Consider the following 55,316-nt stretch of genomic DNA (forward strand, 5'->3'; position numbering starts at 1 on the left):
CCCCTCGGACAACGAACTTCGTGCATCCATGACACCACTCCCCGGAAGTCGGAACCGAATTTCGCAGTCCAACTTCCGGGGACCAGTTCACGTGCGGCCGCGCCGCACGAAGGGCACCTTCAGCCGGGAGGCGGACGGGTCAGGCGCCGAGGGTCCAGGGGTCGGTGCGGACGGTGGACACGGCGGTGGCCCAGCCGTCGACGCGACCGAAACGGGCGTCGAGGACGTCGCGGACCTGCGCGCACCAGGGTTGCTCGCTGGCCCAGTGCGCGACGTCGACGAGTACCGGTCCCCCACCGCGCAGGTGCTCGTCGGCGGGGTGGTGCCGCAGGTCGGCGGTGACGTACGCGTCGACGCCCCGAGCCCGCGCCGCACCGAGCAGCGAGTCCCCCGAGCCGCCGCACACCGCGACGGTGCGGACCACGGTGTCGGGATCGCCCGCGGCGCGCACGCCCCACGCGGTCTCGGGCAGCGCTCGACGCACCCGCGCGGTGAACTCCCGCAGCGTCTCCGGCTCGTCGAGCTCCCCGACCCGTCCGATGCCGAGCGCCGATCCGGTGTCGGCGAGTTCGAGGACGTCGAACGCCGGTTCCTCGTAGGGATGCGCGGCCCGGAGCGCCGCCAGCACCCGCGACCGCAACGCCCGCCGCGCGACGACCTCGACGCGGTCCTCGACGACCTGCTCGATCCGCCCGACCTCGCCGAGCGCCGGGTTCGCGTGCGCTCCGGGCAGGAACTGGCCGGTGCCGGCGACGGTCCAGCTGCAGCAGCTGTAGTCGCCGACCTGTCCGGCACCCGCCTCGAACAATGCGTCCCGCACGGTCGCCGAGTCGGCGGACGGCACCGTCACCACCCACTTGTCGAGCGGCTCGGACGGCGCCGCGTCGAGGGGGCCGGTCACGGTCAGTCCGAGCGCCTGCGCCAGTGCGTCGGAGACACCGGGGTCGGCCGAATCGGCGTTCGTGTGTGCCGTGTACAGCGCGCAGCCGCCGCGGATCAGCCGGTGCAGCAGCGCCCCCTTCGGGGTGTGCGCGCCGACGGTGTCGACACCGCGCAACAGCAGCGGATGGTGCACCAGCAGCAGCTGCGCACCCCACGCGAGGGCCTCGTCGACGACGGCGGCGGTGGCGTCCACGGCGATCAGGACGCGACTGACGGTCTCGGCGGGATCCCCGCACACCAGGCCGACGGAGTCCCAGCTCTCCGCCAGCGCCGGCGGGTACGCCTCCTCGATCGCCGAGATCACCTCGGACAGGGCCACACTCATACCGGTACCCCTCATTCCAGAACTTCCTTCAGTGCCGTCACCAGGGCGCGTGCCGGCTCCGCCGACCGGACCGCGACGCGGATGTGGTTCGGGTCGAGCCCCGGGAACGTGTCGCCGCGACGCACCGCGATCCCCTTCTCCTGCAACTTCTTCCGGACGAGTTCGCCCTCGGGGACGGGCAGCAGCAGGAACGGCGCCCGCGCCGGCCCGACCACCTGCACCCCGGCCGCGGTGAGCATCCCGACCAGCGCGGCACGTTCGGTCTCGATGAGCGCGGCCTCCCGCTCCGCCCACGCGACGGCGTCGGGTTCGCTGCACGCCCGGATCGCCTCGAGCTGCAGGGTGCCGAGCGGCCAGTGCGCACGGCCGACCTGCAGTCGGGCCAGCAGATCCGGATGCCCGAGGGCGTACCCGCAGCGCAGACCGGCCAGCGCGAACGTCTTCGTCAGCGACCGCAGCACCAGCACGTCGGGCAGCGACCGGCCGGCCAGCGACTCCGGTTCCCCGAGCACGGCGTCGCCGAACGCCTCGTCCACGACGACGATCCGGCCCGGCCGGCGCAGGGCGAGCAGATCGTCGGCGGGGTGCAGCACCGAGGTCGGGTTGGTCGGGTTGCCCAGGACGACGAGATCCGCGTCGTCCGGGACGTCCGCGTCCGCCAGCCGGTACGGCGGCGGCAGCAGGACCTGCGTCACCGGCACCCCGGCCTGACGCAGCGCCCACTCCGGTTCGGTGAACGACGGGTGGATCAGCGCGGCCGACGCCGATCCCAGCCGCGGCAGCATCGCGAAGCCCTCGGCGCCGCCGGAGAGCAGCAGCACCTCGTCGGGGTGTCGGCCGTGCCGGGCGGCGACCTGTTCGCGCGCGGCGAGTTCGGCGGCGGGCGACGGATACCGGCCGAGCGCGGGCACCGCTGCGGCGAGCCGCTGCGCGAGCCAGTCGGGCGGCCCGTCGCCGCGGACGTTGACGGCGAAGTCGAGCAGCCCCGGCGTCGCGTCCAGGTCGCCGTGGTGGCGCAGGTCGATCGATCCTCGGGTGTCCACGACCGGCAGTGTATGTGCGGCCCTGCGCTCGTCCGGCGGGGCAGGCAGGATGGACCGGTGAGTTCCTCGACCATCACCCTGTTCGACCTCGACGGCACCCTCACCGATTCCGCGCCCGGCATCGTCACCGGCTTCCGGCACGCGCTGGCGTCGGTGGGTGCCCGTGAACCCGACGGCGACCTGACGCGGCTGGTCCTCGGTCCGCCGATGGCCGACTCGCTGCGCGGTGTCGGCCTCGACGACGCGACCGCGGCCCGCGCGCTGGCCGCCTACGTCGACCGGTACGACAGCGTCGGCTGGGCGGAGAACGCGGTGTTCGACGGGATCCCCGAGCTGCTCGCCGGTCTGGCGGACACCCGGCTGGCGGTCGCGACGTCGAAGTCGGAGTCGTTCGCGGTGCGGATTCTCGAGCACTTCGGGTTGGCGGGGCACTTCGAGGTGATCGCGGGCGCGTCCGCGGACGGCACCCGCCGGGCGAAGGCGGACGTCGTCGAGCACGCGCTGCGCGGCCTGGGCGTCGACCCGGTGCGCGGCGGCACGGAAGGCGTGGTGATGGTCGGTGACCGGGTCCACGACGTGCACGGCGCCGCCGAGTGGGGCATCCCGACCGTGTTCGTCCGGTGGGGCTACGGCGACGGGTCCGAGGCCGCGGACGCCGCCTGGTCGGCCACGACCGTCGCGGAGCTGGAGGCGATCCTGCATGCGCGCTGACGGTCGACCCCTGCACATCACCTTCGTGTGCACGGGCAACATCTGCCGCTCCCCGATGGCGGAGAAGATCCTGCTCGGCCGCCTGACCGACGCGGGACTGGCGGAGCACGTGCGGGTGTCGAGCGCGGGCACCGGCGACTGGCACGTCGGTGACGACGCCGACCACCGGACGACGGCGGTGCTCGCGGCGTACGGCTATCCGACCGGGCACAGTGCCGCGCAGGTCGGCGACGACCACCTCGGGGCGGATCTCGTCGTCGCGCTGGACACCGGGCACGATCGCGCGTTGGCACATCTGGGGGTGCCGACGGAGCGGCGCCGCCTGCTGCGCAGCTTCGACCCGGACGCCGACGGCGCCTCGGTACCGGACCCGTACTACGGCGACCGGTCCGACTTCGAGCTCGTACGAGAACAGATCGAGGCCGCGGTCCCGGGTCTGCTGGACTGGGTGCGCGACCGACTGTGACGGCGCGCGCCGGGGCCGTCGATCCGGACATTTCGGTCTGACGCGGCGCTCCCAGTACCGTGGTGGCGTGCGAAGGTTGAGTTTTCTGCTACGTCCGGGCTGGCTGGTACTGGCCGTCGTCGTCGCGGGCTTCGCCTACATGTGCTTCACCGTCCTCGCGCCGTGGCAGCTGGGCAAGAACACCAGCACCGAACATCGCAACGCGCTGATCGAGGCATCCGTCAACGCGGATCCGGTGCCGATCGAGTCGGTGCTGCCCGCGTCCGGACCGATCGCCGCGGACGACGAGTGGCGGCAGGTCACCGCCACCGGCACCTATCTGCCGGACAGCGAGGCACTGGTGCGACTGCGCTCCGTCGAGGGCGACCCGGCCTACGAGGTGCTCACCCCGATGCGCCTGACGTCCGGGCCGGTGATCCTGGTCAACCGCGGGTACGTGCGCCCGGTGCAGGGCACACTGCCGCCGCCCGTCGACCCGGCCCCGGCCGGGGAGGTGACGGTCACCGCCCGGGTCCGCGCCTCGGAGGGCGTCGTCGCCGGCAAGGACCCGATCGTGGAGGACGGGCACACGCAGGTGTACTTCGTCGACGCCGGGCAGGTCGGCGCCGCGGTCGGTCTGCCGCTGGTCGACGGGTGGTTCCAGCTGGCGCAGGACCAGCCGGGCGCGCTGACCCCGATCCCGCTCCCGCAGCTCGACGCGGGACCGTACCTGTCCTACGGGCTGCAGTGGCTGGCGTTCGGGATCATGGCACCGCTCGGGCTGGCGTACTTCGTGCGCGCCGAGCTGCGCGAACGTCGACGCGAACGCGCGGCACTGCGGACCCCGGACGCACCCGCCGAGCCGACGCCTGCCCCGCCGGTCACCCCCGCCGAGGACGCGCCGGCGGACGACGACGTGGTGCTGCCGCGCCGCCGCTTCGGACGGTCAGCGACGACCGAGACCGCGACCCTGACGTCGACGGAGGCCAAGCTCGCCGACCGCTACGGCAAGCGCCGCTGACACCAGCGCCGCACCGGTCTGGACCGCGCCCGACAACCGGGCGACACGACCGATGTCGGCGATCCGCGGCGCCGGTCCGTCACCCAGTTCCGGCCGGTGTTCGACGCCGTGCGGGTACTCGGTGCGGCCACCGAGCCGCACTCCCAACGCACCCGCCATCGAGGCCTCTGCGACCCCGGCGTTCGGGCTCGGGTGGGCCGCCGCGTCCCGGCGCCACGCGCGGATCGCGTCCCGGGGGGCCCCGCCGACGACCGGGGCGGACACCACCGCGAGCACCCCGGTCAGGCGAGCGGGGACCAGGTTCACGACGTCGTCGAGGCGGGCGGCTGCCCACCCGAACCGCAGGTACTTCGGGGAGCGGTATCCGATCATCGCGTCGAGGGTGTTGACGGCGCGGTAGCCGAGGACGCCCGGCGCACCCGCGATCGCCGCCCACACCAGCGGCGCGACCGTCGCGTCGGAGGTGTTCTCGGCGACGGACTCGACGGTGGCCCGTGCGATCCCCGCCGGGTCGAGCGACTTCGGGTCGCGCCCGCACAGCGACGGGACCAGGTCCCGGGCCCCGGCCAGGTCGTCGGCTGCCAGCTCCTCCGCCATCCGCGCCCCGACCCGGGTCAGGGACGTCCCGCCGAGCGCGGTCCACGTCGCCACGGCGACCAACGCCGTCTCCCCCACCCATCCGGCCCGGGAGGCGACGCGCGCCGCGACGGCCGAACCCCCGACGACGGCGCCGACGAGCAGTCCGGTGTGCACCGCGCCCGCGGTCCGCCGGTCACGGTAGGTGGTTCTTTCGAGGGCCGCGGCGGCGCGGCCGAACCCGGCGACGGGATGCAGCCGGACCGGGTCGGCGAGCATGCGGTCGGCCGCGTATCCGAGGAGTAGTCCGGTCGCTCGTGCCGTGCCGCGTCGTCTCACCCGGTAGTTCTACCAATCGGACGACGCGTGACCCGGGGCGGCCGTGTCCCGCCCCGATTACGCCCCGCCGGGTGCGAGGATGCGCGGGAGACAACCCACAGCGAACGGAGTCGACGTCGGTGCCAGCGACCACGGTGAAGGCGGCCCGGAAACGCCTGGCCGATCTCGTCCGCGAGGTCAACGACGACACCGTGGCCGTCGAGATCGTCGGCAAACGCGACAACGCCGTCCTGATCTCGGCCGCGCGCTACACCGCGTTGCAGGAGGCGACGTTCCTGCTCCGGTCGCCCGAGCTGATGGAGAGCCTGCGGCGCGAGGCGGCCCGCGCGTTCCAGGCGGCCACGGCGGAACGCACGTGCCCGGCGTCGAACACGGCAGCGCCGAACAGGGCGGCGTCGACGAAGGCGGCCTCGACGAAGGCGCGCAAGTCGACGCGGAAACGGAAGAAGCGCAAGTAGGCCCCGGCGCGGTCAGTCCTGCGTGGCGGGCCGCGGCGCATCGACCGGGAGGTCGCGGACCCGGCGTGCCGGGTTGCCGGCGTAGAGCCCGTCGGGTTCGCAGTCGCGGGTGACCACCGCGCCGGCGCCGATGATGCAACCCGCCCCGATCGTCACGCCGGGCAGCACGATCGCGCCCGCACCGATCCAGGTGCCGTCCCCGACCGTGATCGGCCGGTGGTACACCCGCCCACCGCGACCGTCGGACGGTCCGATCTCGTGGGTGCTGGTGACGAACTTCGCGCCGTGACCGACGGCGACCTGCCTGCCGAGGGTGATCGGTGCGGTCCCGTCGAACAGCACCCCGCGGTTGACGAAGGTTCCGACGCCCATCCGGATGTCCTTGCCGCCGAAGTGACATCCCGCGTAGATCCCGGCCCCCCACACCTTCGCGCCGCCCGCGAGCAGCAGCAGGATCCGCAGCCACACCGGGACGAAGACCGAGGACTGGATGATCGTGATCAGGCGCACCGCGTCACGATAACCGGGGCAGCTCTACGCTCGATGTCACCGACACCGCAGCATCGCGCCGACCCGATGGAGACCACATGCCGTCCGACCCGATTCCCGTGATGTTCGTCCACGGACTGTGGATGCATGCGAGCGGTTGGCGACCGTGGACGGAGCTCTTCGCGTCCCGCGGCTACATCCCGGTCACACCCGGCTGGCCCGGGGACGGCGAGACGGCGGAGTCGACCCGCGAGAACCCCGACAGGTTGAACGGGGTCGGTATCGGCGACCTCGTGCGGCACCACCGGACCGTCGCGGAGGCGCTGCCGAGCCCGCCGATCGTGGTCGGGCACTCGTTCGGCGGACTGATCGCGCAGCGCCTGCTCGGCGACGGGCTGGTTCGGGGCGCCGTCGCTCTCGCCCCCGCTCAGTTCAAGGGAGTGCTGCGGCTGCCGCTGACGCAGGTGAGGACGGTGCTGCCGATCCTGAGCCGTCCGGGCCTGAGGAAGAGGACGTGGTCCCACACCGCGGACAGCTACCACGACACCTTCGCGAACGCGGTGACGCGGGAGGAGTCGGACCGGATCTTCGAGACGCACACGATTCCCGGTCCGGCGCGGCCGCTGTTCGAGGCGGCCCTGGCGAACATCGCGGTCGGCTCGCCCGCGAAGATCGACACCCGCACCGCGCGCGGCCCGCTGCTGTTGGTGGCGGCGGGCCGCGACCGCACCGTCCCCGAGGCGACGGTGCACTCGCAGTACAACATTCAGCGGCGCAACACCGGGGTCACCGAGTACGCGGTCCTGCCCGACCGCGGACACTCCCTCGCGGCGGACGACGGGTGGCGGGAGGTCGCGGAGCTGGCGCTGGACTTTCTCGACCGGCACGGACTCGCCGCCACCCCGAACGGCTGACGGCGCCGGGCCCGCGCCGAGCGAGGCACAGTCGGGTTCGGCTCGGGACGCTCACGCGGCTGCGCCTTGCGCAGCTCGATCAGGAACACGACGGAGACGGTCAGGTAGACGGCGAGAACGGCGATCGGGGCGAGGACGAGGGTCAGGGCTGCGAGGAGTTTCACAGGTACCTCCGTGAGCAGACGGACGTGTCGTTCGCCGGCAGTTCGCTGCCGGTCGGCATGGACCGAGATCCGCGGGCACCGGCTTCACGGCGCTTACTTCACGGTAGCGACGGACGCGGCGGAACCGGTGAACTGCACATGAACACCACCTGTGACATGCGGCACTTCGACCACGCCGGTCACACCGCCGCGGGTTCCGCGGTGCGGCCGCGGATGGCGAGCGACATCGCGGCCGCGATCGCGCAGAGCCCGCCCGCGACGTAGAACGCTGCGTCGTAACCGCCGACGTGGTCGCGGACCAGTCCGGCGAGGAAGGCCACCAGCCCGGCCCCGATCTGGTGCGAGGCCAGCACCCAGCCGAACACGATCGGAGCGTCGGCACCGAAGTGCTTGCGACACAGCGCGACCGTGGGTGGCACCGTCGCGACCCAGTCGAGGCCGTAGAAGATCACGAACGCGATCATCGGCGGGTGCACCGTCGCCGCGAACAGGATCGGCAGGAACACCAACGAGATGCCGCGCAGCAGGTAGTAGGTGCCGAGCAGCTTGCGGGCGTCGAAGCGGTCGGTGAACCAACCCGACGCCACGGTGCCGACCACGTCGAAGATCCCGATCACCGCGAGCAGGCTCGCCGCCGCGGTCGTGGGCATGCCGTGGTCGTGGGCGGCGGGCACGAAATGGGTCCCGACCAGGCCGTTGGTGCTCGCACCGCAGATCGCGAAGGTGCCGGCGAGCAGCCAGAACACCCGGGTCCGGGCCGCGCCGACCAGCACGGACAGTGCCCGCGTGGCGGCCCCGCCCCGACCGGACGGGGGTGGCGGCGCGGGTTCGGCGTGGTCGGGTGCGGCACCGTACGGCACCGTCCCGACGTCGGACGGCTTGTTGCGCAGGAACAGCAACACCAGCGGCACGACGGCCAGCGCGGAGACCGCCACCGTCAGTGCGACGACCTGCCAGCTGTAGTGCTCGGAGATCATCGCCAGGATCGGCAGGAACACCAACTGCCCGGCGGCGCTGCCCGCCGTCAGGATGCCGGTGACCAGACCGCGGCGGGCGACGAACCAGCGGTCGACGACGGTCGCGACGAATGCGAGGGCCATCGAGCCGGTGCCCAGGCCGACGAGGACACCCCACAGCAGCACCAGCTGCCACTGGGCCGTCATGAACACCGTGAGCCCGCTGCCGGCCGCGACCAGCAGCAGCGCCGCCGTCACGACCTTGCGCATGCCGAACTTCTCCATCAGCGCGGCAGCGAACGGTGAGGTGAGCCCGTAGAGCACCAGGTTGATCGACACGGCGGACGAGATCGCGGCGCGGGACCACCCGAAGTCCTCGTGCAGGGGGTCGATGAGGATCGACGGCGCGGCCCGGAAGCTCGCCGCCCCGACGAGTGCGAGGAACGCGATGGCCGCGACCAGCCAGGCGTAGTGGAGGCGCGGTGGGGTCGACGTTTCGGCGGGGTGCGGCGGCACGAGCTCGGAAGTCACGGGGGCAAGTCTGCGGGATGACGACCCTCCCGAACCAATGGCCAGAAGGACAACATGTGAAAGAATCCGGCCATGCATCGTGTGGTGGTCCTGGCACTGGACGGAGTGGTGCCCTTCGAGCTCGGCATTCCGTCGCGCATCTTCGGGATGGCCGAGAACGCGGCGGGCGAGCGGCTGTACGAGGTGATGACGTGCACCCCGGACGGCGGTCCGGTGCGCACGGAGGCCGACTTCTCGGTGTCGGTCGACCACGGACCGGAACTGTTGGCCAGTGCCGACACGGTGGTGATCCCGGCGACGTACGACCTCGGCTCGACGTACAACGGACACCTCCCCGACCATCTCGGGGAGGTGCTCGCGTTCGTGCGCCCCGACGCCCGCTACGTCGCGATCTGCATCGGGGGCTACGTCCTGGCCGCCGCCGGCCTCCTCGACGGGCTGCGCGCGACCACGCACTGGCGGCACGCCGAGCACTTCCAGCGCACGTATCCACGGGTGCGGGTCGACCCCGACGTGCTGTTCGTCGACGAGGGACAGGTCCTCACCTCCGCCGGGGTCGCCGCGGGCCTCGATCTGTGCCTGCACGTCGTCCGCCGCGATCACGGCGCCGACGTCGCCACCCGCGTCGCGAAACGCTCGGTCGTACCGGCGTGGCGGGACGGCGGTCAGGCGCAGTTCATCGAACGCCCGGTTCCGGCCCATGCCGCGGATTCGACTGCGGCGACCCGCGACTGGGCGCTGCAACGGCTGGACGAACCGTTGCAGCTGTCCCGCCTCGCCCGGCACGCCAACATGAGCGTGCGCACGTTCACCCGCAGGTTCGCCGACGAGGTGGGTACGACACCGGCGAAGTGGCTGATCACGCATCGCGTGGACCGGGCCCGGCAGCTCCTCGAGACCACCGACCTGTCGGTCGACGTCATCGCCGCCGACGTCGGTTTCGGGACCGCCACGTCGCTGCGCCAGCACATGGCCGCGCAGCTCGGCGTGCCGCCGTCCGCGTACCGCAAGACGTTTCGCGGACAACCGGCCGCGGAGGCGACGATCACACCGTGAGCTTGGCCTTGAGCGTCGCGATGGTCTCGGCCGAGAGCCCGAGTCCGTTGGTGAGGTAGTTGTCGAACGTGCCGAAGCTGGTGGTGACCTCGTCGAGTCCGGCCTGGAGGAACTCGGGCGAGACCCCCATCAGCACCCGCATCGCTTCGCCGGCCTGCTCCCCCTGCGCGGCCGCGGTCTTCGTGGCGGTCGCCTCGATCGACTCCTTCGAGTACTCGTTGGTGAGCAGGTAGTTGCTCATCACCGTCGCGTCGTCGACCCCGGCGATCTTCAGCAGCACCGCGCTCGCCCACCCCGTGCGGTCCTTGCCCGCGGTGCAGTGGATGATCTGAGGTCCGTCGGTGGAGGCGATGTCGCCGAGCAGGGTCGCGAACTCGGCGCGCATCGCCGGGTTGCTCACGAACTGCCGATTGGCACCGACGAGGACGGCTGCCGCGCTCTGCGGGGTCGAGAGGTCGACCGTCGACGCGACCGCGCCGTTCGAGGCCGCGCCGGTGATGTCGACGTTCGTGTAGCGCGCGCCGGCCGGAACCCGGTCGGGCGCCTTGCCGATCTCCGCCGCGGTCCGCAGGTCGTAGACCGCCGCGATGTCGAGGGAATCCAGCGTCGTGGCATCGGCATCGCTCGGCGTCAGCGCATTGGCCCGATAGACGACACCCGCCCGGACCCGGTGCCCGTCGGACGTGACGTATCCGCCGTCCGGACCGGCGAGGTCACGAAAGTTGTTGACGGACGAGAGCCTCGGCGTCGGCGCAGCGACCGACGCCACCGCCTGCGTCGCCGCGACCGACGAGGTCGCTACGGTGTCGTCGGTCGTCGACTGACCGCATCCGGCGAGGGCGAGCGCCATCGCCGCGACGACACCGACAGTTGCGAAACTGGACTTCAACGGTTCTCCTTCATGATTCTTAGTTGGGCTATGAATGCTGTGCCTCGAAAGTGGCCCAACTGCAAAGCACCGGAGAACGGCCGATGGCCGATTCGCTTACGACGGTGAACATTTCCCTACATCCGCCGCATCACCCCGGGTCCGGATCCTGCCCGAGGCGGTCCAACAGGTCGACGGCCGCGCGGGCGTAGTCCCCGATCCACCGGTCGTGGATGCGTTTGATCGGCAGGGGCGCCAGCGCGAGGCGCCGCTCCCGTCCGACCTTGCGCCCGGTCACCAACTCGGCCCGTTCGAGGACCTTGAGGTGCTGGAGGACGGTGGTGCGATCGAGGTCGGGAAACCGGGCGCACAGCTCGCCGGTGTTGCACGGCGCCTCCTTGAGTACGTCGAGCATGCGCCGACGTGTCGCCGACGCGAGCGCTTTGAACACCCGGTCGTCGTTCGCGTCCTCGCCACCGTCCACCGACATGTTGTAAAATTACAACATGTCTGATTCGAGCGCACTCACCACACTGAGCTTCACCGTGTCCGGTCACGTGTCCCGGCCCTGCGCCGAGGTGTACGAGGCGGTCGCCGACCCCGAGCAGTTGTCGAAGTACTTCACCACCGGCGGCGCCCGTGGACGTCTCGAGGCGGACACCGAGGTCACCTGGGACTTCGCCGACTTCCCCGGCGCCTTCCCCGTCGCCGTCGTCGCGGCCGAACCGCCCCGCCGCATCGTCATCGAGTGGGACGGGACCGCCACCACCTCCGAGTCCGGGAAGACGACCACGACGTTCGAGTTCGAACCCGTCGACGACGACACCCGCACCCTGGTGACGATCACCGAATCGTCCTGGCAACCAACGGAAGAGGGCGCGAAGAACGCATTCGGCAACTGCATGGGCTGGACCGGAATGCTCGCCGCGCTCAAGGTGTGGGTCGAGCACGGCATCAACCTGCGCGACGGCTTCTACAAGTGAGCCGCACACGAGCAAAGCCGCGTCACCGATATCGGTGACGCGGCATGGCGGTGGGCGCGGAGGGTTTCGAACCCCCGACCGCTGGTGTGTAAAACCAGAGCTCTACCACTGAGCTACACGCCCGGAACCGGCGAACGCAGTCGTGCCGTTCGCCGGATCGCACTCAGGAATCTAGCGCGGCGAGCGCTTTCTCCCAAGCCGCCTGGTCACGGGCCTCTCCGGGGCCGTTCATCTCGGCGAACCGGATGATGCCGCCCTTGTCGACGACGAAGGTGCCGCGGTTGGGGTAGCCGGCCTTCTCGTTGAACACCTCGTACGCCTGCGTCACGGCGCCGTGCGGCCAGAAGTCGGAGAGCAGCGGGAAGGTGTAGCCCTGTTCGGCCGACCAGATCTTGTGGGTCGGAGGCGGACCGACGGAGATCGCGACGACGGCGGTGTCGTCGTTCTCGAAGGTCGGCAGGGTGTCCCGGACGCGACACAACTCGCCCTGGCAGGTACCGGTGAACGCCAGCGGATAGAACACGATCAGGACGTTCTTCTTCCCCCGGTAGTCCGCGAGGGACACTTCCTGGTTGTTCTGGTCCCTGAGCGTGAAGTCGGGCGCGACGGTGCCCACGGCCAACGGCATGACGACCTCCTGGGTCTCGATGGTGGGGAGCCGGTCAGCGCTTCGCGGGACGGGCCTTCGGCTGCACCAGCCGGCTTCCGGACCAGGATCCCAGATTGGCGGCGGAGGTCTGCGTCAGGCCCGCTGTCGGGGCCGATTCGGCGATCTCGCTGGGTTCGACGTGCCCGGGCTGGCCGGTCTTCGGTGTGAGCACCCAGACGAACCCGTCGTCGGCGAGGGGCCCGATGGCGTCCATCAACGCGTCGACGAGATCGCCGTCGCCGTCCCGCCACCACAGCAGGACCACGTCGATCACCTCGTCGGAGTCCTCGTCCAGCAGTTCGCCGCCGATGATGTCCTCGACGGCGGCTCTCAGGTCGTCGTCGGTGTCCTCGTCCCAGCCCAGTTCCTGCACAGCCATGTCTTGGGTGATGCCCAGTTTCTGGATGTAGTTCTGGGCGTCGGCCGCGGCGACCACGGTGGTGTCCTCCTCATATGTTCGGGCTGTAACCTCCAGCACCCGATCGGTGTTGATCGGTAGTGAAAGCGAACATGGTCGACGCCTTCCGCGCAAGCGGACCGGGCCGAATTGCGTGAACAAATATTCGGACGCCCGACGAACGAACCTCGGGTACACCCCGGCCGACCTGGTTTGGCAGGATTAGCAATGGATCACCATCATTAACAAACCACGCCGCCGTCACACTTGGGGGCGTGGATGGATAGGGCGCCACACCGAGCGTCCACCGCGATGAGGAGCAAATGTTGTCCGAGCAGACCCAGGACCCGGTATCGCCTCTTACGCCGAGTCCCGCACCCGGATCCGACGGCCGCGTGCGAGTGATTCGTGAGGGTGTCGCGTCCTACCTTCCCGACATCGATCCCGACGAGACCGGCGAGTGGATCGAGAGCTTCGACGATCTGTTGGAGCGGTCGGGTCCCGCTCGCGCGCGCTACCTGATGTTGCGCCTACTCGAGCGCGCCGGCGAGAACCACGTCTCCATCCCGGCCCTGACTTCCACCGACTTCGTCAACACCATCCCCACCGAGAACGAACCCTGGTTCCCCGGTGACGAGGAGGTCGAGCGCCGCTACCGCGCCTGGATCCGGTGGAACGCCGCGATCATGGTGCACCGCGCCCAGCGTCCCGGAGTCGGCGTCGGCGGCCACATCTCGACGTACGCGTCGTCGGCCGCGCTGTACGAGGTCGGCTTCAACCACTTCTTCCGAGGCAAGGACCACCCCGGCGGCGGCGACCACATCTTCGTCCAGGGCCACGCCTCGCCCGGCATCTACGCGCGCGCGTTCCTGGAGGGCCGTATCCCGGCCGAGCAGATGGACGGGTTCCGCCAGGAGGCCAGCCACGCCGCGGGCGGACTGCCCTCCTACCCGCATCCGCGCCTGCTGCCCGACTTCTGGGAGTTCCCCACGGTGTCGATGGGCCTCGGCCCGATGAACGCGATCTACCAGGCCCGGTTCAACCACTACCTGAACGACCGCGGCATCAAGGACACCACGCAGCAGCACGTGTGGGCGTTCCTCGGCGACGGCGAGATGGACGAGCCGGAGTCGCGTGGCCTCGCGCACGTCGCCGCGACCGAGGGCCTCGACAACCTGACGTTCGTCGTCAACTGCAACCTGCAGCGCCTCGACGGCCCGGTCCGCGGCAACGGCAAGATCATCCAGGAGCTGGAGTCGTTCTTCCGCGGCGCCGGCTGGAACGTCATCAAGGTCGTCTGGGGTCGCGAGTGGGACTCCCTGCTGCACGCCGACAAGGACGGCGCGCTGGTGAACCTGATGAACGTCACGCCGGACGGCGACTACCAGACCTACAAGGCCAACGACGGCGGCTACGTCCGTGAGCACTTCTTCGGACGCGACCCGCGCACCAAGGAACTGGTCAAGGACCTGAGCGACCAGGAGATCTGGAATCTCAAGCGCGGCGGCCACGACTACCGCAAGATCCACGCCGCGTACGCGGCCGCGATGGCGCACAAGGGCCAGCCGACGGTCATCCTGGCGCACACCATCAAGGGCTACACCCTCGGCAAGCACTTCGAGGGCCGCAATGCCACGCACCAGATGAAGAAGCTGACGCTCGACGACCTGAAGGCGTTCCGCGACCTGCAGCGGATCCCGATCTCCGACGCCGAGCTCGAGAAGGATCCGTACCTGCCGCCGTACTACCACCCCGGGCCGGATGCTCCGGAGATCCAGTACATGCTCGAGCGGCGCAAGTCCCTCGGCGGGTTCCTGCCGTCCCGCCGCACCGACGCGGCGCCGCTGCCCGTGCCGGACATCTCCGCACTCGACGCGATCCGCAAGGGTTCCGGCAAGCAGGAGGTCGCGACGACGATGGCGCTGGTCCGTGTCATCAAGGAACTGTTGCGCGACAAGGAGATCGGCAAGCGCATCGTGCCGATCATTCCCGACGAGGCCCGCACCTTCGGTATGGACTCGTGGTTCCCGTCGCTGAAGATCTACAACCGCAACGGGCAGCTGTACACCTCCGTCGACGCCGAACTGATGTTGGCGTACAAGGAGTCCAGCGTCGGCCAGATCCTGCACGAGGGCATCAACGAGGCCGGATCGACGGCTTCGTTCACCGCGGTCGGCTCCTCCTACGCGACGCACGGCGAGCCGATGATCCCGCTGTACATCTTCTACTCGATGTTCGGGTTCCAGCGGACCGGCGACGGACTGTGGGCGGCCGCGGACCAGATGTCGCGCGGCTTCGTCCTGGGCGCCACCGCCGGCCGCACCACGCTCACCGGTGAGGGCCTGCAGCACGCGGACGGCCACTCGCTGCTGCTCGCGTCGACGAACCCGGCCGCAGTCACCTACGACCCGGCGTTCTCCTACGAGATCGCGCACATCGTTCGTGACGGCATCCGCCGGATGTACGGCGGTACGGAAGGCGTGGCCGGTTTCGGTGGCGAGAACGTCTTCTACTACCTGACCATCTACAACGAGCCGTACGTGCAGCCGGCGGAGCCGGAGAACCTCGACGTCGAGGGCCTGCTCAAGGGCATCTACCTGTACCACCGCGGCACCGGAACGGGCCCGAAGGCCCAGATCCTGGTGTCGGGTGTCGCGATGCCCGAGGGCCTGCGTGCCGCGCAGCTCCTCGCCGACGACTGGGGCGTCTCCGCCGACGTCTGGTCGGTCACCTCGTGGGGCGAGCTGCGCCGCGAGGGCATCGAGTGCGACCGGGATGCACTGCACAACCCGGACGCACCGGCACGGCGGCCGTACGTGGCAACGGCACTGTCCAGTGCGGTGGGTCCGTTCGTCGCGGCCTCCGACTGGATGCGCGCCGTCCCGGACCAGATCCGGCAGTGGGTGCCCGGCGACTACACCACCCTCGGCACCGACGGGTTCGGGTTCTCCGACACCCGTACGGCGGCGCGGCGGTACTTCAACGTCGACGCCGAGTCGATCGCGGTGGCGGTCCTGGCCGGCCTCGCCCGGGAGGGGTCGATCGCGCACAACGCTCCGTCCGCAGCGGCCCGTCAGTACCGGATCGACGACGTGTTCGCCGCTCCGACCTCGATGAAGGACCCGGGCAGCGCGTAGCGACGTCGACACCGCCCCCGAACGCCCCGGCACCGACACGGTGCCGGGGCGTTCGGCCGCCGGTGCGCGTCACGGTCGTGGTCCACGTGGCGGCGGCGACGGTGGCGTAGGTTTCGAAGTCGTGGGGTTTGGAAGCCATGGGTGAACACCAGTCGCGGGAGCCGGACGTCGGCACCGGCACATCACGGGACGACGACGCGGCGCCGGCCCCGGCGCGCACGCCGGTCGCCCGCACACCGGTCACCGCGCCGCCGTTCGCGCGCAGGCGCGATCCCCGCGCGCCGCTGCCGGACGCGCTGCTGCGCCGCGTCAAGCAGTTCTCGGGACGGCTCTCGACGGAGGCGGTCGCCTCGATGCAGACCCAGTTGCCGTTCTTCGCCGACCTCGACGCGGACCAGCGGGCCAGTGTGCAGTTGCTGGTGCAGACGGCGGTCGTGAACTTCCTCGAGTGGCTGCAGAATCCCGCCGACAACGACATCCGGTTCAGCCTGGACGCCTTCCAGGTGATCCCCCAGGACCTGGCCCGGCGCCTGACGCTGCGGCAGACCGTCGACATGGTCCGGGTCGCGATGGAGTTCTTCGAACAGTGGCTGCCCGCCCTGGCCCGCAACGACCAACAGCTGATCGCGCTCACCGAGGCCGTGCTGCGGTACGGGCGGGAGCTCGGCTTCACCGCGGCGTCCGTGTACGCGAGTGCCGCCGAGTCCCGCGGCGCGTGGGACACCCGCCTGGAGGCTCTGGTCGTCGACGCCGTCGTCCGCGGCGACACCGGCCCCGACATGCTCTCGCGCGCCGCGACGCTGAACTGGGACGCCAACGCCCCGGCCACGGTGCTGGTCGGGACGCCTCCCCCGGACCAGGGCGTGTCGGTGGTCGGCACGGTGCACACGGTCGCGCAGCGCCACAATCGCGCGGCCCTCGCGGTGGTACAGGGTTCACGGCTGGTGGCGGTCGTCTCCGGCGACATCAAGCCGGCGCCGGAGAACCGTCCGTTCCTGGGTGATCTGCTCGCCACCTTCTCCCCCGGCCCGGTCGTGATCGGCCCGACCACGGGCACGTTGGGTGCCGCCCATTTCAGTGCGGTGGAGGCACTGGCCGGCATGGACGCGGTCGCGGGCTGGCGCGGCGCTCCGCGGCCGGTGCACGCGGGCGAACTTCTTCCCGAGCGCGCCCTGCTCGGCGACCGGGCTGCGCTCGAGGCGCTCAACGAGCACCTGGTGCGGCCGTTGCAGGCCGCCGGATCGGCGTTGGCGGACACCCTCGACGCCTACCTCGACTGCGGCGCAGCAGTCGAGACATGTGCGCGTCAACTGTTCGTCCATCCAAATACCGTCCGATACCGCCTCAAGAAGATTGCGGAGATCACACGGCGGGATCCGACAAACCCGAGGGACGCGTACGTACTCCGAATCGCCGCAACGGTGGGCAGGCTGACTCAAACGCATCACGAACCGGTAAATCCCATCACTTCAGTCACATCCGGAACAGTTCGTCGGATCGACCTGTAACGGACATACGTTCAAGTACGATGCTCCATCGCGACTAGCGTTTTTGTTGAAACCCTCCAAAACACTTGTCGAAGGTTCATCGCCAACAACACCCCATGAGATCGAGAGGACGGTGTTCCCTTATTCCTGTGATTGCGTTGCTCGCCCCCGGTCAGGGTTCCCAAACCCCCGGCATGCTCAGCCCCTGGCTCGAGCTGCCGGGCACAGCCGACCGCCTCGCCATCTGGTCCAAGGCCGCCGGCCTCGACCTCGCTCGGCTCGGTACCACCGCGACCGCGGAGGAGATCACCGACACGGCGGTCACCCAGCCGCTCGTCGTGGCTGCCGCCCTGCTGGCGTTCGAGGAGCTCGACCGCCGCGGTCAGGTTCCGGCGGACCTCGTCGTCGCCGGACATTCGGTCGGTGAACTCGCGGCCGCGGCCATCGCCGGCATCATCTCGGCGGACGACGCCGTCGCGCTCGCCGCGCTGCGCGGCTCCGCCATGGCGAAGGCTTGCGCCCTCGAACCGACCGGCATGTCCGCCGTCCTCGGCGGCGACGAGACGGCGGTCCTCGAGCGTCTCGCCGCGCTCGACCTCGAGCCGGCCAACCGCAATGCGGCCGGTCAGATCGTCGCCGCGGGCCAGCTCGACCGGCTCGAGGAACTGGCTGCCACCCCGCCGGAGAAGGCCCGCGTCCGCGCCCTTCCCGTCGCCGGCGCCTTCCACACCCGGTTCATGGCTCCCGCGCAGGACGCGGTCACCGAGGCGGCGGCGCGGATCGCGCCGCAGGACCCCACCCGCACCCTGCTGTCCAACGCCGACGGCCGGCCGGTCACGAGCGGCCAGGATGCACTCGACAAGCTCGCCGCCCAGGTCACCCGCCCCGTCCGGTGGGATCTGTGCAGCGGACACCTCCGTGACGCCGCGGTCTCCGCGGTCGTCGAACTCCCCCCGGCCGGGACGCTGGTCGGCATCGCGAAGCGCGAGATGAAGGGCACACCGACCCTCGCGCTCAAGACCCCGGGCGACCTCGACGGAGTCGCCGGACTCGGCTGAACCGGACGCGCACCGGCACCGTTCTTCCCGACAGGGACCCCCACACTTGCAGGAGCCGACCGACGTCCGCGTCGTCGAATGCAGGACCAACAGGTAACACCAAACACGAAGGGAGCCACCCAGTGGCCAACAGCCAGGAAACGATCATCGCCGGTCTCGCGGAGATCATCGAAGAGGTCACCGGCATCGAGCCGTCCGAGGTGACCATCGAAAAGTCCTTCGTCGACGACCTCGACATCGACTCGCTCTCCATGGTCGAGATCGCCGTCCAGACCGAGGACAAGTACGGCGTGAAGATCCCGGACGAGGATCTCGCGAGCCTGCGCACCGTCGGTGACGCCGTCACGTACATCCAGAAGCTCGAGGCCGAGGGCGTCCAGACCGGCTCCGCCGACAGCGAGTGAGCCCCGACGTGTCCTCCACCTCTCCCCGGACGTTGCCCAACGTCGTCGTCACCAGCCTTGCTGCTACGACGTCACTCGCTGGTGACGTGGATGCCACGTGGAAGTCCCTGCTCGCCGGTGAGAGCGGTATCGACACCCTGACCGGCTTCGTCGACGAGTTCGACCTCCCGGTCCGGATCGGCGGCAAGCTCAAGGTCAGCCCCGACGAGGGGCTTTCCCGCGTCGAGGTCCGGCGGATGAGCTTCGCCGAGCGCGTCGCGCTGACCCTGGGCCGCGCCGCATGGCAGAACGCGGGCAGCCCGGAGGTCGACAACGACCGCCTCGGTGTCGTGATCGGCACCGGCCTCGGCGGCGGTGAGGCACTGATCGACTCGGTCGACAAGCTGCGCGAAGGCGGTTACCGGAAGGTGTCCCCGTTCGCCGTGCAGATGGTGATGCCGAACGGGCCGGCCGCGACGGTCGGTCTCGAGTACGGTGCCCGCGCCGGCGTGATCACCCCCGTCTCCGCCTGTTCGTCGGGTTCGGAGGCGATCGCCCATGCGTACCGGATGATCGCGCTCGGTGACGCCGACATGGTGATCACGGGTGGTGTCGAGGGACAGCTCGACGCCGTCGCGACGGCCAGCTTCGCGATGATGCGCGCGCTGAGCACGCGCAACGACGACCCGAAGGGGGCGTCGCGGCCGTTCGACAAGGATCGCGACGGATTCGTGTTCGGCGAGGCCGGCGCGATGATGATCCTCGAAACCGAGGAGCACGCGAAGGCACGCGGTGCCACCATCCACGCACGGCTGCTGGGTGCCGGCATCACCTCGGACGGGTATCACATCGTGGCTCCGCACCCCCAGGGCACCGGAGCGGCGCGGGCGATGACCCGCGCCATCCAGTCCGCGGGACTGTCGAAGTCCGACATCTCGTTCGTGAACGCGCACGCGACCGCCACGCCGATCGGCGACACCGCCGAGGCGCTGGCCATCAACGCCGCGGTCGGCAACCACGCCGCCGTGTACGCGCCGAAGTCCGCGCTCGGGCACTCGATCGGCGCCGTCGGTGCGCTCGAGGCAGTGCTCACGGTCCTGAGTGTGCGTGACGGGGTCATTCCCCCCACGCTCAATCTCGAGAACCAGGATCCAGAGATCGACCTGGACGTCGTCAAGGGTGAAGCCCGTTACGGCCAGATCGATTTCGCCATCAACAACTCGTTCGGGTTCGGTGGGCACAACGTTGCGCTCGCCTTCGGCCGCGCCTGACGGGTCGGCTCGAAGTTCGACGGTGAGGGGTCCGGAAGAGTCCAGGGCCCCTCACCCACCGCCCATAGTCTGCGGCTCGAAGTGGAGGAAGACCGGCGATGACGATTGTTGATCCGATCACCAGACCCGATACGCAGCTCGATCCCCGCGATCCCCTGGCCCGCCTCGAGAAACTGTTCGACGCCGGCACCACCACGCCCCTGCATCCCCGAGACAAGTCCGGCGTCCTCGCCGCGTCCGGCGAGATCGACGGCGTCCGCACCATTGCCTACTGCTCCGACGCGACCGTGATGGGCGGCGCCATGGGAGTGGAGGGCTGCACGCACATCGTCGCGGCGATCGACACCGCGATCGCCGATCGGGTTCCGATCGTCGGCGTGTGGCATTCGGGCGGGGCCCGGCTGGCGGAGGGCGTCGAAGCCCTGCACGCCGTCGGCCTCGTGTTCGAGGCCATGGTCCGCGCGTCCGGCCTGATCCCCCAGATTTCCGTCGTCCTCGGCTTCGCGGCCGGCGGCGCCGCCTACGGCCCCGCGTTGACCGATGTCGTGATCATGGCGCCGGAGGGCCGGGTGTTCGTCACCGGTCCCGACGTGGTCCGTTCGGTGACCGGCGAGCAGGTCGACATGGAGTCCCTCGGCGGCCCCGCGACCCACACCAAGAAGTCCGGTGTCGCACACATCGCCGCGCACGACGAGCTCGACGCCTTGCACCGGGCGCGGCGGCTGGTGTCGATGATCGCCGACCAGGGTGAGTTCGACCTGGACGTCGCACGCCGCGGCGACACCGACCTGCGCGCCCTGATGCCTGAGTCGGCCAAGCGCGCCTACGACGTCCGCCCGATCGTGCACGAGCTGCTCGACAACGTCGACGGCGAATCCACTCTCGAAGAGCTGCAAGGCAACTGGGCCCGCAGCATCGTCACCGGCATCGGCCGGCTCGGCGGCCGCACCGTCGGGGTGATCGCGAACAACCCGTTGCGGCTCGGCGGCTGCCTGAACTCGGAGAGCGCCGAGAAGGCGGCCCGCTTCGTGCGGATGTGCAACGCGTTCGGTATCCCGCTGGTCGTCGTCGTCGACGTGCCCGGGTACCTGCCCGGTGTCAGCCAGGAATGGGAGGGGGTGGTGCGACGCGGCGCGAAGCTGCTGCACGCCTTCGCCGAGGCGACGGTCCCCCGCGTCACCCTGGTGACCCGCAAGATCTACGGCGGCGCCTACATCGCGATGAACTCGCGCGCGCTCGGCGCCACCGCCGTCTTCGCGTGGCCGGAAGCCGAGGTCGCCGTGATGGGCGCGAAGGCCGCCGTCGGCATCCTGCACAAGCGGGCCCTCGCCGCGGCCCCCGAGGAGGAGCGGGAGGCCATGCACGACCGGCTCGCCGCCGAACACGAGGCGATCGCCGGCGGCGTCGGTCGCGCCATCTCCATCGGTGTGGTCGACGAGATCATCGACCCGGCGCACACGCGCAGCCTGCTCACCGCCGCCCTCGCGGCAGCCCCGGCGCGGCGCGGGCAGCACAAGAACATTCCGCTGTGAACTGACGCCGACGGCAGCACGAGAAGAGCCCCCGACCTGCAGGTCGGGGGCTCTTCCGTTGCCGGTGGAGTTCACCGGCGGTGCGGCGTCAGACTGCGCGGACGTCAGTCGCCTGCGGGCCCTTGGCGCCCTGGGACACCTCGAACTCGACGCGCTGGTTCTCTTCGAGGTTCTTGAAGCCGGAACCGGAGATCTCGGAGTAGTGGACGAACACGTCCGGTCCCCCGTTCTCCTGCGCGATGAAGCCGAAGCCCTTCTCCGCGTTGAACCACTTGACTGTTCCCTGTGCCATCGAAACTCCCTTTCAGGGCTGGCCGGACCACGCTGTGTGGACCGGGGCCGGTTTCAAGACGCAACGCGACGTCTCCAGACCACTGAAATCCAGGGAACCTGAAGGGCTGCACGGCGCCCGCAACACTGTTTCCTTGCGAGCGTGCAGATTGGTACACAAACACACAAAAACTTACGGCCGTCTCTTCCAACGCACCGACCGCCCGAATGATTCCCGCCCGCGCGACGAGGGTCACGGCCGCGCGAAGGTGACGGACCCGAGAACGATCACGGCTCCATCGTGGACTACCCGACGTTGCGGTGCAGCCAGGTCACCTCGGCGCCCTCACCGCCGAGCCGGTACGGCTCGAGTTCCGCGTCCCACGCGGAGCCGAGGGCGTGTTCGAGTTCCCCCGCGAGGGAAGCGGATCCGCCGTGCTCGGCGATCAGCGCACGCAACCGCATCTCGCCGAGGATGACATCGCCGTTCGCGCTCATCGACCCGTGCCACAGCCCGAGTCCCGGCGCGTGGCAGTAGCGTTCCCCGTCGACGCCGTCGCTGGGGTCCTCGGTGACCTCGAACCGCAGCATCGGCCAGGCCCGCAGCGCGTTGACCAGGCGGGCGCCGGTACCGACCCGTCCCACCCAGTCGGTGCTCGCGCGCAGCTGACCCGGCGATGCGGGTTGCGAGGTCCACTTGAGGTTCGCCTTGCAGTCGAGGGTGGCCGCCAGTGCCCACTCGATGTGCGGGCAGAGCGCTGCTGGCGACGAGTGCACGTGAAGCACACCGCTCGTCGCATCGGCGAACTGATTCAATGCGCGCACAAGGCACCTCCACCTTCGACGAGGGTCGTCTTCCCCAACGGCCTCTGCCGACACGCACCTTGCTTCGCGGTAACAGTGTGCCCCGAGTGCACGGTGATGCGCCAGTTGTAGGAGAGGTTCTCTGGTCAGCGGCCCCCGAACTCGGCCAGAACCCCGTCGCTGAGCGGCGGCCACGCCTGCTTGGCCCAGTCGCCGAAGTCGCGGTCGGCCAGTGCCGCGCACGCGAGTTCGCGGGCGGGATCGACCCAGAGGAAGGTGCCCGACTGGCCGAAGTGGCCGTAGGTGGCGGCGGAGTTCGACGACCCGGTCCAGTGCGGCGACTTCGTCCCCTTGATCTCGAATCCCAGCCCCCAGTCGTTGGGACGCTGCCGGCCGTATCCGGGCAGCAGGCCGTCGAGACCGGGGTACTGCACGGTCGTCGCGTCGGCCAGGGTTTCCGACGACAGCAGCCGTGGCCGCAGCAGCTCGGCGGCGAACAGTGCAAGGTCGGCGACCGTGGACCGGGCGCCGTGGCCCGCGGGGCCGGCCAGGACCGTGTCGGCCATGCCGAGGGGCTCGAACACCGCCTGGCGCAGGTAGTCCGGGAAATCGATACCCGACTCGGACCCCACGAGATCGGCGAGCACCTCGAATCCGGCACTCGAGTAGATCCGCTTGGTGCCCGGCTCGGCCTGCACCGTGTGGTCGGCGAACGCGATCCCGGACGCGTGGGCCAGCAGGTGCCGCACCGTCGCGCCGGGCGGGCCCGCCGGCCGGTCCAGCTCGACCGCGCCCTCCTCGACCGCGACCAGCACCCCGTATGCGACGAGCGGCTTGGTCACCGACGCCAACGCGAACACCCGACCCTGCTCACCGGCGGCGCCGAGCGTGCCGTCCGGGCCGATCACCACGGCGGCGGAGTTGTCGACAGGCCAGTGGGCGATCGCATCGAGACTGTGCACCGGAACAGCCTACGAGACCGTGCCCCCGGTCGACCCGGCCAGGCCGGGCCATCCGAACGGGAGGCCCGGCCCGCGGGAGGTCGCGCTGTCAGCGATCGGCGTCGGTGTAGCGGATGATGCCGCGAATGTTCTTGCCGTCGAGCATGTCCTGGTAGCCGTCGTTGATCTGCCCGAGGCTGTAGGTGGTGGTGATCATGTCCTGCAGGTTCAGCTGGCCCGACGTGTAGAGGTCGAGCAGCATCGGGATCTCGTGCCGCGGGTTGGACCCACCGAAGACGTTGCCCTTGAGGGTTTTCTGCAGCATGGCGAACAGGAAGAGGTTCATCTTCACGTCCATGTCGGACATCCTGCCCATCGAGGTGACCACGCAGGTGCCACCCTTCGCGGTGAGCGTCAGCGCGGGATCGATCACGGCGCCGTCCATCTCGCCCATCGTCAGGATCACCTTGTCGGCCATCGTTCCCCTCGTCAGCTCCATGACCGGGACGATGGCCTCCTCGAGGCTCGCGTAGGCGTGCGTGGCACCGAACTTGAGTGCCTGCTCGCGCTTGAAGGCGACGGGGTCGATCGCGATGACGTGACGTGCACCCGAGACGACGGCGCCCTGCAGCGCGGCGGTCCCGACGCCCCCGACGCCGACGATCGCGACGGTGTCACCGGCCCGGACCTGGGCCACGTTGGTCGACGAACCCCAGCCGGTGGTGACCCCGCAGCCGACGAGGGCGGCGACCTCGAACGGGATCGACTCGTCGATCCTGACCGCGGAGGTCTCGTGCACGGTCATGTACGGGGAGAAGGTTCCGAGCAGGCACATCGGTATGACGTTCTCGCCGGCCGCGGTCTGGATGCGGAACGAGCCGTCCGAGATGGATTCGCCGGTGAGCAGTCCCATGCCGAGGTCGCACAGGTTCTGGTGCCCCTGGGAACACGGGTCGCAGACGCCGCAGGACGGGATGAACGACAGGACGACGTGATCCCCCTCCTTCAGGGTCTTCACGCCGGGACCGACCTTGGTGACGACACCGGCGCCCTCGTGGCCGCCCATCACCGGGTAGGACGGCATCGGCGTTGCGCCCGTGACGATGTGGTGGTCGGAATGGCACATGCCGGCGACCTCCATCCGGATCTGGACCTCGCCGCCGCGGGGATCGCCGATCTCGATCTCCTCGATCGACCAGGGCTCGTTGATTCCCCGCAGGAGCGCGCCTTTTGTCTTCATCAGGTTCCGGCCTTTCGTCCGCGTCGACATCCCGTGATCGGGGTGACCCTGATCACAAGCGCACACGATAACCGCAACGGTTCCGATGTGTAACACGTTCTAGAAAGAATTTCGTAACATGCCCTAACGGAGAGACGAAGATGCAGGCGAAGGCCGGTTACCGGCCCTACCGATCACCGGACGGACCGGTCATCCGCGGACATCGTGCAGATGGTGCACCGGATCGTGGAGGAAGTACACCGCGAGCGTGCGCACCGTGAACACCGAGCCGTCACTGCGGACACCACGCCGGCCGAGAGCCTCGACAGGGACGGCCGCGAACGCATCGGCAACCTCCCCCGCCGCCGCGGTCAGCTGGTCCGCCACGACGGCCGGGTCCTGCTGCCCGTACCTCTGCTCGACGGCGGTGGCGTCCTGGTCCCAGTTCGGGAAGGCCGGGTCGTCGCGGTCGAGCATCAGCCGCAACCGCTCACGGAAGATCCGGAACACGTCGCGCACGTGCGCGGCGTACTCCAGCGCCGACCAGGCGCTCTCGTCGGGACGCACCGCGACGTCCGGCCGCGCCAGGACCGCCGGTCACCGCGCGGCATTGGCTCGGGTCAGCTCCGGAACGTCCGCGAACTCGACCGCCGCCGGGTCGAAACCGCATTCGGGGCACCGCCGTTCGACTACCCATGTCCAGTTCTTGGTGTCGGGGCTGATCGCCATGCGACCACCCTACGCACGTGGGCACGATGCGGGCAGGAGCGACTCGAGCCCCACACCCGGAGTTCCGGACGAGGGGCCTGATCTGCGATTCGGATGTGGGGCGGGCGGGGCTCGAACCCGCGACCAATGGATTATGAGTCCACGGCTCTAACCGACTGAGCTACCGCCCCGTCCGCCCGCTGACGGGCGCACCGAATGGTACCGGTGCGCCCCCGACATGTCCGCAGCGGGCGGACGTTCGTGGTGCGCCCTGCAACACCAGCGGCGCCTACGGCATCGCCAGGAAGAGCAGGACAGCCGACATCACCACCGTGACCGCGGCCAACATGGCAAGGACGAACCTCGCGCGCATCACCCGATCGTCCGCATCACGCGGCGCGAGCAGATGCGTACTCGACAGAGTTCGCGAATTCATCATCTCTCCCCTTGTCGGTGGTCGACAATGCGAGCGTTCCACCCTCGACGCGGCGGCAACAGGGCCGAAGGTCCCTGTCGCGTCGGGCCCGGCGATGATCGCCCCCGACCGGGCTCCGGCACGGAGCCGTGAACGACGACGGCCCCCGACCTGCGTACACAGGTCGGGGACCGTCGCGTCCCACGGGCGCTGCAACGAAAAAGGCCCCGCCACCAGCACTGGGCTGGTGGCGGGGCCTTCGCGGCTCCCCCGGCTGGACTCGAACCAGCAACCGTCCGATTAACAGTCGGAAGCTCTGCCAATTGAGCTACAGGGGATTAACCTTCGGCAGCCGCTCGCTCTCGCTTGGCTGCGGAACAGACTTTAACCCATAGACCCACCCTGGTACCAAATCGCCTGCCCATCGGCCCGTCAGGCACACTGTGTCAGGCCGTTCGACAGGAGGGAAAGCAGTTCATGTTGCGCTTGTTGATCGGGGTCGCGGCGGGTTACGTGCTCGGCACGAAGGCCGGCCGGGCCCGCTACGAACAGATCACCCGGACCACGAAGGCGATCGTCGAGAGCCCGGCGACGAAGAAGGCGATCGAGGTGGGCAGGCAGAAGCTGTCCGACAGCCTCAGCCCGCAGCCGAAGCTCGAACCCCTGAAGCCGATCGACGAGAACACGCAGCTATACGTTCCCCGCGACCGCCTGTAGGACCCGAACGCGCTCCTCAGAGGTCCTCGGCGTTGTCCCCCACGGCCTGCTCGAGGAGGCTGCGCCGGTACTGCTCGAGTGCGACGAGGTCGCCGAACAGCGACATGTACTCGTCGGGGCTGTCGGCCTGCGACATCCGCTGCAGGCGCGACTTGAGGTCGGCGACCTGCTGACCCACCCAGACCTCCTGCAGGCGCGCCAGGACCCGCGGAATGTAGTCCGGGACGTCGGCGGCCCGGATCGGTTCGACGGCCAGTTCCGTGACCAGTGACTGCAGGGGGTCGGCCAGTTTCGCAACGGCGTCCATCCACTCGGCGCCGCCGAGTCCGGCGGCCGTCCCGCCCGCGTCGGCCATCGCCTGACGCACCAGCGCGTACGCGGGATGGGTGAACGTCTCCAGGGGCAGCGAGTCGAACACCGACCCGGCGATCGACGGGTACTGCAGCGCCGCTTTGAGCGCGTCCCGCTGCGGCCACAGAGTGGGGTCGCGCGGGTTGGGGCGTGCCGGTCCGGCGGGCGCGGCGGGAGGCTGGGATTCCTCCCGGAACCGGTTGTCCGACTGCGTCTTCCCACGCCGGGACGCGGCGCGACGAGACTCGTCGCGGACCCGCTTGACGACGGCGGAGATGTCGTCCCAGCCGACCCAGCCCGCGAGCTGGCGTGCGTAGTCCTCGCGGAGTGCGGTGTCCTTGATCCGGGCGACCACCGGGACGGTCCGCCGCAGCGCCTCGACCCGGCCCTCCGCGGTTTCCAGGTCATGTTCCGCGAGAAGGGATCTCACGACGAACCGGAACAACGGGACGCGCCGGGCGACGAGGTCGCGCACGGCGGCGTCACCCGACGCCTGCCGCAGCTCGCACGGGTCCATGCCGTCGGGTGCGACCGCGACGTACGTCTGGCCGGCCATCTTCTGGTCACCCTCGAACGCCTTCATCGCGGCCGCCTGCCCCGCCGCGTCGCCGTCGAAGGTGTAGATCACCTCGCCGCGGAAGTAGCTGTCGTCCATCAGGAGTCGGCGCAGCATCGCGAGGTGGTCGTCGCCGAACGCGGTGCCGCAGGCGGCGACGGCGGTGGTGACCCCGGCCAGGTGCATCGCCATCACGTCGGTGTAGCCCTCGACGACGACGGCCTGGTGTCCCTTGGCGATGTCCCGCTTGGCCAGATCGAGACCGAACAGCACCTGGGACTTCTTGTACAGCATGGTTTCCGGGGTGTTGATGTACTTGCCCGGCATGGTGTCGTCGTCGAAGAGCTTGCGGGCGCCGAACCCGATGACGTCGCCGCCGAGGTTGCGGATCGGCCACACCAGGCGTCGTCGGAACCGGTCGATCGGAGTCCCGCGCTTGCCGGGGGTCGCAAGCCCGGCGTCGATGATCTCCTTCGCCTCGAACCCCTGCGTCATCAGGTGTTTGGTCAGGGTGTCCCAGCCGTCGGGCGCGTACCCGCAGCCGAAGGTCAGCGCGGCCTGCCCGTCGAAGTTGCGTTCGGTCAGGTAGTCGCGGGCGGTCTGCGCGTCGGGTTCCCGCAGCCGGGCCGCGTAGAACTGCTGCGCTGCCGCGTTGGCGGCGACGAGACGCGCCCGGGTGCCGCGGTCGCGCTGCACCGACGGCCCGCCGCCCTCGTAGGAGATGGTGTAGTTGATCCGGTCCGCCAGCTGCTCGACCGCCTCGACGAACGAGATGTGTTCGATCTTCTGCAGGAACGAGTAGACGTCGCCGCCCTCCCCGCAGCCGAAGCAGTGGAAGGTGCCGTGGTTGGGGCGGGCGTGGAACGACGGGGACTTCTCGTCGTGGAACGGGCACAGACCCTTCATCGAGTCTCCGCCGCTGTTCTTGAGCGCGACGTACTCCCCCACGATGTCCTCGATGCGGGTGCGCTCCCGAATGGCCGCGATGTCACGTTCAGGGATTCGGCCGGCCACGTCGAACAGTCTAGGGTGTGCCCGCCGCTCCCGATCACCGGCCGCGGGTGCGGGACGAGGACCTAGGATTCGCGGCATGTCCCCCATGCGCAGGTGGCTGCGACGCAGCCTGATCGGTCTGGCCGCGCTCGTCCCGGCCGGCGTCTGCGCGTTCTTCGCGTTCGCGCCCGGCCTGGTCGAGCGCGGCAGGAACAAGGTCGTCGCGGCGGATCTGCCCGAGATCGACGAACCGACCCGCGCTCTGCACGAGAGCCTCCAGATCGCGGACATGCACTCCGACACCCTGATGTGGGACCGCGACCTCCTCGCGCGGTCCTCGCGCGGTCACGTGGACCTACCGCGCCTGCAGGAGGGCAACGTGGCTCTGCAGGTCTTCTCGTCGGTCACGAAGTCGCCGAAGGGTCAGAACTACGACGCCAACTCCGCCGACAGCGACAACATCACGCTGCTGGCCGTCGCGCAGCTGCAGCCGCCGCGTACGTGGAAGTCGCTGCTGGAGCGTTCGCTGCACCACGCGGACAAGCTGACCGTCGCCGCCGCGAACTCGGGCGGGCAGCTACGGCTGGTGCGCACGCGCGGCGACCTCGAATCGCTGCTCGCCGACCGGTCGGCCGGGCGCAGCGTCACCGGGGCGCTGTTCTCGGTCGAGGGACTGCAGAACCTGGAGGGCCGGATCGAGAACGTCGACAGGCTCTTCGACGCAGGGATGCGCATGGCGGGCTTCACGCACTTCTTCGACAACGAGGTCGCCGGCTCGATGCACGGTGAGGTGAAGGGCGGGCTGACCGACTTCGGCCGCGAGGTGTTCGCGGAGATGGAGCGGCGGGGGGTCGTCGTCGACCTCGCCCATGCCAGCCATCCGGCGATGGCGGAGATGCTGGCGCTGGCCACGAAGCCGGTGGTGGCCAGCCACGGTGGCGTGCAGGCCACGTGCAACGTCAACCGCAACCTGACGGACGCCGAGATCCGCGGTGTCGCCGAGACCGGTGGCGTCGTCGGCATCGGGTACTGGGACGCCGCGGTGGGCGAGACGACCCCGGCCGCCGTGGTCGACGCGCTCGAGCACGTCATCGCCGTCGGCGGGCTGGAGACGGCGGCGCTGGGCAGCGACTTCGACGGCGCCACCACCGTCGGCTGGGACACCGGCAGGATCGCGGTGATCACCCAGGAGCTGCGCAACCGGGGGCACGGCGACGACGACATCCGGGCGATCATGGGCGGCAACACCTTGCGGGTGATGGCGCAGGTGCTGCCCAAATAGGTGGCTACGCCAGTGGTGGGGGGGGGGGCGGGGGGGCCCCCCCCCCCGCCCCCCCCCCCCCGCCCCCCCCCCCCCCCCCCCCCCGCGGGCGGGCCCGGCCGCCGCCCCCTGGGGGGCTTTCGGGGGCCCCCCCCGGGGGGGGGTGGGGGGGGGGGGGCCCCCAATTTGGGGGCCCCCCGGGGGGGGCCCCCCCCCCCCGCCCCCCCCCCCCCCCGCCCACCACTGCGGCGGAGCCGCCCTACCCCCAGGACGCCTGGGCGCCGAGGCTCTGCTTGTCGACGCGTTCGAGGCGGCTCTCGGTGTACGAGGCGATCTGGTCGACGATGACCCGCGTCCGGGCCGCGTCGTCGGCGGCGCGCTCCCACGCGGGCAGCAGGATCGGGTCGAGGCAGCTCGGTGCGGTCTGTTCCAGCCACTGTGCGACGCGGTGGATCCGGTCGCGCTGCCGATCCTGCTTGGCCCGGTGCCCGGGGTCGGACATCACGTACCGCAGGGCGACGGTCTTGAGCAGCGCCACCTCGGCGCCGACCACCGGCGGGATCTCCAGGTCGGCCGCGTAGCGCGACAGCGGCGCACCGCCGGCCACCTCGCGGGTGGCGGACACCGCGGCGGTGGCGAACCGGCCGACGAGCTCGCTGGTCAGGTTCTTCAGCGCCACCGACGACGTCAGCGTGCCGTCGTAGCGGCCGACCGCGACGACCACCGGCAGCCGCGACAGCCGTCCCGCCGCCTCGACCAGGTCGTCGACGACCAGCCCGCGGAACTCGGCGGCGCCCATCTCGGCGAGCGCCTTCTGCTCGACCGGGTCGGCGAGCGCACGCAGGTCGATGCGGCCGGCGATCACGCCGTCCTCGACGTCGTGCACCGAATACGCGACGTCGTCCGCCCAGTCCATCACCTGAGCCTCGAGGCAGCGCCGCACCCCCGGGGCACCCTGGCGCACCCAAGCGAGAATCTCCGCGTCGTCGTCGTACGCCCCGAACTTCGCACCGGGAGACGGTCGGGTCCACGGGTACTTGATCGCCGAGTCGAGGGCCGCGCGGGTCAGGTTCAGCCCGACGCTGCGCTCGTCCGGGTCCAGGACCTTCGGTTCCAGGCTGGTGAGGATCCGCAGGTTCTGTGCGTTGCCCTCGAATCCGCCGCAGTCGGCCGCGACCTCGTCGAGGGCCTTCTCGCCGTTGTGCCCGTACGGCGGGTGCCCGATGTCGTGCGCGAGGCCGGCCAGGTCGACGAGGTCGGGATCGCAACCGAGACCGTCCGCGATGCCGCGGCCGATCTGTGCGACCTCGATCGAATGCGTCAACCGGGTGCGTGGGGTGTCGCCGTCCCGCGGCCCGACGACCTGGGTCTTGTCCGCGAGCCGGCGCAGCGCGGCGCTGTGCTGCACCCGCGCCCGGTCCCGGGAGAAGTCGCTGCGCGGCGCGGTGGCACCGGGCAGGCCCGCTCGCTTCGGCCCCTCGGGCACGCGCCGCTCGAGGTCGTGCGCGGTGTACACGGCCGCGGTCACTGGCCGGCCGTGTACGGGAAGTCGGCCGAGAAGTGGGTCAGCTGATACCACAGCAATGCACCTGTCTCCCTCGCGATTCCGTGCAACTGCGACTCCCTCGTGTAGACGGCCGGGCCCTGCCGCGTCGGCGCGGTCCACGCCTCGAGGCCGGCGTCGCGGGCCATGGTGCGGGTCCGCAGCGAATGCCACGGATCACTGACCAGGACCGCGGAGTTCATGCCGTTCTCCCCCATCACCCGGCTCACCCCCTCGATGCTGCGCAGGGTGTCGGAGCCCTCCTCGACCGCGATGATCGACTCCTCCGGAACCCCACGCGAGACCAGGTAGTTCTTGCCCGACGCCGCCTCGGTGTACAGGTCGCCGACCTGTTTGCCGCCGACGGTCACCACGGTCGGGGCCACGCCCTGCTCGAACAGTTTCACCGCCTGCTCGAGCCGCGCCTCGAACACCGACGACGGGGTTCCCGAGTACTGCGCCGCCCCGAGCACGACGATCGCGTCGGCCGGTCGCGTGTCGTTGATCCGCGCCACCTGCCACACCCGCACCGCGGTGCCGCCGACGAGGAGCAGCCCGATCAGGATCGCCCCCGCCACCGCGCGACGGGCCCACCGGCCCACGGTGCCCGAGAACCCGAGGCGCTCGTCGTCCCGGGGGCCTGCTCCTGCGTAACTCACTCCCCAAGTCTGCCAGCCGTTCCCCGCGGCCCACACGCGCGCCGCGCCACCGGCGGCCGGCCGGACCCCACGACGCGACGGGAATCCGGTCCCTGCGGATAGATTCGTGGGCATGCCCGTCGCACATGCGCGTGTCCCAGGCGGTTCCCGGTCCGTGATCACCGCCGCCCTGGGGTCGCTGCTCGCACTCTTCGCACTGATCACACTGCCCGCGGTCGCGGCCGCCGAGGCCCCGCTGCGGCTGCCGACACAGATCACCGACCAGGCCGGGGTGCTCGACGACGACCAGCGTGCCGACGTCCAGGCGGCGCTGGACGGCCTGTTCGACGAACATCACGTGCAACTGTGGGTGGTGTACGTCGACAGTTTCGACGACACCGACGCCGACGGCTGGGCTCGCGGTACCGAGCAACTCAGCGGCCTCGGGGCCGAGACCGCACTGCTGGCCGTCGCGACCGAGGACCGTGCGTACTCGCTCAGCGTCCCGTCCGGCGTCACCGGCGTCACCGACTCCGAACTCGCCGGCATCGAGCGCGATGCCGTCGTCCCGGCACTGCGTCAGGACGACTGGGCGGGCGCCGCGGTCGCGGCCGCCGGTGGACTGGCCGACGCGTTGTCGCCGAGTGGGTCAGGGCCGGCCGTGAGGTACCTGGTGATCGGCGCGGTCGTGGTCGTCCTGGTGGTCGGTGCGCTGCTCTACACCCGCCGTCGCACGAAGACCTCCGGGCCGCACGGTGGCGCGGTCCCCGCCGACATCGACTGGACCGACCCCGCGACGCTGGAGACGCTGCCGATCGCCGCACTCGACGCTCGCGCCAAGGAGGTCCTCGTCGACACCGACAACGCGATCCGCACCAGCGAGGAGGAACTCGCCCTCGCCCGCGGCGAATTCGGCGACGCGGCGACCGCGCCGTTCAGCGCCGCGCACCAGGCGGCGAAGTCGGCACTCGCGTCGGCGTTCGAGATCCGGCAACGCCTCGACGACGACATCCCGGAAACGCCCGAGCAGCAACGCGACATGCTCGTCGAACTGATCGCCACGTGCAGCCGCGCCGATCGCGAACTCGACGACCGGGTCGCCCAGTTCGACGGCATGCGCGATCTGCTGATCGACGCGCCGGCGCGGCTCGACACCCTGACCCAACGGCTCGTCGAGATCACCGTGCGGATCCCGGAGTCGGAGTCGACGCTGGCCGCGCTGCGCACCCAGTTCCCCGCTTCCGCGCTGGCGTCGGTGGAGCGCAACATCGAACTCGCCCGCGAGCAACTGGCGTACGCGGACGAGAACGTCACCGCGGGACGCGAAGCCGTCACGTTGCCCGTCGGCAAGCAGGGACCGGCCGTGATCGCGATCCGCAGCGCGGAGGCCGCCGTCGACCAGATCCGGGACCTGCTCGACGGCATCGACCATGCCGCCGAGAACATCCGCGCGGCCGCCGCGACACTGCCCGCCGCGATCGAGGACGCCCGCACGGACATCGCGTCCGCCGACGGCCTCGCCGCTCACGGCGGCGCGGAACTGGCCGCGGCTCAGGCGAAGGCGCGCGAGGCCCTCGCGAAGGCGGAGGCGAACCGGGAGAGCGACCCGCTGGGCGCCCTCACCGCGCTCACCGACGCCGACGGCGCACTCGACGAGGTGCTGGCCACCGCGGCCGAGGCGAAGACACAGTCCGAACGCGCGGCGCAGCGGCTGACGCAGGACATCACGGCGGCGAACGCGCTGATCACCGCGGCCACCGACTTCGTCGCGACGCGGCGCGGGGCGGTCGGTGCGGAGGCCCGCACGCGGCTGTCGGAGGCGCAGCGCCACCTCGACGCCGCGCGGCAGTTCTCGCAGTCCGACCCGTCGCGAGCGTTGCAGCACGCGAGGGCGGCGGGAGATCTGGGCGGGCGGGCGATGCGGCTCGCGCAGTCGGACGTGCAGCAGTGGGAGGCCAGCCGGCGACCGCAGTCGTCCGGAGTGAACACCGGCGCGGTGTTGGGCGGCATCCTGATCGACTCGATGATCCGCGGCAGCCGGGGCGGTGGCGGCTGGGGCAACCGCGGCGGCGGCGGTCACCGCGGCGGGCGCGGGCCGGGCTCGTTCGGCGGTTCGGGCAGCTCCGGACGCATCGGGCGCAGCGGCCGCTTCTGAATGAATGCGACTCCGTCGCAGTGGTGCACTTTCGGAGGTCCGGGCCCGGGAAAGTGCACCACTGCGACGAAGTCGCGCGCGCCTACGCCCCGATCAGACGCTGGGCGAGGTAGCCCTCGACCTTGTCGAGCGAGACCCGCTCCTGCTCCATGCTGTCGCGCTCGCGCACGGTGACGGCCTGGTCCTCGAGGGTGTCGAAGTCGACCGTGATGCAGAAGGGGGTGCCGATCTCGTCCTGGCGGCGATAGCGACGGCCGATCGCGCCGGCGTCGTCGAACTCGACGTTCCAGTTCTTGCGCAGCGCTGCCGCGAGGTCCTTGGCCTTCGGGGACAGCGCCTCGTTGCGGCTCAGCGGCAGGACCGCCGCCTTGACCGGCGCGAGTCGGCGGTCGAGACGCAGCACGGTCCGCTTGTCGACGCCGCCCTTGGCGTTCGGGGCCTCGTCCTCCTGGTAGGCGTCGACGAGGAAGGCCATCAGCGAGCGGGTCAGGCCGGCCGCGGGCTCGATGACGTACGGGGTGTAGCGCTCACCGGTCGCCTGGTCGAAGTACTTCAGGTCCTGACCCGACGACTCCTCGTGCACCCGCAGGTCGTAGTCGGTGCGGTTCGCGACGCCCTCGAGCTCGCCCCACTCGCTGCCCTGGAACTCGAACCGGTACTCGATGTCGACGGTCCGCTTCGAGTAGTGCGACAGCTTGGCCTCCGGGTGCTCGTAGAGGCGCAGGTTGTCGGGGTTGATGCCGAGGTCGGTGTACCAGGCGAGGCGGGTGTCGATCCAGTACTGGTGCCACTGCTCGTCCTCGCCCGGCTTGACGAAGAACTCCATCTCCATCTGCTCGAACTCGCGGGTGCGGAAGATGAAGTTGCCGGGCGTGATCTCGTTGCGGAAGCTCTTGCCGATCTGGCCGATACCGAACGGCGGCTTCTTGCGCGAGGTGGTGAGCACGTTCGCGAAGTTGACGAAGATGCCCTGCGCGGTCTCGGGACGCAGGTAGTGCAGTCCCTCCTCCGACTCGACCGGGCCGAGGTAGGTCTTGAGCATCATGTTGAAGTCGCGGGGCTCGGTCCACTGCCCGACGGTGCCGCAGTCGGGGCACACGAGGACGTCCATCGCGACGTCGTCGGGGTTGTCGAGGCCCTTCTTCTCGGCGTACGCCTCCTGCAGGTGGTCCTGACGGTGGCGCTTGTGGCAGTTCAGGCACTCGACGAGCGGGTCGTTGAAGACGCCGACGTGACCGGACGCGACCCACACCTGACGGGGCAGGATGACCGAGGAGTCGAGGCCGACGACGTCGTCGCGGCTGGTGACCATCGACCGCCACCACTGCTTCTTGATGTTCTCCTTGAGCTCGACGCCGAGCGGTCCGTAGTCCCAGGCGGACCGGGTACCGCCGTAGATCTCACCGCACGGGAAGACGAGTCCTCGACGCTTGGCGAGGTTGGCAACGGTTTCGACCTTGGACTTGGGTGCCACTGGGAAAGCTCTCCATCTGGGTAATAGATGCCGTGTGGGTAGGGGGCCTAGCGTTCCCCAGCCTATCCGTCGGGACCCCCGTCACCCCAATTTGGTTTGACATGCATACTCGTGCATATCAAAATGGATACGGTTTGCAATAAGGTGTCGATGCGGAACCCGATTCCGGCAGGGATTCGACCGCACCACGATCGACCACACGACCACCGCCGAGCCGAAGGAGCGCGCGTGAGCATCACCGATGCCGACGACCTGCGCGACCATCCCGGCGAGCACGAGCCGAACCTCTCCCCACCCCCCGCGGTCGTCCCCGGCCGGGAAACCCTCGACACCGCGGGCGACATCCTGCGCGCGCTCGCGGCGCCGGTCCGGATCGCCATCGTCCTCCAGCTCCACGAGGCGCAGCGCTGCGTGCACGAGCTCGTCGACGCACTCGGGGTGACGCAGCCGCTGATCAGTCAGCACCTGCGAGTCCTCAAGTCCGCGGGCGTCGTTCGCGGCGAACGTTCGGGACGCGAGGTCGTGTACCGGCTCGTGGACGACCACCTGGCCCACATCGTGGTCGACGCCGTCGCCCACGCCGAGGAAGGACAGTGACGTGACCGAGAAGCCCGGCCAGCGCACCCCCGTCGCCGTGGGAGTGCGCGCGACCAAGCAGCGCAGCGCCATCTCGGCACTCCTGGACGAGATCGACGAGTTCCGGTCCGCGCAGGATCTTCACGACGAGCTCCGCAAGCGCGGCGAGGGCATCGGCCTGACGACCGTGTACCGGACCCTGCAAACCCTCGCCGACGCGGGCGCCGTCGACATGCTGCGCACCGACACCGGCGAGTCGGTGTATCGCCGCTGCTCGTCCGGCCATCACCACCACCTCGTGTGCCGGTCCTGCGGGTTCACCGTCGAGGTCGACGGCCCGGAGGTCGAGCAGTGGTCGCAGACGATCGCCGACGCGAACGGGTTCACCGACGTCAGCCACACCGTCGAGATCTTCGGGACCTGCCGCACCTGCAGCGCCTGACCGCTCGCCGCCCACGCAAGGCGTCAACCAAGGGTTGACGATCGTCATGCGTCAACCTAGAGTTGACGCATGACCGAACCGACGCCTCTCACCCCGAAGATCCGGCTCGACGACCTGATCGACGCGATCAAGAAGGTGCACACCGACCCGCTCGACCAACTGTCCGATGCGGTGCTGGCGGCCGACCACCTCGGCGACGTCGCCGACCACCTGATCGGCCACTTCGTCGACCAGGCCCGACGCACCGGTGCGTCCTGGACCGACATCGGCCGCAGCATGGGCGTCAGCAAGCAGGCCGCGCAGAAACGGTTCACCCCCAAGGATCCCGGCAACCTCGACCCGAACCAGGGCTTCAACCAGTTCACCCCGCGCGCCCGCAACGTCGTGGCCGCGGCCCACAACGAGGCGAAGGCCGCGGGCGCCACCGAGGTCACCCCCGCACACCTGGCCCTCGGTCTGTTGAGCGAACCGGAGTCTCTCGCGATCCTGCTTCTCGCCAGGCAGTCGGTGACCGTGGAGGCCGTCCGGGAGGCCGTCACCGCGACGCTGCCCGCCCCGGTCGTCGAGACACCCGAACTGCTCCCCTACGACGCCGCCGCCCGCAAGGCACTGGAACTGACCTTCCGGCAGGCACTTCGTCTCGGCCACAACTACATCGGCACCGAACACATTCTCCTGGCACTGCTCGAGGTCGAGGACGGCAACGGCCCCCTGGCCGGGGTCGGAGTCGACCGGGACCGTCTCGAGGCCGACCTCACCGCCGCCCTCGAGGCACTGAGCCCGAAGCCGGCGAACTGACCCGCGCGTCTCGCCCGGTGGTGCAGATTCGGACCCTGCGACCTCCGTTTCTGCACCACTGCGGCGGAGCCGCTACCGGAACAGCCGACGCAGGAGCGCCTGCGCCCGGTCGGTGTACGGCGGGTAGGCGAACCGGGGGTCGGGCCTGAACGGCTTGACCAGCACGGCCTTTCGATGGCTGAGCTCCTCGAACCCCCACCTGCCGGTGTACCGGCCCGTCCCACTGGCGCCGACCCCGCCGAAGGGCAGCTGCGGGGCCGAGTACTGATAAATCAGCTGGTTCACCACCATGCCGCCGGCACTGACCTCGGCGAGTACCCGGCGACGGGTGTCCGCCGAGCGCGTGAACACGTAGGCGGCCAGGGGTTTCGGTCGGGCGTTGACGAATGCGATGGCCTCGTCCACGGTGTCGATCGCCAGCACCGGCAGGATCGGGCCGAAGATCTCCTCCGTCATCAGCGGTTCGTCCACCTCCGGATCCACCAGTACGGTCGGCTCGACCGTGAGGCTCGACCGATCCGCTCCCCCACCCAGCGCCACGGTGGCTCGCGTGGACGCGAGGTATCCGGCGATCCGGTCGAAATGGCGTTCGTTGACGATCCTCACGCCCGGCGTCGGAGCCTCGGCTCGGAACTCCTCGAACGTCGAACCGAGGCGATCGACCAACTCGTCGCGCACCGCCCTCTCGACCAGTAGGTAGTCGGGAGCCATGCAGACCTGCCCGGAGTTGAGCAGCTTCGCCCACGCGATCCGGCGAGCCGTCACCTCGAGATCCGCGTCGGCGGTGACGATCACCGGGCTCTTACCACCCAGCTCCAGCGTGACCGGGGTGAGGTGTGGTGCCGCCGCGGCCATCACCTTCCGCCCGATGTCGGTGCCCCCGGTGAAGAAACAGTGGTCGACGCCCTGGGCGAGCACTGCCTGGGTGACCGCTCCGTCACCCTCGACCACGACGACCGCGTCGGAGTCCAGATACTCGGGAACCAACCGTGCGAGCAGCCGTGATGTGGCCGGGGTGAGCTCGGACGGTTTGATCACCGCACAGTTGCCTGCGGCAACGGCCGCGACGAGCGGGTTGAGTGCCAGGGTCACCGGTGCGTTCCACGGAACGACGATCAGTACCACCCCGAGCGGCTCGTGCTGCACCCACCCGACCGCGGGCATCATGTTCATCGACAGCGGGCGCAACCTGCGGCGCATCCAGCGACGTACCCGGGCACGGGCGTACGCGGCTTCCGACCGGGGCGAGGACCCATCCAGCAGCCACGTCTCGAACGCGTCGCGCCCGAGGTCGTCGGCAAGCGCCTGCGCGATCTCGTCTTCCCGCTCGACGACGAGTCGCTCGATACCCGCGAGTTGGGCGATCCGCCACCGCGCGGATCTGGTGCGTCCGGTCGCGAACGTGCGCCGCAGGTCGGCCACGACGCGCCCGACGTCAGCGGGCGTCTCGACGATCCGGGTTCCCTGATCGATTCCCATCATCGCCACCTCGGCTCGGCTGCGGAATCTTCCCCGCCCACGGGAACCGCTCGACGGTGGGTTCCTCCCCGGGCGGCGGATTCCCGACCGACGATACGACGGTTCCGATCCGGCCGACAGCATCGTTCGCCGGGGTAGCAACCCGTCGGCACGACGAGGTGGTTGACCGTCAGTCGTAGGTGACGCCGGTGATCGCCGAGATGACGTCGAGCAGGTGCGCGACCACGTACCCGAACAGGGCCAACCCGAGGGCCACGATCGATGCGAGGGCGATCCACGCGAGCACGCGGATCGGTGCGCCCGCTTCGGTCCGGCCACCGAGGATCCGGAAGAACAGAACGACGAGATCGATCAGTCGAACCAGCATGATCATCGACGGACCGCCCTCCTCACCCGATCCCGCGTCACGTCATGCACACATTCGAGAAGGTGAGCACCGGCCAGCACACGATCGATCCCAGGAACGAGATCACCACGTCGAGGCCGTGGAGGTTGCTGAGATGATCCGTGTGCGTGAGCGTCCACACGACGCCCATCGCGAAGTACGGAATGCCCACCAGGATCAGGAGCCCGAGAAACTCGGAGACCTTCATCTCGTAGTGCAGGATTCGGTCGAGCACATTCATGTGGCGGTGTCCCCCTTCGCGTTGTTCGTCCTGCGTCCCGGCCCAGTGGACCGGGACGCACCCCCTTGCGCACGATGTTAACAGCCATTCGCACGGGACGAGCCCGAATGGAACACCGACCAGTTGTGATGTCCAGGGAGGTTGGTCCGGACATCACAACTAGGCCAGCAGACCCCGCCGGCTCTCCTCGATGCCCGACAGCACGAGGAGCAGCATCGTCGTCAGCGCGTCGTCGGCGAGGCCGGCGGCGGGGAAGGTGTAGCGCAGGACGACGTCCGCGAGCCGGCCACGGGTGATCACCGAGACCAGCCCGAACTGCAGTCCGGCGTTCTTGTCGGCGACCCGCTTGTGCAGTGTCGTGCTCACCGGTCGGTCCCAGGCCAGCACCGCCGTCAGCGCGAGCACGTCCAGGCCCGGCGCCAGCGTCACCGCCTGCAGCGAGCACAACGCGCCGGCGTACTCGAAACCCAGTGACCCGTCGTCGGTTTCGGTGACGGCGACGAACGGTGCGAGCACGTCGCGGGCGTGCCCCCTCAGCGCCTCGGCGGCGTCGGCGCTCACTGCTCCTTCACCCCGCCGAATCTCCTGTCGCGCGAGGCGAACTCGACACAGGCGGCCCACAGGTCGCGACGGTCGAAGTCGGGGAAGAGCTTCTCCTGGAACACCATCTCCGCGTACGCCGACTGCCAGATCAGGAAGTTCGACGTCCGCAACTCCCCGGACGGCCGCAGGAACAGGTCGACGTCCGGCATGTCCGGCTCGTCGAGGTACTTCGCAACGGTCGCCTCGGTGACCTTCTCCGGGTTGATCTCCCCGGCCGCGACGCGACGCGCGATCTCCCGTACGGCGTCGGCGATCTCGGCGCGTCCGCCGTAGTTGACGCACATGGTCAGCGTCATCACGTCGTTGTCCTTGGTCAGTTCCTCGGCGATCTCGAGTTCCCTGATCACCGACGCCCACAGCCGGGGCCGCCGCCCGGCCCAACGCACGCGCACGCCCATCTCGTGCATCTCGTCGCGTCGCCGCCTGATCACGTCCCGGTTGAAGCCCATCAGGAATCTGACCTCGTCGGGACTGCGCTTCCAGTTCTCGGTGGAGAACGCGTACGCCGACAGCCACGTGACCCCGACCTCGATGCAGCCTTCCACGGTGTCCATCAGCACCGCCTCACCGCGTTCGTGGCCCGCGGTGCGGGGCAGCCCGCGCTCCTGCGCCCAGCGGCCGTTGCCGTCCATCACCAACGCGACGTGCCGCGGGATCAGTTCCGGTTGGATGATCGGGGCCCGCGCCCCGGACGGGTGCGGGCTCGGGGGCCGGATCTGCCGGTCAGGCGAGGCTTGCGGTGCGCGTCGTCGGATCACGCTGTTCATCCTGCCGGACACCCTCGTCGACAGCGGCATGCGGCCGGGACCGTTCGATCAGCGGCAGCGTCCGCAGCTGTCGTTCCAGGTGCCACTGCAGGTGCGCGGCCACCAGACCGGAGGCCTGCGAACGCACCGCCGGGTCGACCGTCTCGGTGAACGCCCACTCGCCACGGTCGAGGGCGGCCATCAGGTCCAGCACGCCCGGCGCCGGGGTGGCCGCACCGGGCGGGCGGCAGTGCACGCACACCACTCCCCCGGCGGCGACGTGGAAGGCGCGGTGCGGTCCGGGTGCGGCGCAGCGGGCACACTCGTCGAGGGCGGGCGCCCAGCCCGCGAATCCCATCGCCCGCAGCAGATACGCGTCGAGCACCAGCTCGGGAGGGCGGATCTGGTCGCTGACGGCGCGGAGCGCGCCGACCGTGAGGCGGTGCAACCGGGGCGCGGGGGCCCGCTCCTCTCCGGCGAGACGCTCGGCAGTCTCGAGAATCGCGCAGGCCGTGGTGTACCGGCCGTAGTCGTCGACGATGTCGGTGGCGAAGGCGTCGAGGGTCTGCACCTGGGTGACGACGTCGAGGTTGCGTCCCGGATAGAGCTGGACGTCGACGTGCGCGAACGGTTCGAGCCGGGCACCGAACTTCGACTTCGTCCGGCGCACCCCCTTGGCGACCGCCCGCACCAGGCCGTGCTGCCGGGTGAGCAGCGTGACGATCCGGTCCGCCTCGCCCAGCTTGTGCTGGCGCAGCACCACCGCATGATCCCGGTACAACCTCACTGTCGGATTGTCCCACGCGGGTGTGACCGGACCCAGCTCACACTCCGCGGCGCTTCCGGCGGGAACCGCGCGTCGGCCGGCGTCACCGTGCACCCGCTTCGGCGAAACGCCTGCGAGCCGCCACCACCCCCGGATACTGTTCGTTCGAACGAACGGGGGAGGTCGGCGTGAGTGTTGACACCGGTCAACAGGGGGCGCGTTGGACCGGCGCGGTCGGGAGCGAGGGGTCCGACCGCGCCTGGCCCTCGCTCGAGGACTGCGCCCGGTCGCTGGCGCGGGGTGAGACCACGTCGGTCGCGCTGGTCACCCGCAGCCTCGACGCGATCGACGCCGGCCAGCCCACGCTGGGCGCCTTCCGGGTGGTCCGACGCGCCGCCGCCCTCGCCGAGGCCGCCGACGCCGACCGCCGGCTGGCCGCGGGCGTACGCCTGCCCCTGCTCGGCGTGCCCATCGCCGTCAAGGACGACGTCGACATCTCCGGCGAGCCGACCGCGTTCGGGTGCGCGGGCGACTTCCCCGCGAAGACCTCCGACTCCGAGGTCGTCCGCCGGCTGCGCGCAGCCGGTGCGGTGATCGTCGGCAAGACCAACAGTCCCGAGTTCGGCCAATGGCCCTTCACCGGCGGCACGTTCGGGCACACCCGCAACCCGTGGTCGCGCGATCGGACGCCGGGCGGCTCGTCGGGGGGCAGCGCGACCGCCGTCGCGGCCGGACTCGTTCCCGTCGCGCTCGGCTCCGACGGTGCGGGTTCGGTGCGCATCCCCGCCTCCTGGACCAACCTGGTCGGCATCAAACCCCAGCGGGGACGGATCTCCACCTGGCCGGACCCCGAGGCGTTCAACGGCATCACCGTGATCGGGCCGCTGGCACGCACGGTCGCCGACGCCGCCCTGCTCCTCGACCTGGTGTCCGGGCCGCACGACGGCGATCTGCACACGCCGCGTCCCGTCACCGCGCGTGAGGCCGTCGACCGCGACCCGGGCCGACTGCGGATCGCGCTGTCCCTGAAGATCCCGTTCACGGCCACCCGCACGGCACTGCACCCCGAGATGCGCGACGCCGTCGGAGCGACCGCGCACCTGCTGCGCCGACTCGGGCACGACGTCGTCCTCGCCGACCCCGCCTACGGAATCTCGTTGGGTGCCAACTTCCTTCCCCGCTCGATGGCGGGACTCGAAACCTGGCGACGCCGGGTGCCGGATCCGGCGCTGCTCGACCCGCGCACGCTCGCCAACGCCCGCACCGGCAGACTGCTCGGCGGCCTGCCGCTGCGCGCCGCCCGGGCCGCCGAGCCTCGGATCCGGCGACGCATCGGGGCGATCTTCGACGAGTTCGACGTGATCCTCGCGCCCACCACCGCGACCCCACCCCCGCCGGTGGACGCCATCGACGGCATCGGGAACTACGGCACCGACCGGGCGATCACCGCGGCGTGCCCGTACACCTGGCCGTGGAACGTGCTCGGCTGGCCGAGCGTGAACGTGCCCGCCGGCTTCACGTCGGACGGCCTGCCCCGCGGCGTGCAGCTGATGGGCCACGACTCGTCCGAGCCGCTGCTCGTCGCACTGGCCGCGCAACTCGAACGCGAACTGCATTGGGCCACTGCGCAGCCCGATCGGTGGTGGTGACGTGGCGGCCCAGGCGACCCAGGCATCCGCGCGGGAACGGATCCTGCAGGCGGTCCTGCAGGTGATCGGCACCGACGGCGTCGCAGCGGTGACCAACCGGCGGATCGCCGCGGAGGCGGGGGTGTCGCTCGGCTCGATCACCTACCACTTCCCCAGCCAGACGGACATGCTGCGGGACTCGCTGCTCGAGTTCGTCACGGCCGAGACCACCCGGATGACCGACCTGGCCGAGACCTACCGGGACCGGGGCCTGAGCGTGGCCGACGCCGCCACCCTCACCCAGAAGATCGTCCGCGACCTCGGCGGGACCGCGGAGCAGCTCGCCCCGTTCGAGCTGTTCATCCAGGCCGGCCGAGACCCGTCCCTGCAGGACGCGGCCGACGAGTGTTACGCCGCCTACGACGTCCTGGCCGTGACGATCCTCGAGGCCCTCGGCGTCGCCGACGCGACCGCGGTCGCCTCGACCCTCGTCGCGACGATCTCCGGTCTGCAGCTGCGCCGCGTCGCCACGGGCGTCCCGCAGGACGTGTCCGCCGCGATCCTCCGACTCGTCGGCGGGAACGCGGACTAGAACCCCAGGCGGCCGAGTTGCTTCGGGTCGCGCTGCCAGTCCTTGGCGACCTTGACGTGCAGCTCGAGGTAGATCTTGGTGCCGAGCAGGTGCTCGATCTGCTTGCGTGCCTTGGTGCCGACCTCCCGCAGGCGGGCGCCGCCCTTGCCGATGACGATGCCCTTCTGGCTGGGCCGCTCGACATACAGCAGGGCGTGCACGTCGAGCAGTTCACCCTGCTTCTCGGTGCGGCCCTCCCTTTCGACGATCTCCTCGATGACCACCGCCAGCGAGTGCGGCAGCTCGTCCCCCAGGCCTTCGAGCGCGGCCTCGCGGATCAGCTCGGCCATCAGCGTTTCCTCGGGTTCGTCGGTCAGTTCGCCGTCGGGGTAGAACGCCGGCCCCTCCTCCATGTGGGAGGCGAGCACGTCGACCACGACCTCCACCTGTTCCCCCGACGACGCGGACACGGGCACGACGTCGGTATCCGGTCCGAGCAGCTTCGACACGGCCAGCAACTGGGCGGCGAGTTGGTCCTTGCCGACCTTGTCGATCTTCGTGACGATGCCGATCAGCTTGGTGCGGGGCGCGACCTGCCGCACCTGTTCGAGGATCCAGCGGTCGCCGGGCCCGATCTTCTCGTCGGCCGGGATGCACAGGCCGATCGCGTCGACCTCCGAATAGGTGTCGCGAACCAGGTCGTTGAGCCGCTGCCCGAGCAGGGTGCGGGGCCGGTGCAGACCCGGGGTGTCGACGAGGATCAGCTGCGCGTGCTCGCGGTGCACGATGCCGCGGATCGTGTGCCGGGTGGTTTGCGGACGGGACGAGGTGATCGCGATCTTGCTGCCGACGAGTGCGTTGGTCAGCGTCGACTTGCCGGTGTTCGGGCGGCCGACGAAACAGACGAAGCCGGAACGGAATTCGGTGGTCATGATGTCTCCTCGATGTCGCCCTCGTCGGGTTTCGGTTCGCGTCGGGCCAGTACGGTGGTGATCCGGACCCGTCCGCGCATGTCGCTGCCGCCCTCGGCGCGCAGCACGAGACGGTCAACGGTGTTCCTGGCGTCGCCCGCGACGACGATCTCGGCACCGGGCAACGGGACCCGTCCCAGTTCGTAGCCGAGCAGGCCGCCGACGGTGTCGACCTCGTCGCTGTCGATCTCGATGTCGAACAGTTCCCCGAGATCCTCGAGCGGCAGTCGCGCCGACAGCCGGTAGCTGCCGTCCCCGAGTTCCTCGATCGGCGGGATCTCGTCGGTGTCGTACTCGTCGGCGATCTCGCCGACGATCTCCTCGATCACGTCCTCGATGGTGACCAGTCCCGCGATGCCGCCGTACTCGTCGACGAGCAACGCCATGTGGTTTCGGCCCTGCTGCATCTCGGCGAGCAGGCTGTCGAGGGGTTTGGAGTCGGGCACGAACACGGCGGGCCGCATCACCTCGCGGACGGTGACGCCGCGGCCACCGTCGGTGGAGTGGTAGGTCTTCTCGACCAGGTCCTTGAGGTAGACGACCCCGAGCACGTCGTCGACGTTTTCCCCGATCACCGGGATCCGGGAGTGCCCGCTGCGCACGGCCAGCGACGTGGCCTGGCCGGCCGACTTGTCCGCCTCGATCCACACCATCTCCGGACGCGGGACCATCACCTCGCGCGCGGGGGTGTCGCCGAGCTCGAACACCGACTGGATCATCCGGCGTTCCTCGTCGTCCACCACACCACGTTCCTGAGCCAGATCCACCAGCTCACGCAGCTCGATCTCGGAGGCGAACGGACCGTTGCGGAATCCCTTGCCGGGGGTCAGTGCATTGCCGAGGAGGATGAGCAGGCGGCTGACCGGACCCAGGAGCACCCCGAGCGCCTGCAGGGGCAACGCGGCGGCGAGCGCGATCGAGTACGCATGCTGGCGACCGATGGTGCGAGGCCCGACACCGATCACCACGTAGTTGACGAGACCCATCACGACCGCCGTGACGGCGAGCGCCCAGCCACGGTCGAGCAGGTCGAGCAACCCGGCCGCGAGCAACACCGTCGCGGAGATCTCGGCCGCGATGCGAAGCAACACGGTCAGGTTGACGTAACGGGGTCGGTCCGCCACGACCTGGAGCAGCCGTCCGGCGCCGGGACGCTCGTCCTTGGCCATCTCCTCGACCCGAGCCGGGGAGACGGTGTTCAGCGCGGAGTCGAGGGCGGCGAAGAGCCCACCGAGGAGAACGAGGACGACAGCGAGCAGGATGAGCAGGGCGGCACCCGTCACCGGCGGTCGCTCACGACTCGGGTCGAGCGCACTGTCACGGCTCGGTCCGGTCGACGAAGCCGGTCTTGCCGAGGAGCCTGCTGTCCCGAGCGGCGAGCTCGGCCTCGCGCTGCGCCCGCGCCAGGTCGTCGTACCACTCGGCGAGGAGACTGTTCTGCAACGCGAACATCTCCTTCTCCTCCTCCGGCTCCGCGTGGTCGTAGCCGAGCAGGTGCAGCACGCCGTGCACGGTCAGCAGGGCCAACTCGTGGGCGGTGGAATGGCCCGCCTTCGCGGCCTGGTCGGCGGCGAACGCGGGGCAGAGGACGATGTCGCCCAGCATCGCCGGTCCCGGCTCGGGGGCGTCGGGGCGGCCGCCCGGCTCGAGCTCGTCCATCGGGAACGACATGACGTCGGTGGGCCCGGGCAGGTCCATCCAGCGCATGTGCAGGTCCGCCATCGTGTCGAGATCCACGAGCACCATCGACAGTTCCGCCGCCGGATGCACGTCCATGCGGGAGATCGCGAACTTGGCGACACTCACCAGGTCCGCCTCCGAGACGTCCATCCCGGATTCGTTGGAAACCTCGATACTCATCTGTGCCGTTCTCCTCGTGCCGCGTCGGTGTCGCCCGGCGCGGCGGCTGTGCGGGGATTCAACTGTAGTGCGGGAAGCTGCCCGGTCCCCGTCACCGACGCCCCGAGTGGCCCGTCGCCGCGCGGCGCTGCGCGCGGTTGCCGAGCTTGACTTCGTCGATCCGCTCCGACTCGAACCGGTCGTACGCGTCGACGATGTCGGAGACGAGCCGGTGCCGCACGACGTCGGCGCTGGTGAGTTCCGCGAAGTGGATGTCGTCGATGTCGGTGAGGATCTCGGCCGCCGCGCGCAGGCCGGACCGCTGCCCGCCGGGCAGGTCCACCTGCGTGACGTCGCCGGTGACGACGATCTTCGACCCGAACCCGAGGCGGGTGAGGAACATCTTCATCTGCTCGGCGGTGGTGTTCTGCGCCTCGTCGAGAATGATGAACGCGTCGTTCAACGTCCGGCCACGCATGTAGGCCAGCGGCGCGACCTCGATCACCCCGGCCTGCATCAGCTTCGGGATCGCCTCGGGATCCATCATGTCGTGCAGCGCGTCGTGCAGCGGGCGCAGGTAGGGGTCGATCTTCTCGTGCAGGGTGCCGGGCAGGAACCCGAGTCGCTCACCGGCCTCGACCGCGGGCCGGGTCAGGATGATCCGGCTGACGTTCTTGCTCTGCAGCGCCTGCACGGCCTTCGCCATCGCGAGGTAGGTCTTGCCGGTGCCCGCCGGCCCGATGCCGAACACGATGGTGTTGGCGTCGATCGCATCGACGTATCGCTTCTGGTTGACGGTCTTCGGCCGAATCGTCTTGCCGCGCCGCGACAGGATGTCGAGGCTGAGCACGTCGGCGGGCGACTCGCCGCCGCCGTCGGTCATCATGGCGACGCTGCGGCGCACGGCGTCGGGGGTCAGTGCCTGACCTCTCCCGACGATGGTGACGAGTTCGCCGATGACGCGCTCGGCGAGGGCGACGTCCTCGACTCGACCACTGAGTGTGATGGCGTTACCGCGGACGTGGATGTCGGCGGCGAGGGCACGTTCGAGCACCTTGAGGTTCTCGTCTGTGGATCCGAGCAGGGGCAGCACCGCTTCGGGTGAGATCTCCATGCTCGAGCGGACGGAGCGCTGCACCGGGCGCTCCTGCCTGTCTGCCGTCCGCGCCGAACCACCGGATCGGGGGATGGCGGACGACGACACTGCGGTCTCACCCATTTCGCTGTCTGCACTCACGTGGTAGCTATGGCCTACTTTCCCTGATCCGGTGACGGTGATGTACGCAGTCTATCGCGCCCTCCTGCGGCTTCCCACCGAGTAAACCGCCGTCAGGGCACCGGACGCTCCGTCGACCGCCACCTGGGCGGTCACCCTCCCGACACCCACGCGATCGCGTCGGCCTCGCCGGCAGCGGCGAAGACCCGCAGCTCACCGGGGAACAGGAAGGCCAGCAGGTGGACGGCCTCCCCCAGCCCGGTGTGGTCGGTGACCAGCGCGAGCCGCCCCCAGACGTCGCGCGGGACGCCGATCAGCCGCGAGTCCTGCCACATCGCGCCCAGCGAGTACCGGTCGAAACCGTCCCCGAGGACGTAGACGAGATTGACCCGCTGATGGGCCGACACCGCTGCCTCGATCGCGGGATCGAACACGGTCCGGTAGTCCTCCGCCGTCACCACACCCAGCCCGCGATACCCGAGCGTGCCTGCCGGAAGTCCGGGAATCTTCTCGATGGTCATGGACCGACTGTGCTGCACCCCACCCACAGAGCCGTGCAGGCACGCCGTTCGGACACTCATGCCGCCATTTCGGGGGCGATCATCTCCATCTGTTCGAGGACCAGCTTGATCGCTGCCGGCTGTTGGTCCGGCGGGTAGCCATGCCGCACGAGCAGTCGCTTGATCTGGGAGCGCAACTTGGCCTTGACGTCGTCGCGTTGCGTCCAGTCGGTCTTGATGTCGCGACGCATCACGGCGACGAGATCACGGGCGATGTCCGCGAGCTTGCCCTCGCCCTGCTGCTCGACGGCGGACGGGTTCTGGCTGACCGCGTCGTAGAAGGCGAGTTCGTTCTGGTCGAGCGGCGGGTCGAATCGCTTGCCGCGGTCGGCTTCGCGGGCCACTTCCTCCGCCATCTCGACCATGGCCGCAATGACCTCCGCCGAGGTCAGCTGACTGTTGGTGTACTTGCGCATGAGCTCCTGCAGTCGTTCGGAGAAGGCTCGCTGGCGAACGACGTTGTGCTTGGCTGCCTTTCGAGACTCCTCGTTGACGAGTTTGCGAAGCGCCTCGATCGCGAGATTGGGGTTGCGGGCCTGTTGGGTCCGGGTGATGAACTCGACGTTGATCTCGCAGTGACGGCTTCGGCATGCCCGCGGCGTCGTAGATGTCGAGGACCTCGCCCGATTCGACGGACGCCGCCGTCAGCGTCCGCATCGCTCGCTCGACGTCCTCGGGGATCACCTGCCCGCGTGCCGCTCGGTCCTCCGCGTCGAACTTGGCCATGTAGACGCGGACCTCTTCGAAGAACCGCGCGACCGGCACCTGCTCGCGCAGTTCCTCGCGACCCCCGCAGATCGCCCACACGCGTGACAGCTGCGACGAGAACTTCCGATACCGGGCAGCGAGCGTCTCCTCCCCCTCTCCGCCCTGGTTCTCGGGGTGCCGCGGGTCCCGCAGGTGGTCGAGTCGAGCACGCTGCTCGCGAAGGGCCACCTGAACAGCAGCACAAAGGGAGTCGGATCGTGCGCGACCTCGACTTCACCGTGCCCGACGTGCCGCGCGGTCACAAGTTCTACGAAGTCGAGGTCGGGCACCGCGGCGGACTCTCGTACACCGAGTCGGAGGCCGAGTCCGGTCTCGCACTCACCCTCGGAAACTGACCGATTCCGTTTGGCTCACAGTTCATTTTCCAGCACAGAAGGGCTATTTCCATGACCACCCCCAGGGGGCAGTCCCCAACCAGCCGTATCCGTCGCAGGGCTTCCCGGCAGCACCGGAACCGCCGAAGAAGAAGGCCAAGAAGTGGCCGTGGATCGTCGGCACGATCGTCGCGTTGGGCGTGATCGGGAGCGTCGCAGGCGGTGGAGACAAGGACCAGCCCACCCCTGCGGCAGGATCGGCACCCGCAGTTGCCGGCGACGCTCCGGCGGCACCGGCGAAGCCCGCCAAGCAGGTAGCCGGGAGCGGAACGCCGGTGCGTGACGGCAAGTTCGAGTTCACGGTGACGAATGGAGTCGGGGCTGACGTCGCTCGGCAACAACCCGTTCCTGGCAAGGAAGGCACAGGGGCAGTTCGTTGTTGTGACGATGACGGTGCAGAACACGTCCGACGAACCGAAGAGCGTGAGCCCTGACAGCCGGAACTCTTCGATTCGCAGGGCCGCAAGTTCACCGCCGACACCAGCGCCGGGCTCAACCTCGACACCGATGTCGCGTTCTGGGACGAGATCAACCCCGGCAACGCGGTAACACTGAAGGTCGTCTACGACATGCCCGCCGGCGCCACCCCCGCATCGATGGAACTGCACGACTCCATGCTCTCGGGCGGTGTGGAAGTCACTCTGCAGTAGCCGGTTTCGTATGTGGCGGTGGGCGCGAAGGGGGCGCTCACCGCCACACCTAGCCGCGAGAACTCGGAAACCCATTTGGCACCCGAACCTCGCCCGGCGAGCCAACCGACCCAAGCGCAGCCCCTGGTAGTCTCGCCGCGGGGTGAGGGGGTCACCCGTTACATGCGGGTCAGGGGTGATGATGAGAAGCGATCCGGAGCGGATGCACTCGACAGCGAATCGGGTGGCCGCATTGGCCGACGAGTTCTGGGACGATGTCGAGGATCTCCGCCGCGAAGCCGAGAACCTCATGGCGGACGACTGGGTCGGCGCCGCGGCCGGCAGCCATGCGGCACTGTGGGCGGAGTGGCTCGATTCGGCGCGACGCGTGTCCGTGGCTCTGAGTGATGACGCCGTGTTGTTGCACCAGGCAGCAGATGCGTATACGAGTATCGACAACTCCAATGCGCGAGAGGCAGAGTGTCTTCGGCCGGGGCTCGATGCCTGATGGCGCGCTACGTCGCGAACACGGAACGGATTCTCGCGCTTGTCGAGCGAGCCCGCCGCATCGGTCGACAGTTCGAGCTGCGCATCGCCGAGGTTGAACGCGAGATTGCTTCCCTGCATGTTGATTGGCAAGGAGTTGCCGCCGAGGCGCATCGAGGCAAGGCGGAGACCTGGCACCGCGAAATGACGGACATGAAGACCGCCTTGGCGGCACTCGAGACCGCCGCTCAGAGCGCACATGACGGGTACATCGCCAATGTCGAGCACAACATGAGGATGTGGCCTTGACCGCCCCGATCACCATGGACTCCACGGTGCTGGCCGATGTGGCCGAGTTGTACGGAACAGCACAGGCGAGCGGGCAGACAGCGATCACCACTCTCGCCGCCGCACTCGACGCGAACTGGGGCTGCGCCGGGAGCGATGGTGCGGGCGCTACTTGGGCGGGAGGCTACGATCCGGCGGCATTCGATGCCGTCGCTGCAGGGACCAACATCGTCAACGCATTCGGCAAGTTGCGTGATCTGCTCGCCTTCACTGCTCTCAACCACGGAAACATCGAGAAAGCCAACAGCAGTCCCCCGGAACCCCCGGACGGACCGCCGACACGACTCCCGAGGAACGAGTCGCCAACCTTCAAGGGTGCGTTCGGCGGTGCCACCGACGAGCCGTTCGGGTGGGGCTTGGTCAGCAATTGGCTGCAGGGCCACACGTGGCCCGACGGCGACCCCGACAAGCTGCGTGCGCTCGGTGTTGCGTGGCGTGCCGCCGCCAGGGGACTCCGAAGTGCGGGAGACGGGACCGCGTCGGCATTCCCGCTCCTCGAGGACATCGTCTCCGGCGAGATACCTCAGGCTTTGGCACAGATGGACTTGGTGGTCACCGACACCGAGCAGGTGGCGTCCCAATACGAGAGTCTCGCGGCGGCATGTGAGGACTGGGCCCGCACCATCGAGGACGCTCACCACAAGATCCTCGCCATCCTCGCCGGCGCCCTCGGTGCAGGTCTCGTCATCGGCGGTGTCGCGGGCTTCTTCACGGCCGGGACCGGTGCGGCGGCCGCGGCCAGTGCCGCCGGAAGCGCAGCGGGAGCCTCCATCGTCACAGTCCTCATCGCTTCGATGCCGCGGCCGCGGTCGCGGTCGGCGCAACCGTTGCCGCCGGTGTCGCGATCGCTGGAGTGGCCGCCGATCTGCAACCCCTACTCGAAGCGAACCCGACCACGTTCAACTCGAGCACCGGTGGCGGCGGAGGCGCACACAACTACGCCACGCCGCCGAAGAGTCTGTCGGGATTCCCGAATGCACGGCCGGCGAAACGTCTCGGCCATCGAAAGAGATGGCAAGACGACAAGGGCAACACGTACGAGTGGGACTATCAGCACGGCGCGGTCGAGAAGTACGACAAGAATGGACGACACCAAGGCGAGTACGACCCCGAGACGGGTGCACAGACAAAGCCAGCTGATCCGACACGAAGACCGGAGCGATGAACCGTATGTGGTATTTGGAGGCTTTCGACAGGGAATCCGAACTGCAAGTTCGCGACTACGCCATGCCGGGTTTGACCACGGCAATCCTGAAGAATCTACTGAACCTCGGAGAAGCCGTGGAAATCGGTGGGGTGAAATACCCACTCGAAGCTGGGGGCTACGACATTCCACCGGAAACTACCCCAAGCTTCGCTGAGTACATTGACGGGCCATTCAAGGTCGACGACTCATTGGACTATCAGGTTGGGTTCTACGATGAATGACGCCAACCAATTCAGGCCTTCTACTGCCGACCACTCCAACTCCAGATTCCCGGCGTGGCTTGTTCCGCGCCGCGGTCAGAACGGTGCTGGTTCGTCGTCGATCGGGAGCGTGACGGGCCGGTCGAGGTCGTAGACCTTGATGTTGCAGGCTCGGTCGACCACGGCGATCGGCTTGGGCCAGGAGTCGAGCAGGTACCTCAGGTCGGCCTCAACTCCCCTACCGCCTGGTTGTCCGAACAATCGGACGAGCTCGTGCGGGTCGGTGAGCGTCACACCACACGTCGCTGCTATCTCTGCGTTCGAGCGCGCGTCGTCACCTGGCACGCCGCCGGGCTGGCGCTGGCGAGCACGGTTGCGTCGTAGCCGACGCTGTCGGACGACCGTACAGACGAACCGGCACCGCTGAGCGAGCCCACGCCGGAGCCTGCAGCGCCCGACGACTGCTCATCCCGACTCGCCGAGCCCGTGTCGCACGGTGGTGCGGTCGCGTCGGCGCTGAATTCACCGAGAGGTTCCGTGACGACGAGTTCGCCAGAGGGAGTGGTCCATTCGAGTCGCCCACCTCCGAGCTGCCGCACCTTCCACCGCCCGATCGTTTTCAGGCGGTGGTGCCGATGACAGAGGCACGCCAGGTTCTGCTCGACCGTCCAGCCGCCCGAAGCAGGGTCGTGTGGTCGAACGGCACCGTGTGGTCGATGTCGCAGGAAACCGCCCGGACCGTGCACCCCGGGAATCGACAGACCCCGTCCCGGGCGCGCACGATCTCCGCCAGCCGCTGAGACGGCCGATACGTCAGCTGTTCTCGTCGACGTCTGCTGCGTTCGCGGATGGCCGACGGCGTGATCCCCGCGGCAGTCAACGCCCGGCCGATACCCAGAATCGTTCCGTGCGTCAATGTTTCGATTCGGCGACCCGACAACCACACCTCGTCGGACACGCCGCCGGACCCGGGTGCACCCACACCCTTGCCGTGCCCGACCTCGCCGCACAGGGCGTCGAGCAGCGCCTCCCGGTCCGAGTCGGACAGCGTCAGCACCTTCCGCCACGTCCCGTCCGCTGCTATGTCCCGCGCGAGATCGGCATCGATCCACCCGTGACCGGCCAGGTAGCCGGGCAGGTCGTTGAGCCCGAGCAGGGTCGTCAGGTTCACCCAGACATGAATCGTCGCCGGCGGCAACGGCGGCATGAGCGAACCACGTGAACTTTGCCAGTCGACGCTCTCGTCCGCGCGGCCTCGCCGACCGATCCCCCATCGTCAACGACCCCGACCTGGGGACCCGCCGAATTGGCGGCCGCGTCGCCGGCGCCACCAGCAGTGGCAGCGACTGCAACCGAATCGCCGGATGGACCACCCGGAGCCGGGCTTGTCACGCTCACCGTCTGCGCGCAGTCCGCACGACCGCACAGACACCGGAGGCGGCCCGATCCATCCGCCAACGCCACCAACGCATCCGCCCGCCGCTGCGCAAATGTCCGCGGATCGTTCCCACACACCTCGAAACGCATCCGCCGCAGCCGCATCGCCACCACCTGCCCCGCCGGACCCGGCAACGTGCCCTCCACCGAACACGTCCCGTCGTCATTCGCACGGAACCGCACATCCCGATCGGCCTCACCCTGCTCCCGCCGCGCCTTCGCACCCGCAGGATCGTGCCGCGCCACCAACCGGCGCGCCGCACGGCGGATCATCGACGTTGTCGCACCATCGATCCCATCGAGAAGCAGCCGCTCCACCAACTCCGCCTTCTCGGCGGTGACGGTCTCCAGTGCATCCGAAATGGCCTGCGCCCTCGCCCGATCGATACGACCCGACGAGAACGCGTCCGACGTCGCACGCAGCCGCCACCGAAGATCGAGCCCCAACCCGATCCACCGCCGCGCCACCGACTCGGTCACCGTCACCATCACACCGACCTCCACACGCGCGAGCTCACCCTGATTCGCCTCGTTACAACCCCGCCGGGCATCCTCCGCGCAGCGAGCCAGATACCCCGACGCCACCGCATCCACCTCGAGGAACTGCGACCGCGCGATCCCCGCATGCCGCTCACGCAGCACCGCCGTCCACTCGAGTTCCGGAACACCCGACAGCACACCGGGAGCAACCTCCCCCGCCTGCACCGCCCCCCCCCCCGACTCGAACATGAGTTCTATCGTACACACGTTCGAACAAGCTGGCGAGTACTGCGACGAATGCATCCACCGGTCCGTCGGGTCCGGTCAAGCTGATGCAGCGCCACAGTGGTAAGTCGGCGGCGCCCCGCACCGAGATGCGGTCGGCCGCTGCTCGAGGCGCACCGCCGGAAATCCTCAGTAGCATCCGTTGTGTACCTCGACTTGTGCCGTGGAACCGTGAACGAACGTAATCGACTGATCCATCACTTCTTCCGCGATCACGCCGAAGACTTCATGACCGATACCGGGCGACAGCGCACGCTTGACGATCTCTCGGAGATCAGCGCACTGCAGTTCGCGGCCGATGCCGCTTGCCACAGGGTGCTCCTGCCGATCGGACAGACATCAGGTCTCACGCAGTGAAGCCATCGAACGGGAGTTCAACACGGTGCTCGAAGCGGTTCGAACGGCCGAGACAGACACAACTCGAATCCGACCGACTCTGTCACCCGTGCATTGTCACGAACAGTCGCCGGGCTCGCCGATCCTGACGACGGACAGCAACGC

General features: G+C 69.6%; 61 protein-coding genes, 3 tRNA genes and 3 pseudogenes (1 of these 67 running past the window's edge). 28 read left to right on the plus strand and 39 right to left on the minus strand.

The genetic code is table 11. From position 1 onward, the window contains the following. Positions 1-139: 139 nt before the first annotated feature. Positions 140-1,267, minus strand: a complete 1,128-nt coding sequence (locus tag ACFYVR_RS24210; RefSeq protein WP_387478056.1) for a Nif3-like dinuclear metal center hexameric protein — start codon at positions 1,265-1,267, stop codon at positions 140-142. Positions 1,268-1,278: 11 nt separating this feature from the next. Further along, entirely contained in the window at positions 1,279-2,310 is a 1,032-nt protein-coding gene (gene cobC / locus ACFYVR_RS24215) for an Rv2231c family pyridoxal phosphate-dependent protein CobC (protein ID WP_387478059.1), read from the minus strand. Between the two features lie 57 nt (positions 2,311-2,367). Here cobC and ACFYVR_RS24220 point away from each other — a divergent pair, with 57 nt between their 5' ends. From ACFYVR_RS24220 to ACFYVR_RS24230, 3 genes are all read left to right on the plus strand, one after another. Beyond that, the gene (locus ACFYVR_RS24220; protein ID WP_387478061.1) at positions 2,368-3,021 is read left to right on the plus strand and encodes an HAD-IA family hydrolase; all 654 of its coding nucleotides are present in this window, start codon (positions 2,368-2,370) and stop codon (positions 3,019-3,021) included. Continuing rightward, the gene (locus tag ACFYVR_RS24225) at positions 3,011-3,487 is read left to right on the plus strand and encodes a low molecular weight protein-tyrosine-phosphatase (RefSeq protein ID WP_387478063.1); all 477 of its coding nucleotides are present in this window, start codon (positions 3,011-3,013) and stop codon (positions 3,485-3,487) included. Before ACFYVR_RS24220 ends, ACFYVR_RS24225 begins: the two co-directional genes overlap by 11 nt. 67 nt (positions 3,488-3,554) lie before the next feature. Further along, positions 3,555-4,487, plus strand: coding sequence for an SURF1 family protein (locus ACFYVR_RS24230; protein WP_387478065.1), 933 nt, complete (start codon positions 3,555-3,557; stop codon positions 4,485-4,487). Here ACFYVR_RS24230 and ACFYVR_RS24235 read toward each other — a convergent pair. Continuing rightward, positions 4,413-5,402 carry a cobalamin biosynthesis protein gene (locus ACFYVR_RS24235; protein ID WP_387478067.1) on the minus strand — a complete coding sequence of 330 codons (990 nt, stop codon included), beginning with the start codon at positions 5,400-5,402 and terminating at the stop codon, positions 4,413-4,415. The two genes, ACFYVR_RS24230 and ACFYVR_RS24235, sit on opposite strands and share 75 nt — an antisense overlap. Before the next feature lie 119 nt (positions 5,403-5,521). Here ACFYVR_RS24235 and ACFYVR_RS24240 point away from each other — a divergent pair, with 119 nt between their 5' ends. Continuing rightward, positions 5,522-5,860, plus strand: a complete 339-nt coding sequence (locus ACFYVR_RS24240) for a type II toxin-antitoxin system Phd/YefM family antitoxin (RefSeq protein ID WP_387478069.1) — start codon at positions 5,522-5,524, stop codon at positions 5,858-5,860. 12 nt (positions 5,861-5,872) lie between these two features. Here the strand turns inward: ACFYVR_RS24240 and ACFYVR_RS24245 are convergent, their stop codons facing one another. Next, positions 5,873-6,370, minus strand: a complete 498-nt coding sequence (locus tag ACFYVR_RS24245) for an acyltransferase (protein WP_387478071.1) — start codon at positions 6,368-6,370, stop codon at positions 5,873-5,875. Positions 6,371-6,447: 77 nt separating this feature from the next. Here ACFYVR_RS24245 and ACFYVR_RS24250 point away from each other — a divergent pair, with 77 nt between their 5' ends. Further along, positions 6,448-7,263: an alpha/beta hydrolase gene (locus tag ACFYVR_RS24250; protein ID WP_387478074.1), complete on the plus strand. Its 816-nt coding sequence runs from the start codon at positions 6,448-6,450 to the stop codon at positions 7,261-7,263. 343 nt (positions 7,264-7,606) lie between these two features. On the opposite strand, the gene ACFYVR_RS24255 is transcribed toward ACFYVR_RS24250, so the two are convergent. Beyond that, positions 7,607-8,914: an MFS transporter gene (locus ACFYVR_RS24255; protein WP_387478077.1), complete on the minus strand. Its 1,308-nt coding sequence runs from the start codon at positions 8,912-8,914 to the stop codon at positions 7,607-7,609. A 72-nt stretch (positions 8,915-8,986) separates the two neighbouring features. Here ACFYVR_RS24255 and ACFYVR_RS24260 point away from each other — a divergent pair, with 72 nt between their 5' ends. Next, entirely contained in the window at positions 8,987-9,970 is a 984-nt protein-coding gene (locus ACFYVR_RS24260) for a GlxA family transcriptional regulator (RefSeq protein WP_387478080.1), read from the plus strand. Here the strand turns inward: ACFYVR_RS24260 and ACFYVR_RS24265 are convergent. Further along, positions 9,960-10,859, minus strand: a complete 900-nt coding sequence (locus ACFYVR_RS24265; RefSeq protein WP_387478083.1) for a tyrosine-protein phosphatase — start codon at positions 10,857-10,859, stop codon at positions 9,960-9,962. The genes ACFYVR_RS24260 and ACFYVR_RS24265 overlap by 11 nt on opposite strands. Positions 10,860-10,989: 130 nt before the next feature. Further along, positions 10,990-11,328, minus strand: coding sequence for an ArsR/SmtB family transcription factor (locus ACFYVR_RS24270; protein WP_387478086.1), 339 nt, complete (start codon positions 11,326-11,328; stop codon positions 10,990-10,992). Positions 11,329-11,344: 16 nt separating this feature from the next. Here ACFYVR_RS24270 and ACFYVR_RS24275 point away from each other — a divergent pair, with 16 nt between their 5' ends. Then, the gene (locus ACFYVR_RS24275) at positions 11,345-11,821 is read left to right on the plus strand and encodes an SRPBCC domain-containing protein (RefSeq protein ID WP_387478088.1); all 477 of its coding nucleotides are present in this window, start codon (positions 11,345-11,347) and stop codon (positions 11,819-11,821) included. 51 nt (positions 11,822-11,872) lie between these two features. On the opposite strand, the gene ACFYVR_RS24280 is transcribed toward ACFYVR_RS24275, so the two are convergent. The 3 genes from ACFYVR_RS24280 to ACFYVR_RS24290 form a co-directional block, all read right to left on the minus strand. Continuing rightward, positions 11,873-11,944, minus strand: a tRNA-Val gene (locus ACFYVR_RS24280). A 40-nt stretch (positions 11,945-11,984) separates the two neighbouring features. Continuing rightward, positions 11,985-12,449, minus strand: coding sequence for a peroxiredoxin (locus tag ACFYVR_RS24285; RefSeq protein ID WP_387478091.1), 465 nt, complete (start codon positions 12,447-12,449; stop codon positions 11,985-11,987). A gap of 34 nt (positions 12,450-12,483) precedes the next feature. Next, positions 12,484-12,906, minus strand: coding sequence for a DUF3052 domain-containing protein (locus ACFYVR_RS24290; protein ID WP_387478094.1), 423 nt, complete (start codon positions 12,904-12,906; stop codon positions 12,484-12,486). Between the two features lie 284 nt (positions 12,907-13,190). Between ACFYVR_RS24290 and aceE the strand changes: the two genes are divergently transcribed. The 6 genes from aceE to ACFYVR_RS24320 all read left to right on the plus strand — a co-directional run bounded on the left by aceE (position 13,191) and on the right by ACFYVR_RS24320 (position 21,735). Next, positions 13,191-16,004: a pyruvate dehydrogenase (acetyl-transferring), homodimeric type gene (gene aceE / locus ACFYVR_RS24295; RefSeq protein ID WP_387478097.1), complete on the plus strand. Its 2,814-nt coding sequence runs from the start codon at positions 13,191-13,193 to the stop codon at positions 16,002-16,004. 137 nt (positions 16,005-16,141) lie between these two features. Then, complete coding sequence (locus ACFYVR_RS24300; protein WP_387478099.1) at positions 16,142-17,512, plus strand: PucR family transcriptional regulator; 1,371 nt, start codon at positions 16,142-16,144, stop codon at positions 17,510-17,512. A gap of 128 nt (positions 17,513-17,640) precedes the next feature. Further along, entirely contained in the window at positions 17,641-18,549 is a 909-nt protein-coding gene (locus ACFYVR_RS24305; protein ID WP_387478102.1) for an ACP S-malonyltransferase, read from the plus strand. A gap of 122 nt (positions 18,550-18,671) precedes the next feature. After that, positions 18,672-18,953 (plus strand): meromycolate extension acyl carrier protein AcpM, encoded by a 282-nt coding sequence (acpM, locus tag ACFYVR_RS24310; RefSeq protein ID WP_387478105.1) that lies wholly within the window; start codon positions 18,672-18,674, stop codon positions 18,951-18,953. Between the two features lie 8 nt (positions 18,954-18,961). Further along, a complete protein-coding gene (locus ACFYVR_RS24315; RefSeq protein WP_387478108.1) occupies positions 18,962-20,203 on the plus strand; it encodes a KasA/KasB family beta-ketoacyl-ACP synthase in 1,242 nt (413 codons plus the stop codon). A gap of 98 nt (positions 20,204-20,301) precedes the next feature. After that, complete coding sequence (locus ACFYVR_RS24320) at positions 20,302-21,735, plus strand: acyl-CoA carboxylase subunit beta (RefSeq protein WP_387478111.1); 1,434 nt, start codon at positions 20,302-20,304, stop codon at positions 21,733-21,735. 88 nt (positions 21,736-21,823) lie between these two features. On the opposite strand, the gene ACFYVR_RS24325 is transcribed toward ACFYVR_RS24320, so the two are convergent. The 8 genes and pseudogenes from ACFYVR_RS24325 to ACFYVR_RS24360 all read right to left on the minus strand — a co-directional run bounded on the left by ACFYVR_RS24325 (position 21,824) and on the right by ACFYVR_RS24360 (position 26,430). Beyond that, entirely contained in the window at positions 21,824-22,027 is a 204-nt protein-coding gene (locus tag ACFYVR_RS24325) for a cold-shock protein (protein WP_387478114.1), read from the minus strand. A 284-nt stretch (positions 22,028-22,311) separates the two neighbouring features. Next, a complete protein-coding gene (locus ACFYVR_RS24330; RefSeq protein WP_387478117.1) occupies positions 22,312-22,830 on the minus strand; it encodes a DUF3145 domain-containing protein in 519 nt (172 codons plus the stop codon). A 125-nt stretch (positions 22,831-22,955) separates the two neighbouring features. After that, the gene (locus ACFYVR_RS24335; RefSeq protein ID WP_387478120.1) at positions 22,956-23,771 is read right to left on the minus strand and encodes a serine hydrolase domain-containing protein; all 816 of its coding nucleotides are present in this window, start codon (positions 23,769-23,771) and stop codon (positions 22,956-22,958) included. An 88-nt stretch (positions 23,772-23,859) separates the two neighbouring features. Continuing rightward, the gene (locus tag ACFYVR_RS24340) at positions 23,860-24,990 is read right to left on the minus strand and encodes an NDMA-dependent alcohol dehydrogenase (protein WP_387478123.1); all 1,131 of its coding nucleotides are present in this window, start codon (positions 24,988-24,990) and stop codon (positions 23,860-23,862) included. A gap of 189 nt (positions 24,991-25,179) precedes the next feature. Beyond that, a pseudogene (locus ACFYVR_RS24345) lies at positions 25,180-25,698 on the minus strand (DinB family protein). A gap of 96 nt (positions 25,699-25,794) precedes the next feature. Next, a tRNA-Ile gene (locus ACFYVR_RS24350) sits at positions 25,795-25,868 on the minus strand. Between the two features lie 98 nt (positions 25,869-25,966). Next, the gene (locus ACFYVR_RS24355; RefSeq protein WP_387478126.1) at positions 25,967-26,113 is read right to left on the minus strand and encodes a hypothetical protein; all 147 of its coding nucleotides are present in this window, start codon (positions 26,111-26,113) and stop codon (positions 25,967-25,969) included. A 244-nt stretch (positions 26,114-26,357) separates the two neighbouring features. Continuing rightward, a tRNA-Asn gene (locus ACFYVR_RS24360) sits at positions 26,358-26,430 on the minus strand. Between the two features lie 139 nt (positions 26,431-26,569). Here ACFYVR_RS24360 and ACFYVR_RS24365 point away from each other — a divergent pair. Continuing rightward, positions 26,570-26,809, plus strand: coding sequence for a hypothetical protein (locus ACFYVR_RS24365; protein ID WP_387478129.1), 240 nt, complete (start codon positions 26,570-26,572; stop codon positions 26,807-26,809). Between the two features lie 16 nt (positions 26,810-26,825). Here the strand turns inward: ACFYVR_RS24365 and dnaG are convergent, their stop codons facing one another. Beyond that, complete coding sequence (dnaG, locus tag ACFYVR_RS24370) at positions 26,826-28,730, minus strand: DNA primase (RefSeq protein ID WP_387478132.1); 1,905 nt, start codon at positions 28,728-28,730, stop codon at positions 26,826-26,828. 76 nt (positions 28,731-28,806) lie between these two features. On the opposite strand from dnaG, the gene ACFYVR_RS24375 reads away from it, so the two are divergent. Continuing rightward, positions 28,807-29,991, plus strand: coding sequence for a dipeptidase (locus tag ACFYVR_RS24375; RefSeq protein ID WP_387478135.1), 1,185 nt, complete (start codon positions 28,807-28,809; stop codon positions 29,989-29,991). A 238-nt stretch (positions 29,992-30,229) separates the two neighbouring features. On the opposite strand, the gene ACFYVR_RS24380 is transcribed toward ACFYVR_RS24375, so the two are convergent. Together ACFYVR_RS24380 and ACFYVR_RS24385 are read right to left on the minus strand one after the other, a co-directional pair. After that, positions 30,230-31,498 carry a deoxyguanosinetriphosphate triphosphohydrolase gene (locus ACFYVR_RS24380; RefSeq protein ID WP_387478138.1) on the minus strand — a complete coding sequence of 423 codons (1,269 nt, stop codon included), beginning with the start codon at positions 31,496-31,498 and terminating at the stop codon, positions 30,230-30,232. Then, entirely contained in the window at positions 31,495-32,115 is a 621-nt protein-coding gene (locus ACFYVR_RS24385) for a YdcF family protein (RefSeq protein WP_387478235.1), read from the minus strand. The genes ACFYVR_RS24380 and ACFYVR_RS24385 overlap by 4 nt, the downstream gene beginning before the upstream one ends. Positions 32,116-32,284: 169 nt before the next feature. On the opposite strand from ACFYVR_RS24385, the gene ACFYVR_RS24390 reads away from it, so the two are divergent. Continuing rightward, on the plus strand, positions 32,285-34,306 hold the full coding sequence (locus ACFYVR_RS24390) for a TPM domain-containing protein (RefSeq protein ID WP_387478140.1): 2,022 nt from the start codon (positions 32,285-32,287) through the stop codon (positions 34,304-34,306). A gap of 82 nt (positions 34,307-34,388) precedes the next feature. Here ACFYVR_RS24390 and ACFYVR_RS24395 read toward each other — a convergent pair whose 3' ends face one another. Next, the gene (locus ACFYVR_RS24395; protein ID WP_387478142.1) at positions 34,389-35,780 is read right to left on the minus strand and encodes a glycine--tRNA ligase; all 1,392 of its coding nucleotides are present in this window, start codon (positions 35,778-35,780) and stop codon (positions 34,389-34,391) included. 228 nt (positions 35,781-36,008) lie between these two features. Here ACFYVR_RS24395 and ACFYVR_RS24400 point away from each other — a divergent pair, with 228 nt between their 5' ends. From ACFYVR_RS24400 to ACFYVR_RS24410, 3 genes are all read left to right on the plus strand, one after another. Further along, complete coding sequence (locus tag ACFYVR_RS24400; protein WP_387478144.1) at positions 36,009-36,377, plus strand: ArsR/SmtB family transcription factor; 369 nt, start codon at positions 36,009-36,011, stop codon at positions 36,375-36,377. A 1-nt stretch (position 36,378) separates the two neighbouring features. After that, complete coding sequence (locus tag ACFYVR_RS24405) at positions 36,379-36,798, plus strand: Fur family transcriptional regulator (RefSeq protein WP_387478146.1); 420 nt, start codon at positions 36,379-36,381, stop codon at positions 36,796-36,798. Positions 36,799-36,867: 69 nt separating this feature from the next. Next, on the plus strand, positions 36,868-37,596 hold the full coding sequence (locus tag ACFYVR_RS24410) for a Clp protease N-terminal domain-containing protein (protein WP_387478148.1): 729 nt from the start codon (positions 36,868-36,870) through the stop codon (positions 37,594-37,596). Positions 37,597-37,668: 72 nt separating this feature from the next. Here the strand turns inward: ACFYVR_RS24410 and ACFYVR_RS24415 are convergent, their stop codons facing one another. The 6 genes from ACFYVR_RS24415 to recO all read right to left on the minus strand — a co-directional run bounded on the left by ACFYVR_RS24415 (position 37,669) and on the right by recO (position 41,837). Then, complete coding sequence (locus tag ACFYVR_RS24415; RefSeq protein WP_387478150.1) at positions 37,669-39,075, minus strand: aldehyde dehydrogenase family protein; 1,407 nt, start codon at positions 39,073-39,075, stop codon at positions 37,669-37,671. A 169-nt stretch (positions 39,076-39,244) separates the two neighbouring features. Next, the gene (locus ACFYVR_RS24420; RefSeq protein WP_387478152.1) at positions 39,245-39,448 is read right to left on the minus strand and encodes a hypothetical protein; all 204 of its coding nucleotides are present in this window, start codon (positions 39,446-39,448) and stop codon (positions 39,245-39,247) included. 31 nt (positions 39,449-39,479) lie between these two features. Next, positions 39,480-39,701 carry a hypothetical protein gene (locus ACFYVR_RS24425; protein WP_387478153.1) on the minus strand — a complete coding sequence of 74 codons (222 nt, stop codon included), beginning with the start codon at positions 39,699-39,701 and terminating at the stop codon, positions 39,480-39,482. Positions 39,702-39,860: 159 nt separating this feature from the next. After that, positions 39,861-40,262, minus strand: a complete 402-nt coding sequence (locus ACFYVR_RS24430; protein WP_387478155.1) for a hypothetical protein — start codon at positions 40,260-40,262, stop codon at positions 39,861-39,863. Continuing rightward, positions 40,259-41,071 carry an isoprenyl transferase gene (locus ACFYVR_RS24435; protein WP_387478157.1) on the minus strand — a complete coding sequence of 271 codons (813 nt, stop codon included), beginning with the start codon at positions 41,069-41,071 and terminating at the stop codon, positions 40,259-40,261. Before ACFYVR_RS24435 ends, ACFYVR_RS24430 begins: the two co-directional genes overlap by 4 nt. Further along, a complete protein-coding gene (recO, locus tag ACFYVR_RS24440) occupies positions 41,028-41,837 on the minus strand; it encodes a DNA repair protein RecO (protein WP_387478159.1) in 810 nt (269 codons plus the stop codon). Before recO ends, ACFYVR_RS24435 begins: the two co-directional genes overlap by 44 nt. Before the next feature lie 167 nt (positions 41,838-42,004). Between recO and ACFYVR_RS24445 the strand changes: the two genes are divergently transcribed. Next, the gene (locus ACFYVR_RS24445; protein WP_387478162.1) at positions 42,005-43,465 is read left to right on the plus strand and encodes an amidase; all 1,461 of its coding nucleotides are present in this window, start codon (positions 42,005-42,007) and stop codon (positions 43,463-43,465) included. Position 43,466: 1 nt separating this feature from the next. Continuing rightward, positions 43,467-44,036 carry a TetR/AcrR family transcriptional regulator gene (locus tag ACFYVR_RS24450; protein WP_387478164.1) on the plus strand — a complete coding sequence of 190 codons (570 nt, stop codon included), beginning with the start codon at positions 43,467-43,469 and terminating at the stop codon, positions 44,034-44,036. Here ACFYVR_RS24450 and era read toward each other — a convergent pair. The 6 genes and pseudogenes from era to ACFYVR_RS24480 form a co-directional block, all read right to left on the minus strand. Then, positions 44,033-44,950 (minus strand): GTPase Era, encoded by a 918-nt coding sequence (era, locus tag ACFYVR_RS24455; RefSeq protein ID WP_387478238.1) that lies wholly within the window; start codon positions 44,948-44,950, stop codon positions 44,033-44,035. The two genes, ACFYVR_RS24450 and era, sit on opposite strands and share 4 nt — an antisense overlap. After that, complete coding sequence (locus ACFYVR_RS24460; protein ID WP_387478166.1) at positions 44,944-46,269, minus strand: hemolysin family protein; 1,326 nt, start codon at positions 46,267-46,269, stop codon at positions 44,944-44,946. The genes era and ACFYVR_RS24460 overlap by 7 nt, the downstream gene beginning before the upstream one ends. A 34-nt stretch (positions 46,270-46,303) precedes the next feature. Continuing rightward, the gene (ybeY, locus tag ACFYVR_RS24465) at positions 46,304-46,846 is read right to left on the minus strand and encodes an rRNA maturation RNase YbeY (protein ID WP_387478168.1); all 543 of its coding nucleotides are present in this window, start codon (positions 46,844-46,846) and stop codon (positions 46,304-46,306) included. 91 nt (positions 46,847-46,937) lie between these two features. Further along, complete coding sequence (locus ACFYVR_RS24470; protein ID WP_387478241.1) at positions 46,938-47,939, minus strand: PhoH family protein; 1,002 nt, start codon at positions 47,937-47,939, stop codon at positions 46,938-46,940. Between the two features lie 254 nt (positions 47,940-48,193). Then, positions 48,194-48,562, minus strand: coding sequence for an STAS/SEC14 domain-containing protein (locus ACFYVR_RS24475; protein WP_387478170.1), 369 nt, complete (start codon positions 48,560-48,562; stop codon positions 48,194-48,196). A 56-nt stretch (positions 48,563-48,618) separates the two neighbouring features. Next, a pseudogene (locus tag ACFYVR_RS24480) lies at positions 48,619-49,507 on the minus strand (DUF3387 domain-containing protein); the annotation flags it as partial. A 59-nt stretch (positions 49,508-49,566) separates the two neighbouring features. On the opposite strand from ACFYVR_RS24480, the gene ACFYVR_RS24485 reads away from it, so the two are divergent. From ACFYVR_RS24485 to ACFYVR_RS24515, 7 genes and pseudogenes are all read left to right on the plus strand, one after another. Next, the gene (locus ACFYVR_RS24485) at positions 49,567-49,704 is read left to right on the plus strand and encodes a hypothetical protein (RefSeq protein ID WP_387478173.1); all 138 of its coding nucleotides are present in this window, start codon (positions 49,567-49,569) and stop codon (positions 49,702-49,704) included. A gap of 348 nt (positions 49,705-50,052) precedes the next feature. Further along, a complete protein-coding gene (locus ACFYVR_RS24490; RefSeq protein ID WP_387478175.1) occupies positions 50,053-50,292 on the plus strand; it encodes a DUF4352 domain-containing protein in 240 nt (79 codons plus the stop codon). Beyond that, positions 50,244-50,393: pseudogene (locus ACFYVR_RS24495) on the plus strand (DUF4352 domain-containing protein); the annotation flags it as partial. The gene ACFYVR_RS24490 and the pseudogene ACFYVR_RS24495, both read left to right, overlap by 49 nt. 181 nt (positions 50,394-50,574) lie before the next feature. Then, positions 50,575-50,880 (plus strand): WXG100 family type VII secretion target, encoded by a 306-nt coding sequence (locus ACFYVR_RS24500; RefSeq protein WP_387478178.1) that lies wholly within the window; start codon positions 50,575-50,577, stop codon positions 50,878-50,880. Continuing rightward, entirely contained in the window at positions 50,880-51,167 is a 288-nt protein-coding gene (locus tag ACFYVR_RS24505; RefSeq protein WP_387478181.1) for a WXG100 family type VII secretion target, read from the plus strand. The genes ACFYVR_RS24500 and ACFYVR_RS24505 overlap by 1 nt, the downstream gene beginning before the upstream one ends. An 892-nt stretch (positions 51,168-52,059) precedes the next feature. Continuing rightward, on the plus strand, positions 52,060-52,371 hold the full coding sequence (locus ACFYVR_RS24510) for a colicin E3/pyocin S6 family cytotoxin (protein ID WP_387478183.1): 312 nt from the start codon (positions 52,060-52,062) through the stop codon (positions 52,369-52,371). Continuing rightward, on the plus strand, positions 52,368-52,634 hold the full coding sequence (locus tag ACFYVR_RS24515; RefSeq protein ID WP_387478186.1) for a hypothetical protein: 267 nt from the start codon (positions 52,368-52,370) through the stop codon (positions 52,632-52,634). The genes ACFYVR_RS24510 and ACFYVR_RS24515 overlap by 4 nt, the downstream gene beginning before the upstream one ends. Positions 52,635-52,709: 75 nt before the next feature. Here ACFYVR_RS24515 and ACFYVR_RS24520 read toward each other — a convergent pair whose 3' ends face one another. The 5 genes from ACFYVR_RS24520 to ACFYVR_RS24540 all read right to left on the minus strand — a co-directional run. Then, positions 52,710-52,907, minus strand: coding sequence for a hypothetical protein (locus tag ACFYVR_RS24520; RefSeq protein ID WP_387478189.1), 198 nt, complete (start codon positions 52,905-52,907; stop codon positions 52,710-52,712). A 325-nt stretch (positions 52,908-53,232) separates the two neighbouring features. Beyond that, positions 53,233-53,784 (minus strand): HNH endonuclease signature motif containing protein, encoded by a 552-nt coding sequence (locus tag ACFYVR_RS24525; protein WP_387478192.1) that lies wholly within the window; start codon positions 53,782-53,784, stop codon positions 53,233-53,235. After that, positions 53,781-54,728: a DUF222 domain-containing protein gene (locus tag ACFYVR_RS24530; protein ID WP_387478195.1), complete on the minus strand. Its 948-nt coding sequence runs from the start codon at positions 54,726-54,728 to the stop codon at positions 53,781-53,783. The genes ACFYVR_RS24525 and ACFYVR_RS24530 overlap by 4 nt, the downstream gene beginning before the upstream one ends. A gap of 216 nt (positions 54,729-54,944) precedes the next feature. Beyond that, positions 54,945-55,127, minus strand: a complete 183-nt coding sequence (locus ACFYVR_RS24535) for a hypothetical protein (protein WP_387478198.1) — start codon at positions 55,125-55,127, stop codon at positions 54,945-54,947. 141 nt (positions 55,128-55,268) lie between these two features. Continuing rightward, positions 55,269-55,316, minus strand: partial view of a PASTA domain-containing protein gene (locus tag ACFYVR_RS24540; protein ID WP_387478201.1) — the 3' portion only. The gene runs 711 nt beyond the window's last position; the window shows 48 of its 759 coding nt (coding positions 712-759); its start codon lies off the right edge, out of view; its stop codon occupies positions 55,269-55,271.

The organism is Rhodococcus sp. NPDC003318, assembly GCF_042879035.1.
In the GTDB taxonomy this organism is placed as follows: domain Bacteria; phylum Actinomycetota; class Actinomycetes; order Mycobacteriales; family Mycobacteriaceae; genus Rhodococcus_G.

Coding starts and splice junctions, on each gene's coding strand:
- ACFYVR_RS24425 (WP_387478153.1), bottom strand. CDS start 39,701: ATGAATGTGCTCGACCGAATCCTGCACTACGAGATGAAGGTCTCCGAG.
- aceE (WP_387478097.1), top strand. CDS start 13,191: ATGTTGTCCGAGCAGACCCAGGACCCGGTATCGCCTCTTACGCCGAGT.
- ACFYVR_RS24375 (WP_387478135.1), top strand. CDS start 28,807: ATGTCCCCCATGCGCAGGTGGCTGCGACGCAGCCTGATCGGTCTGGCC.
- ACFYVR_RS24420 (WP_387478152.1), bottom strand. CDS start 39,448: ATGATCATGCTGGTTCGACTGATCGATCTCGTCGTTCTGTTCTTCCGG.
- ACFYVR_RS24285 (WP_387478091.1), bottom strand. CDS start 12,449: ATGCCGTTGGCCGTGGGCACCGTCGCGCCCGACTTCACGCTCAGGGAC.
- ACFYVR_RS24470 (WP_387478241.1), bottom strand. CDS start 47,939: ATGGAGATCTCACCCGAAGCGGTGCTGCCCCTGCTCGGATCCACAGAC.
- ACFYVR_RS24490 (WP_387478175.1), top strand. CDS start 50,053: ATGGAGTCGGGGCTGACGTCGCTCGGCAACAACCCGTTCCTGGCAAGG.
- ACFYVR_RS24505 (WP_387478181.1), top strand. CDS start 50,880: ATGGCGCGCTACGTCGCGAACACGGAACGGATTCTCGCGCTTGTCGAG.
- ACFYVR_RS24210 (WP_387478056.1), bottom strand. CDS start 1,267: ATGAGTGTGGCCCTGTCCGAGGTGATCTCGGCGATCGAGGAGGCGTAC.
- ACFYVR_RS24415 (WP_387478150.1), bottom strand. CDS start 39,075: ATGGGAATCGATCAGGGAACCCGGATCGTCGAGACGCCCGCTGACGTC.
- ybeY (WP_387478168.1), bottom strand. CDS start 46,846: ATGAGTATCGAGGTTTCCAACGAATCCGGGATGGACGTCTCGGAGGCG.
- ACFYVR_RS24410 (WP_387478148.1), top strand. CDS start 36,868: ATGACCGAACCGACGCCTCTCACCCCGAAGATCCGGCTCGACGACCTG.
- ACFYVR_RS24475 (WP_387478170.1), bottom strand. CDS start 48,562: ATGACCATCGAGAAGATTCCCGGACTTCCGGCAGGCACGCTCGGGTAT.
- ACFYVR_RS24325 (WP_387478114.1), bottom strand. CDS start 22,027: ATGGCACAGGGAACAGTCAAGTGGTTCAACGCGGAGAAGGGCTTCGGC.
- ACFYVR_RS24515 (WP_387478186.1), top strand. CDS start 52,368: ATGAACCGTATGTGGTATTTGGAGGCTTTCGACAGGGAATCCGAACTG.
- ACFYVR_RS24355 (WP_387478126.1), bottom strand. CDS start 26,113: ATGAATTCGCGAACTCTGTCGAGTACGCATCTGCTCGCGCCGCGTGAT.
- ACFYVR_RS24365 (WP_387478129.1), top strand. CDS start 26,570: ATGTTGCGCTTGTTGATCGGGGTCGCGGCGGGTTACGTGCTCGGCACG.
- ACFYVR_RS24320 (WP_387478111.1), top strand. CDS start 20,302: ATGACGATTGTTGATCCGATCACCAGACCCGATACGCAGCTCGATCCC.
- ACFYVR_RS24435 (WP_387478157.1), bottom strand. CDS start 41,071: ATGAACAGCGTGATCCGACGACGCGCACCGCAAGCCTCGCCTGACCGG.
- ACFYVR_RS24340 (WP_387478123.1), bottom strand. CDS start 24,990: ATGAAGACAAAAGGCGCGCTCCTGCGGGGAATCAACGAGCCCTGGTCG.
- ACFYVR_RS24300 (WP_387478099.1), top strand. CDS start 16,142: ATGGGTGAACACCAGTCGCGGGAGCCGGACGTCGGCACCGGCACATCA.
- ACFYVR_RS24250 (WP_387478074.1), top strand. CDS start 6,448: ATGCCGTCCGACCCGATTCCCGTGATGTTCGTCCACGGACTGTGGATG.
- ACFYVR_RS24500 (WP_387478178.1), top strand. CDS start 50,575: ATGAGAAGCGATCCGGAGCGGATGCACTCGACAGCGAATCGGGTGGCC.
- ACFYVR_RS24260 (WP_387478080.1), top strand. CDS start 8,987: ATGCATCGTGTGGTGGTCCTGGCACTGGACGGAGTGGTGCCCTTCGAG.
- ACFYVR_RS24275 (WP_387478088.1), top strand. CDS start 11,345: ATGTCTGATTCGAGCGCACTCACCACACTGAGCTTCACCGTGTCCGGT.
- ACFYVR_RS24270 (WP_387478086.1), bottom strand. CDS start 11,328: ATGTCGGTGGACGGTGGCGAGGACGCGAACGACGACCGGGTGTTCAAA.
- ACFYVR_RS24225 (WP_387478063.1), top strand. CDS start 3,011: ATGCGCGCTGACGGTCGACCCCTGCACATCACCTTCGTGTGCACGGGC.
- ACFYVR_RS24390 (WP_387478140.1), top strand. CDS start 32,285: ATGCCCGTCGCACATGCGCGTGTCCCAGGCGGTTCCCGGTCCGTGATC.